This window comes from Herbaspirillum sp. BH-1 (assembly GCF_002870055.1).
Lineage (GTDB): Bacteria > Pseudomonadota > Gammaproteobacteria > Burkholderiales > Burkholderiaceae_D > Herbaspirillum > Herbaspirillum frisingense.
Map to the genome: position 1 here is coordinate 56734 of NZ_PKOI01000004.1, position 55749 is coordinate 112482.

At 63.8% G+C, this 55749-nt stretch carries 54 protein-coding genes (2 of these 54 cut by a window edge); 36 read left to right on the forward strand and 18 right to left on the reverse strand.

All coding sequences use genetic code 11. The features are described 5' to 3' along the window. A protein-coding gene (dxs, locus tag HBH1_RS07045; protein WP_102662147.1) for a 1-deoxy-D-xylulose-5-phosphate synthase crosses the window boundary here: on the forward strand, nt 1-362 show its 3' portion. The gene continues 1504 nt to the left of window position 1, outside the view; the window shows 362 of its 1866 coding nt (coding positions 1505-1866); its start codon lies beyond the left edge, outside the window; the stop codon is at nt 360-362. Nucleotides 363-457: 95 nt separating this feature from the next. On the opposite strand, the gene HBH1_RS07050 is transcribed toward dxs, so the two are convergent. Beyond that, complete coding sequence (locus HBH1_RS07050) at nt 458-1012, reverse strand: cob(I)yrinic acid a,c-diamide adenosyltransferase (protein ID WP_102662148.1); 555 nt, start codon at nt 1010-1012, stop codon at nt 458-460. A gap of 312 nt (nt 1013-1324) precedes the next feature. On the opposite strand from HBH1_RS07050, the gene HBH1_RS07055 reads away from it, so the two are divergent. The 6 genes from HBH1_RS07055 to HBH1_RS07080 all read left to right on the forward strand — a co-directional run bounded on the left by HBH1_RS07055 (nt 1325) and on the right by HBH1_RS07080 (nt 9647). Further along, the gene (locus HBH1_RS07055) at nt 1325-2740 is read left to right on the forward strand and encodes an FAD-binding oxidoreductase (protein ID WP_077234777.1); all 1416 of its coding nucleotides are present in this window, start codon (nt 1325-1327) and stop codon (nt 2738-2740) included. Nucleotides 2741-3011: 271 nt separating this feature from the next. Further along, entirely contained in the window at nt 3012-3902 is an 891-nt protein-coding gene (locus HBH1_RS07060) for a LysR substrate-binding domain-containing protein (RefSeq protein ID WP_006461989.1), read from the forward strand. Nucleotides 3903-4144: 242 nt separating this feature from the next. Continuing rightward, nucleotides 4145-5632, forward strand: coding sequence for an FAD-linked oxidase C-terminal domain-containing protein (locus HBH1_RS07065; protein WP_102662149.1), 1488 nt, complete (start codon nt 4145-4147; stop codon nt 5630-5632). A 2-nt stretch (nt 5633-5634) separates the two neighbouring features. Beyond that, nucleotides 5635-6714 carry a glycolate oxidase subunit GlcE gene (gene glcE, locus HBH1_RS07070; protein ID WP_102662150.1) on the forward strand — a complete coding sequence of 360 codons (1080 nt, stop codon included), beginning with the start codon at nt 5635-5637 and terminating at the stop codon, nt 6712-6714. Nucleotides 6715-6740: 26 nt separating this feature from the next. Continuing rightward, entirely contained in the window at nt 6741-7985 is a 1245-nt protein-coding gene (gene glcF / locus HBH1_RS07075) for a glycolate oxidase subunit GlcF (protein ID WP_102662151.1), read from the forward strand. 366 nt (nt 7986-8351) lie between these two features. Then, nucleotides 8352-9647, forward strand: a complete 1296-nt coding sequence (locus tag HBH1_RS07080) for a dicarboxylate/amino acid:cation symporter (protein WP_102662152.1) — start codon at nt 8352-8354, stop codon at nt 9645-9647. Nucleotides 9648-9708: 61 nt separating this feature from the next. Here HBH1_RS07080 and HBH1_RS07085 read toward each other — a convergent pair whose 3' ends face one another. The 5 genes from HBH1_RS07085 to HBH1_RS25070 all read right to left on the reverse strand — a co-directional run bounded on the left by HBH1_RS07085 (nt 9709) and on the right by HBH1_RS25070 (nt 14276). Next, nucleotides 9709-10170 carry a PPC domain-containing DNA-binding protein gene (locus HBH1_RS07085; RefSeq protein ID WP_233207550.1) on the reverse strand — a complete coding sequence of 154 codons (462 nt, stop codon included), beginning with the start codon at nt 10168-10170 and terminating at the stop codon, nt 9709-9711. 2 nt (nt 10171-10172) lie between these two features. After that, nucleotides 10173-10742 (reverse strand): PPC domain-containing DNA-binding protein, encoded by a 570-nt coding sequence (locus tag HBH1_RS07090; RefSeq protein ID WP_006461995.1) that lies wholly within the window; start codon nt 10740-10742, stop codon nt 10173-10175. Next, nucleotides 10739-12337: an acyl-CoA synthetase gene (locus HBH1_RS07095; protein ID WP_233207551.1), complete on the reverse strand. Its 1599-nt coding sequence runs from the start codon at nt 12335-12337 to the stop codon at nt 10739-10741. The genes HBH1_RS07090 and HBH1_RS07095 overlap by 4 nt, the downstream gene beginning before the upstream one ends. Before the next feature lie 147 nt (nt 12338-12484). Continuing rightward, nucleotides 12485-13666, reverse strand: a complete 1182-nt coding sequence (locus tag HBH1_RS07100; RefSeq protein WP_102662154.1) for an acetyl-CoA acetyltransferase — start codon at nt 13664-13666, stop codon at nt 12485-12487. 439 nt (nt 13667-14105) lie between these two features. Continuing rightward, a complete protein-coding gene (locus tag HBH1_RS25070) occupies nt 14106-14276 on the reverse strand; it encodes a hypothetical protein (RefSeq protein WP_158243281.1) in 171 nt (56 codons plus the stop codon). Between the two features lie 172 nt (nt 14277-14448). Between HBH1_RS25070 and HBH1_RS07105 the strand changes: the two genes are divergently transcribed. The 4 genes from HBH1_RS07105 to HBH1_RS07120 all read left to right on the forward strand — a co-directional run bounded on the left by HBH1_RS07105 (nt 14449) and on the right by HBH1_RS07120 (nt 19156). Further along, a complete protein-coding gene (locus HBH1_RS07105) occupies nt 14449-15483 on the forward strand; it encodes a TRAP transporter substrate-binding protein (protein WP_102662155.1) in 1035 nt (344 codons plus the stop codon). 84 nt (nt 15484-15567) lie between these two features. Then, entirely contained in the window at nt 15568-17451 is a 1884-nt protein-coding gene (locus HBH1_RS07110; protein ID WP_039874340.1) for a TRAP transporter large permease, read from the forward strand. Nucleotides 17452-17573: 122 nt separating this feature from the next. Then, complete coding sequence (locus tag HBH1_RS07115; protein ID WP_102662156.1) at nt 17574-18344, forward strand: SDR family NAD(P)-dependent oxidoreductase; 771 nt, start codon at nt 17574-17576, stop codon at nt 18342-18344. Nucleotides 18345-18355: 11 nt separating this feature from the next. Beyond that, nucleotides 18356-19156 carry an SDR family NAD(P)-dependent oxidoreductase gene (locus tag HBH1_RS07120; RefSeq protein WP_006462001.1) on the forward strand — a complete coding sequence of 267 codons (801 nt, stop codon included), beginning with the start codon at nt 18356-18358 and terminating at the stop codon, nt 19154-19156. A gap of 94 nt (nt 19157-19250) precedes the next feature. Here the strand turns inward: HBH1_RS07120 and HBH1_RS07125 are convergent, their stop codons facing one another. Next, the gene (locus HBH1_RS07125; protein WP_102662157.1) at nt 19251-20153 is read right to left on the reverse strand and encodes a LysR family transcriptional regulator; all 903 of its coding nucleotides are present in this window, start codon (nt 20151-20153) and stop codon (nt 19251-19253) included. A 190-nt stretch (nt 20154-20343) separates the two neighbouring features. Here HBH1_RS07125 and HBH1_RS07130 point away from each other — a divergent pair, with 190 nt between their 5' ends. From HBH1_RS07130 to HBH1_RS07145, 4 genes are all read left to right on the forward strand, one after another. Continuing rightward, nucleotides 20344-21498, forward strand: coding sequence for a sigma-54-dependent Fis family transcriptional regulator (locus tag HBH1_RS07130; RefSeq protein ID WP_102662158.1), 1155 nt, complete (start codon nt 20344-20346; stop codon nt 21496-21498). Nucleotides 21499-21568: 70 nt separating this feature from the next. Continuing rightward, nucleotides 21569-22585 (forward strand): ketol-acid reductoisomerase, encoded by a 1017-nt coding sequence (gene ilvC / locus HBH1_RS07135; protein ID WP_102662159.1) that lies wholly within the window; start codon nt 21569-21571, stop codon nt 22583-22585. 237 nt (nt 22586-22822) lie between these two features. Continuing rightward, entirely contained in the window at nt 22823-25108 is a 2286-nt protein-coding gene (locus tag HBH1_RS07140) for a bifunctional diguanylate cyclase/phosphodiesterase (RefSeq protein ID WP_102662337.1), read from the forward strand. Further along, nucleotides 25105-26025 (forward strand): phosphate/phosphite/phosphonate ABC transporter substrate-binding protein, encoded by a 921-nt coding sequence (locus tag HBH1_RS07145; RefSeq protein WP_233207552.1) that lies wholly within the window; start codon nt 25105-25107, stop codon nt 26023-26025. The genes HBH1_RS07140 and HBH1_RS07145 overlap by 4 nt, the downstream gene beginning before the upstream one ends. A 7-nt stretch (nt 26026-26032) precedes the next feature. Here HBH1_RS07145 and HBH1_RS07150 read toward each other — a convergent pair whose 3' ends face one another. Continuing rightward, nucleotides 26033-26518, reverse strand: coding sequence for a glutathione peroxidase (locus tag HBH1_RS07150; RefSeq protein ID WP_102662160.1), 486 nt, complete (start codon nt 26516-26518; stop codon nt 26033-26035). 72 nt (nt 26519-26590) lie between these two features. Then, nucleotides 26591-27613 carry a type IV pilus twitching motility protein PilT gene (locus HBH1_RS07155; RefSeq protein WP_102662161.1) on the reverse strand — a complete coding sequence of 341 codons (1023 nt, stop codon included), beginning with the start codon at nt 27611-27613 and terminating at the stop codon, nt 26591-26593. A gap of 73 nt (nt 27614-27686) precedes the next feature. On the opposite strand from HBH1_RS07155, the gene HBH1_RS07160 reads away from it, so the two are divergent. The 4 genes from HBH1_RS07160 (at nt 27687) to HBH1_RS07175 (ending at nt 30298) form a co-directional block, all read left to right on the forward strand. Further along, a complete protein-coding gene (locus HBH1_RS07160) occupies nt 27687-28388 on the forward strand; it encodes a YggS family pyridoxal phosphate-dependent enzyme (protein ID WP_102662162.1) in 702 nt (233 codons plus the stop codon). Between the two features lie 73 nt (nt 28389-28461). Continuing rightward, nucleotides 28462-29274 (forward strand): pyrroline-5-carboxylate reductase, encoded by an 813-nt coding sequence (proC, locus tag HBH1_RS07165; protein ID WP_006462011.1) that lies wholly within the window; start codon nt 28462-28464, stop codon nt 29272-29274. Then, nucleotides 29274-30017, forward strand: a complete 744-nt coding sequence (locus tag HBH1_RS07170; RefSeq protein WP_102662163.1) for a peptidoglycan DD-metalloendopeptidase family protein — start codon at nt 29274-29276, stop codon at nt 30015-30017. The genes proC and HBH1_RS07170 overlap by 1 nt, the downstream gene beginning before the upstream one ends. Before the next feature lie 53 nt (nt 30018-30070). Beyond that, nucleotides 30071-30298, forward strand: coding sequence for a hypothetical protein (locus tag HBH1_RS07175; RefSeq protein WP_006462013.1), 228 nt, complete (start codon nt 30071-30073; stop codon nt 30296-30298). 16 nt (nt 30299-30314) lie between these two features. Here the strand turns inward: HBH1_RS07175 and HBH1_RS07180 are convergent, their stop codons facing one another. Both HBH1_RS07180 and ubiA read right to left on the reverse strand, forming a co-directional pair. Continuing rightward, a complete protein-coding gene (locus HBH1_RS07180) occupies nt 30315-30974 on the reverse strand; it encodes a thiopurine S-methyltransferase (RefSeq protein ID WP_102662164.1) in 660 nt (219 codons plus the stop codon). 37 nt (nt 30975-31011) lie between these two features. Continuing rightward, nucleotides 31012-31866: a 4-hydroxybenzoate octaprenyltransferase gene (gene ubiA, locus HBH1_RS07185; protein ID WP_102662165.1), complete on the reverse strand. Its 855-nt coding sequence runs from the start codon at nt 31864-31866 to the stop codon at nt 31012-31014. Nucleotides 31867-32119: 253 nt separating this feature from the next. Between ubiA and ugpB the strand changes: the two genes are divergently transcribed. The 6 genes from ugpB to HBH1_RS07215 all read left to right on the forward strand — a co-directional run bounded on the left by ugpB (nt 32120) and on the right by HBH1_RS07215 (nt 37232). Next, on the forward strand, nt 32120-33433 hold the full coding sequence (gene ugpB / locus HBH1_RS07190) for a sn-glycerol-3-phosphate ABC transporter substrate-binding protein UgpB (RefSeq protein WP_102662166.1): 1314 nt from the start codon (nt 32120-32122) through the stop codon (nt 33431-33433). Nucleotides 33434-33575: 142 nt separating this feature from the next. Next, the gene (ugpA, locus tag HBH1_RS07195; protein WP_102662167.1) at nt 33576-34460 is read left to right on the forward strand and encodes a sn-glycerol-3-phosphate ABC transporter permease UgpA; all 885 of its coding nucleotides are present in this window, start codon (nt 33576-33578) and stop codon (nt 34458-34460) included. 52 nt (nt 34461-34512) lie between these two features. Next, nucleotides 34513-35364: a sn-glycerol-3-phosphate ABC transporter permease UgpE gene (ugpE, locus tag HBH1_RS07200; RefSeq protein ID WP_006462022.1), complete on the forward strand. Its 852-nt coding sequence runs from the start codon at nt 34513-34515 to the stop codon at nt 35362-35364. A 40-nt stretch (nt 35365-35404) separates the two neighbouring features. Next, nucleotides 35405-36499: a sn-glycerol-3-phosphate import ATP-binding protein UgpC gene (locus HBH1_RS07205; RefSeq protein ID WP_102662339.1), complete on the forward strand. Its 1095-nt coding sequence runs from the start codon at nt 35405-35407 to the stop codon at nt 36497-36499. Nucleotides 36500-36585: 86 nt separating this feature from the next. Next, nucleotides 36586-36876, forward strand: a complete 291-nt coding sequence (locus tag HBH1_RS07210; protein ID WP_102662168.1) for a nucleotidyltransferase family protein — start codon at nt 36586-36588, stop codon at nt 36874-36876. Next, on the forward strand, nt 36873-37232 hold the full coding sequence (locus HBH1_RS07215; protein WP_102662169.1) for a HepT-like ribonuclease domain-containing protein: 360 nt from the start codon (nt 36873-36875) through the stop codon (nt 37230-37232). Before HBH1_RS07210 ends, HBH1_RS07215 begins: the two co-directional genes overlap by 4 nt. Here the strand turns inward: HBH1_RS07215 and HBH1_RS07220 are convergent. Then, on the reverse strand, nt 37229-38173 hold the full coding sequence (locus HBH1_RS07220) for a LysR substrate-binding domain-containing protein (RefSeq protein WP_102662170.1): 945 nt from the start codon (nt 38171-38173) through the stop codon (nt 37229-37231). The two genes, HBH1_RS07215 and HBH1_RS07220, sit on opposite strands and share 4 nt — an antisense overlap. A 233-nt stretch (nt 38174-38406) precedes the next feature. Here HBH1_RS07220 and ppk2 point away from each other — a divergent pair, with 233 nt between their 5' ends. Further along, complete coding sequence (gene ppk2, locus HBH1_RS07225) at nt 38407-39318, forward strand: polyphosphate kinase 2 (RefSeq protein ID WP_102662171.1); 912 nt, start codon at nt 38407-38409, stop codon at nt 39316-39318. Nucleotides 39319-39417: 99 nt separating this feature from the next. Here the strand turns inward: ppk2 and HBH1_RS07230 are convergent, their stop codons facing one another. Beyond that, nucleotides 39418-39960: a hypothetical protein gene (locus tag HBH1_RS07230; RefSeq protein ID WP_102662172.1), complete on the reverse strand. Its 543-nt coding sequence runs from the start codon at nt 39958-39960 to the stop codon at nt 39418-39420. Between the two features lie 316 nt (nt 39961-40276). On the opposite strand from HBH1_RS07230, the gene HBH1_RS07235 reads away from it, so the two are divergent. Beyond that, nucleotides 40277-41440, forward strand: a complete 1164-nt coding sequence (locus HBH1_RS07235) for a metallophosphoesterase (protein ID WP_102662173.1) — start codon at nt 40277-40279, stop codon at nt 41438-41440. Here the strand turns inward: HBH1_RS07235 and HBH1_RS07240 are convergent. Then, on the reverse strand, nt 41412-42404 hold the full coding sequence (locus tag HBH1_RS07240) for a GlxA family transcriptional regulator (RefSeq protein WP_102662174.1): 993 nt from the start codon (nt 42402-42404) through the stop codon (nt 41412-41414). The genes HBH1_RS07235 and HBH1_RS07240 overlap by 29 nt on opposite strands. 101 nt (nt 42405-42505) lie before the next feature. On the opposite strand from HBH1_RS07240, the gene HBH1_RS07245 reads away from it, so the two are divergent. The 4 genes from HBH1_RS07245 (at nt 42506) to HBH1_RS07260 (ending at nt 46623) form a co-directional block, all read left to right on the forward strand. After that, on the forward strand, nt 42506-43768 hold the full coding sequence (locus tag HBH1_RS07245) for an MFS transporter (protein WP_102662175.1): 1263 nt from the start codon (nt 42506-42508) through the stop codon (nt 43766-43768). Between the two features lie 67 nt (nt 43769-43835). Further along, nucleotides 43836-44435, forward strand: coding sequence for a TetR/AcrR family transcriptional regulator (locus HBH1_RS07250; RefSeq protein WP_102662176.1), 600 nt, complete (start codon nt 43836-43838; stop codon nt 44433-44435). Nucleotides 44436-44492: 57 nt separating this feature from the next. Then, a complete protein-coding gene (locus HBH1_RS07255; RefSeq protein ID WP_102662177.1) occupies nt 44493-45521 on the forward strand; it encodes an NADP-dependent oxidoreductase in 1029 nt (342 codons plus the stop codon). Between the two features lie 91 nt (nt 45522-45612). Continuing rightward, entirely contained in the window at nt 45613-46623 is a 1011-nt protein-coding gene (locus HBH1_RS07260) for an LLM class flavin-dependent oxidoreductase (protein ID WP_077235440.1), read from the forward strand. 78 nt (nt 46624-46701) lie between these two features. On the opposite strand, the gene HBH1_RS07265 is transcribed toward HBH1_RS07260, so the two are convergent. The 4 genes from HBH1_RS07265 to HBH1_RS07280 are packed head-to-tail and all read right to left on the reverse strand — an operon-like array spanning nt 46702 to nt 50262. After that, nucleotides 46702-47532 carry a GntR family transcriptional regulator gene (locus HBH1_RS07265; protein WP_102662178.1) on the reverse strand — a complete coding sequence of 277 codons (831 nt, stop codon included), beginning with the start codon at nt 47530-47532 and terminating at the stop codon, nt 46702-46704. 32 nt (nt 47533-47564) lie between these two features. Next, nucleotides 47565-48824, reverse strand: coding sequence for an amidase (locus HBH1_RS07270; protein WP_102662179.1), 1260 nt, complete (start codon nt 48822-48824; stop codon nt 47565-47567). Between the two features lie 27 nt (nt 48825-48851). Further along, nucleotides 48852-49820 carry a polysaccharide deacetylase family protein gene (locus tag HBH1_RS07275; RefSeq protein ID WP_199181541.1) on the reverse strand — a complete coding sequence of 323 codons (969 nt, stop codon included), beginning with the start codon at nt 49818-49820 and terminating at the stop codon, nt 48852-48854. A 10-nt stretch (nt 49821-49830) separates the two neighbouring features. Next, a complete protein-coding gene (locus HBH1_RS07280; RefSeq protein WP_102662180.1) occupies nt 49831-50262 on the reverse strand; it encodes a hypothetical protein in 432 nt (143 codons plus the stop codon). A 211-nt stretch (nt 50263-50473) separates the two neighbouring features. On the opposite strand from HBH1_RS07280, the gene HBH1_RS07285 reads away from it, so the two are divergent. The 5 genes from HBH1_RS07285 to HBH1_RS07305 form a co-directional block, all read left to right on the forward strand. Continuing rightward, on the forward strand, nt 50474-51658 hold the full coding sequence (locus tag HBH1_RS07285) for an ABC transporter substrate-binding protein (protein ID WP_102662181.1): 1185 nt from the start codon (nt 50474-50476) through the stop codon (nt 51656-51658). Nucleotides 51659-51726: 68 nt separating this feature from the next. Beyond that, nucleotides 51727-52605, forward strand: a complete 879-nt coding sequence (locus HBH1_RS07290; protein WP_039874353.1) for a branched-chain amino acid ABC transporter permease — start codon at nt 51727-51729, stop codon at nt 52603-52605. Further along, nucleotides 52602-55217 (forward strand): branched-chain amino acid ABC transporter ATP-binding protein/permease, encoded by a 2616-nt coding sequence (locus tag HBH1_RS07295; RefSeq protein ID WP_102662182.1) that lies wholly within the window; start codon nt 52602-52604, stop codon nt 55215-55217. Before HBH1_RS07290 ends, HBH1_RS07295 begins: the two co-directional genes overlap by 4 nt. Nucleotides 55218-55235: 18 nt before the next feature. Further along, nucleotides 55236-55649: an oxalurate catabolism protein HpxZ gene (gene hpxZ / locus HBH1_RS07300; protein WP_102662183.1), complete on the forward strand. Its 414-nt coding sequence runs from the start codon at nt 55236-55238 to the stop codon at nt 55647-55649. Between the two features lie 71 nt (nt 55650-55720). Continuing rightward, nucleotides 55721-55749 carry the 5' portion of a gamma-glutamyltransferase family protein gene (locus HBH1_RS07305; RefSeq protein ID WP_102662184.1) on the forward strand. Its footprint extends 1555 nt past the window's final position, so 29 of the gene's 1584 nt are visible here — the first part of the coding sequence; the start codon lies at nt 55721-55723; the stop codon falls past the right edge of the window.

Below are 55749 nucleotides of genomic sequence, written 5' to 3' on the forward strand. Positions count from 1 at the left end.
GCAGCCTGCTGGCCCCGGCCCTCGGTGCCGGCGACAAGCTCAATGCCACGGTCGCCAACATGCGCTTCATCAAGCCGCTGGACGTGGAACTGGTCCGGCAACTGGCCGAGAGCCATGATGCTCTGGTCACCGTGGAAGAAGGCTGCATCATGGGTGGCGCCGGTGCCGCCGTCTCGGAAGCGCTGGCCGCAGCCGGCATCAGCAAGCCCATCCTGCACCTGGGCCTGCCGGACCGTTTCATCGACCACGGCGATGCGGCACAATTGCTGGCGCAATGCGGGCTGGATGCGGATGGCATCGTACAGTCCATCGTGCAACGTTTCGGCAAGGACCAGCCTAAGCTGGTGGTCAACAACGGCTGATTTCACCTTCCCGAAACCGGGGGGTGGCAGATAAAACGCCTCGCTGGAGTTCTCCAGCGAGGCGTTTCGTTTCCTGCTTCTGCTAGTGGGGCAAACTAGCGCTCCCGCTCCTTCTCCCACAACACATCCTGTCCGCCGGCCTCGCGGTTGAGCACCCGGGCCAGCACGAAACACAGGTCGGACAGCCGGTTCAGATATTGCCGGGCGGGCGCATTCACGCCCGACTCGGCCTTCTCCAGCAAGACCACGCTGCGCTCGGCGCGCCGGCATACCGTGCGGCAGACATGCGCCAGCGCGGCCGTACGCGAGCCACCCGGCAGGATGAATTCCTTCAGCGGCGGCAGCGTGGCGTTGTATTTCTCCAGCAGGGCATCCAGCCGCGCCAGGTGGGCCTCGGCCAGCACCGTGTAACCAGGGATGCAGAGTTCGCCGCCCAGGTCGAACAGGTCGTGCTGGATCGAGACCAGTTCTTCCCGCAAGGTGTCCGGCAGGGTCTCGCACAACAGCAGGCCCAGCTGCGAATTGAGTTCATCCACATCGCCCAACGCCTGGATGCGCAGGCTGTCCTTGCCCACGCGGCTGCCATCGCCCAGGCCGGTGCTGCCGTCATCTCCGGTGCGGGTGGCGATCTTGCTAAGTCGGTTGCCCATCGTTGCTCCTTGATAATGCGCGCCAGCTTAAGCGCAAGCCCGGTGCAAGGCAAGCGTCCCGCCGGATGCGAGAGCACGCGCCAGCGATGCAAGAATCACGTAAATAATTCACTTGATTTGCCCGCCTTGCCGCGACGGCATGGGAGATTTGCCCGATCTCCCGCCCGCAAGAGAGTAAAATTCATCGATTGGATCAGTGGTCAGTCCACTGCAGCGGCCGGGGTGGCTACTGCAACGGCCCTGCATCCTCCCCCAACAAGACCTAGAACAACGACCGAGACACAAGACTCCAGAGAGAAACCGAGAAATCGCATGAACCATCTAGTTGACGCCCGCAAACTGAAACGCCCCGTGCCGCAGGCCTTGCTCGACGAGCTCAAGACCCTCTTCGGTGAGCGTTGCTCCACCACCCTGGCCATGCGCGAGCACCACGGCCGTGACGAATCCTCCTACGACCCCATGCTGCCCGACGCCGTCGTGTTCGCCCACAGCACCGAGGAAGTCGCCGCCTTCGTCAAGCTCTGCAGCCAGTACGACACCCCCATCATCCCCTACGGCGCCGGTACCTCGCTGGAAGGCCACGTGCTGGCCCTGCAGGGCGGTGTGACGGTGGACCTGTCGCAGATGAACCGGGTGCTGGCAGTCAATGGCGAAGACCTGACCGCCACCGTCCAGGCCGGCGTCACCCGCAAGCAACTGAACCTGGAGATCAAGGACACGGGCCTGTTCTTCCCCATCGACCCGGGCGCCGACGCCTCGCTGGGCGGGATGGCCTCGACCCGCGCCTCCGGCACCAATGCCGTGCGCTACGGCACCATGAAGGAAAACACCCTGACCCTGACCGTGGTCACGGCCCAGGGTGAGATCATCAAGACCGGCACCCGCGCCAAGAAATCCTCGGCCGGCTACGACCTGACCCGCGTCTATGTCGGCAGCGAAGGCACGCTGGGCATCATCACCGAAGTCACCGTGCGCCTCTATCCGCAGCCCGAGGCCATTTCCGCTGCCATCTGCTCCTTCCCCAGCGTGGCCGATGCGGTCAATACGGTGATCCAGACCATCCAGATGGGCGTGCCGCTGGCGCGCGTGGAGTTGCTCGATGAAAACGGCGTGCGTGCCATCAATGCCCACGACAAGCTGACCCTGCCGGTCAACCCGCTGCTGCTGTTCGAATTCCACGGCAGCGAGAATGGCGTCAAGGAACAGGCCGAGCTGGTACAGGACCTCGCCAACGAAAATCACGCCCTGGGCTTCGAATGGGCCACCCGCCCCGAAGATCGCACCCGCCTGTGGACCGCCCGTCACAACGCCTATTTCGCGCTGCTGCAACTGCGCCCGGGTGCGCGCGCCATCTCCACCGACTGCTGCGTACCGATCTCGCGCCTGGCCGAATGCGTGCTGGCCACCAAGGCCGACTGCGAAGAGCAGGGGCTGATCCACGCCATCATCGGTCACGTCGGCGACGGCAATTTCCACGTGCAGATGATGGTGGACCCCAATGATCCGGCCGACATTGCCCGCGCCGAAGGCGTCAATGAACGCATGGTCGCGCGCGCCCTGTCCATGGACGGCACCTGCACCGGCGAGCATGGGGTGGGCCTGCACAAGATGGACTTCCTGATCCAGGAGCATGGTGACGGCGCCATCGCCGTCATGCGCGCCATCAAGCATGCGCTGGACCCGAAGAACATCATGAACCCGGGCAAGATTCTGCGCTGGGAACAGTAAACCTTGGATCAAGTATCTTGCTTGCCGTTGACTTCATCGGCCGGCCGTTCGGACTGAGTAGCGGCATTGCCGCGTATCGAAGGGGCGCCGTCAGTACGTCTTCGATACGGCCCAGAGGGCTTACTCAGTGCGAACGGTAGTTTTTTTGATGTTGACGACAGTAGCGCAGTTTTGTCAGCGCTGATTTGTTGGTTTTCAGCAGTTTTTTAGTTGAACAAAGAGCAGGGCGTTTTTGCATGCCCTTCGCTAAAGCAGCAGGAATCCATCACCCATGGCCACCCGCCTACCGCCCGTCCATGCCTTGTCCGCCTTCGAAGCGGCGGCCCGTCACAACTCCTTCGCCATCGCGGCCGAGGAGCTTTGCATCACGCCATCGGCACTGTCGCACCGCATCCGCCTGCTGGAAGAATTCGTCGGCGAGCGCCTGTTCTATCGCGATGGCCGCTCCATCGGGCTCTCCGAATTTGGTCGCCGCTATCTCGACGTGGTGCGCTCGGCACTGCGCACGCTGACCGATTTCCCCATGCCGCACCGCAATGCCGCCGTGCAACCCAAGATCAAGGTGATGCTGCCGCCGACCTTCGCGCGCCACCTGCTCATGCCGCGCATCGCCGATTTCACCCAGCGCCATCCCGAGATCGTGGTGGAGCTGTATCTCTCGGTGCCGCTGTACGACCTGTCGCTGTCGGAAAGCGATGTCGAGATCCGCTTCGGTGCCGGCAACTACCCCAACATCATCACCGAAAAGCTGTTCGAGGAACCGGCCTTCGCCGTCGCCAGCCCCGGCTACCTGAAGACCCTGCCGCCGATGAAGTCGCCCGCCGACCTGCAGCATGCGACCCTGCTGCGCTCGGCGCTGGAGCCCTGGCAACCGTGGTTCGAGGCCGCAGGTCTCAAGGACTGGGTGGAACCTTCCGCCGGCCTGCGCGTGGACGACCTTGGCCTGCTGCTCGAAGCGGTGCGCCATGGCTACGGCGTCGGCCTGACCCGCCAGCATTTCGCCGAAGAACTGCTGGCGCGGGGCGAGATCGTCGAATTGTTCGACGTGCGCCTGCGCACCCCGCCGCATGCCTACTACGTGGTCTATGAGCGCGCCGTGCGAGAACGGCCCGAAGTGGATACCTTCATCAGCTGGATGCAGAACGCCTTCCGCAACATCTGAGCCCACGCCAGCACTGTCACACCGGCCGCCCTGAAAATAATTCACGGCGGCCGGAAATTCTTTTCAGTGGGCCAGCGGGCAATATCGCCCCGTACGGCCGGGCAAAATTCGTTACACTTGTCGGACTGAAAAAGCCCGCCCCATGCGGGCTGACAACAAACGAGACAGCGTGAGCCGTGTCACCGGACGCAAAGAGGGACGTCCACACCCCACGCCTGCCTAGCCCAACGCCGAGGTCCAGCATGAATGCTCCCGTCCAACCGTCCTTCGCGCCGGCGCGCCAGCGCGAAGTCGTCGATGCCCTACGCCGGGTCCTGCCTGGCCACTGCGTGCTGTTCGACGAGGAAGACACCCGCCCCTACGAATGCGACGGCCTGGCCGCCTATCGCCAGTTGCCGATGGTGGTGGTGCTGCCCGAGACCGAGGCCCAGGTGGTGGCCATCATGCAGACCTGCCACGCGCTGCAGGTACAGATCGTCCCGCGAGGCGCCGGCACCGGCCTGTCGGGCGGGGCCATGCCGATTGCCGACGGGGTCGTGGTCTCCACCGCCAAGTTCAACAAGATCGTCAAGCTGGACAAGTATTCGCGCACCGCCGTGGTCCAACCGGGCGTGCGCAACCTGGCCATCTCGGAAGCGGCCGCGCCGCATGGCCTCTATTACGCGCCGGACCCGTCCTCGCAGATCGCCTGCACCATTGGCGGCAACGTGGCCGAGAATTCCGGCGGCGTGCACTGCCTCAAATATGGCCTCACGGTACACAACGTCCTGCGCGTGCGCATGGTCACCATCGAGGGCGACGTCGTGGAACTGGGCAGTGGCGCGCTGGACGCCCCGGGCCTGGACCTGCTGGCGGTGTTCATCGGTTCCGAAGGCATGCTGGGCGTGGTCACGGAAGTGACCGTCAAGCTCGTGCCCAAGCCACAGGCTGCACGGGTGATCATGGCGTCCTTCGATGACGTGGTGAAGGGCGGCAATGCAGTCGCCAACGTGATCGCCGCCGGCATCATCCCGGCCGGCCTGGAGATGATGGACAAGACCAGCTCGCGCATGGTCGAACCCTTCGTCAAGGCCGGTTACGACATCGACGCCGAAGCCATCCTCCTGTGCGAGTCCGATGGCACCGTGGAAGAAGTGGAAGAAGAGATCGGCCGCATGACCGCCGTGCTCAATGCCAGCGGTGCTACCGCCATCGCCTGCTCGGCCTCGGAAGCGGAACGCCTGCGCTTCTGGTCCGGTCGCAAGAACGCCTTCCCGGCCGCCGGCCGCATCTCGCCCGACTACTACTGCATGGATGGCACCATCCCGCGCAAGAAACTGGCGCAGGTGCTGCTGGGCATCGCCGAGATGGAAAAGAAGTACGGCCTGCGCTGTGCCAACGTGTTCCACGCGGGCGACGGCAACCTGCATCCGCTGATCCTGTTCGATGCCAACCTGGCCGATGAATTCGACCGCGCCGAACTGTTCGGCGCCGAGATCCTGGAGCTGTGCGTGGAAGTCGGTGGCACCATCACCGGCGAACACGGCGTGGGCATCGAGAAGATCAACTCCATGTGCGTGCAGTTCTCGCCCGCCGAGCGCGAGGCCTTCTTCAAGTTGAAGCGCGCCTTCGACACCGCCTTCCTGCTCAATCCGGACAAGGCCATTCCCACCCTGCATCGCTGTGCCGAGTACGGCAAGATGCATGTGCAGCGCGGCCAGCTGCGCTTCCCCGACCTGCCGAGATTCTGATCATGCAAGAGCACGCCCAACCCGACTTCGATGCCGTGCTGGCATCCTTCCGTGAACGCATCCTCTCCGGCCGCGCCTTGCAGATTCGCGGCGGCGGCACCAAGGACTGGTATGGGCAGGTGCCCAGTGGCGACCTGCTCGATACCCGTCCCTACAGCGGCATCATCGATTACGAACCGACCGAACTGGTCATCACCGCACGCTGCGGCACGCCGCTCTCCGAGATCGACGCCGCCCTGGCCGAGCACAACCAGATGCTGGCCTGGGAGCCACCGCGATTCGGCGGCGTGGCGACCGTCGGCGGCATGGTGGCCGCCGGACTTTCCGGTCCCTCGCGCGCAGCCGCTGGTGCCGTGCGCGATTTCGTGCTGGGTGCGGTATTGATGGACGCCCAGGGTGAGCAACTGCATTTCGGTGGCCAGGTCATGAAGAACGTCGCCGGCTATGACATCTCGCGCCTGCTGGCGGGCTCGCTGGGCACGCTGGGCCTGATACTGCAGGTCTCGCTGAAGGTCTTGCCGCGCCCCTTCGCCAGCAGCACCCGGGTGTTCGAGATCAACCAGGAAGGCGCGCTGCGCCTGTTGAACCAGAGCGCCGGCCAGCCGCTGCCGCTGGTGGCCAGCGCCTGGGTCGGCAATGTGCTGACATTGCGTCTGGCGGGTGCGCAGGCTGCGGTGGATTCAGCGATCAAGAAGCTGGGTGGCACCGAATTGAGCAATCCGGACGATTACTGGACCGACCTGCGCGAGCAGACCCATCCCTTCTTCGCCCAGCCCGAAGCGCCGCTGTGGCGCCTGTCGGTGCCATCGGTGGCACCGCCGATCGATCTGCCGGGTACCCAGCTGATCGAGTGGGGCGGGGCGCAGCGCTGGTTGCGCCCGCAAGGCAATGTGGATGCGGTCGCCATTCGCGCCGCCGCCCTGGCGGTGGGCGGGCATGCCAGCCTGCATCGCGGGGGTGACAAGGCCATCGGCGTATTCCATCCGCTGCAACCGGCAGTGGAAAAGATCCATCGCAGGCTCAAGCAGCAATTCGACCCGAGCGGCATCTTCAATCCCGGCCGCCTTTACGCCAGCCTGTAAGCGAACTACTTAGCCAGCGACCCTCCATGCAGACCAACTTAGCCGATTTCATCCGCAACACCCAGGCCGGCGAGGAAGCCGACAGCATCCTGCGTTCCTGCGTGCATTGCGGTTTCTGTACCGCCACCTGTCCCACCTACCAATTGCTGGGCGATGAACTGGACGGTCCGCGCGGCCGCATCTACCTCATCAAGCAGGTGCTGGAAGGCAAGCCCGCCACTGCCGCCACGCAGTCGCACCTGGACCGCTGCCTGACCTGCCGCAACTGCGAATCCACCTGTCCGTCCGGCGTGCAGTATGGTCGCCTGGTCGATATCGGTCGCAAGGTGGTGGAGCAGCAGGTGCCACGCCCCCTGTCACAGCGCGTGATGCGCACCGCCTTGAAGGAGCTGGTGCCGCGCAAGTGGATTTTCCGTCCCGCCATGAAAGCAGGCCAGCTGGTGCGCCCGCTGTTGCCCAAGCTGCTGCAGAACAAGGTGCCGCTGCCGCAGGATGCCGGCACCTGGCCCACGCGCACCCATGCGCGCCAGATGCTCTACCTGGAAGGTTGCGTGCAGCCCTCGATGTCGCCCAACATCAACAGCGCCACCGCCCGCGTGCTCGATGCCCTCGGCGTGCAGTTGTTCGCGCCCCCCAAGGCCGGCTGCTGCGGCGCCATCCGCTATCACATGAATGACCAGGACGGCGGGCTGGACGACATGCGTCGCAACATCGACGCCTGGTGGCCCTACATCGAAGGCCGGGATGGCATCCGGGCCGATACCATCGTCATGAATGCCTCCGGCTGCGGCGTCACCGTCAAGGAATACGGCCATCTGCTGCAGCACGATCCGGTCTATGCCGAAAAGGCGCGCCGCATCTCGCACATGACCCGCGACATCAGCGAAATCCTGCCCGAGTTCGAAGACCAGTTGACACACCGGCTCAAGGACTTCAACGGCAAGCGCGTGGCCTACCATCCGCCCTGCACCCTGCAGCATGGCCAGAAGATACGCGGCAAGGTCGAGGCCATCCTGCGCGCGGCCGGGGTGGATGTGCAGTTGTGCGCCGACAGTCATCTCTGCTGCGGGTCGGCCGGCACCTATTCGATCCTGCAACCGGAGCTCTCCTACCGCCTGCGCGATGACAAGATCGGCAAGCTCCAGGCCACCGATCCCGACATGATCGTCACCGGCAATATCGGCTGCGTCACCCATCTGCAATCCGGCACCGAGACTCCGGTACGGCACTGGATCGAATTGCTGGACGCCGCGCTGGTGGCGGTTTCCTGACGATTTCCTGACGGCTTGCTGAGGCATCGCCGGCCGCCCCCGGATGCCCTGCAAGTTGCTCTGGAAACAACCCAAGCCCCGCTCTGCGGGGCTTTTTTGTGGCCATTTTGATCATGACCCGGGCAATTTGACCCCATTTATCCAAACCGGCTTGACGGCAGGGGGCATAAGTCAATAAGCTTCGTCCTTTTTTCCGCACAGCGGGAAAAAACCGGTCCCCGTTTCTCATCGGAAACAGGTGATTTCCGACAATCCCGACGATCGGCGCAGCGTCCCGCCACGGCCCCGCGCCCAGACAATCAGCCCCCACCATCATCGTCCTCGCACCGGTGCCATGCCACTTGCGATCGAGGGGCAGGAGAACCCATGAAAAAACGCATTCCGCCGGCCATCTTCATCTTCATTGCGATGCTGCTGGGCATCTTGGTCGGCTACCTGATCTTCAGTCATCTGGACAAGGCCCAGGCCAAGGAACTGGCCGGCTACATCTCGATTGCTTCCGACCTGTTCCTGCGCCTGATCAAGATGGTCATCGCGCCCCTGGTGTTTTCCACCCTGGTGGTGGGCATCGCCCACATGGGGGACGCCAAGTCGGTCGGCCGCATCTTCGGCAAGTCGCTGGCCTGGTTCTTCATCGCCTCGCTGGTCTCGCTGGCACTGGGCATGATCATGGCCAACCTGCTGCAACCGGGCGCGGGCGTGGCACTGCCACCGCCTGACGCGGCTGGCGCCGGCCTGGCCACGGGCAAGTTCACGATCAAGGAATTCTTCAACCACCTGGTCCCCAAGTCCATCGTCGAGGCGATGGCCCAGAACGAAGTGCTGCAGGTGGTGGTGTTCTCGATGTTCTTCGGTATCGCCCTGGCGTCGCTGGGCGAGCGCGGCAAGCACCTGCTGGCGGTGATCGACGATCTGTCGCACACCATGCTCAAGATTACCGTCTACGTCATGAAGTTCGCCCCGGTGGCGGTGTTTGCGGCGATGGCGGCGACTGTGGCGGTCAATGGCCTGGAGATCCTGGTCAGCTTTGCCGTCTTCATGCGTGACTTCTATTTCTCGCTGGTGCTGCTGTGGGCCATCCTGATCGCGGTGGGTTTCGTGTTCCTGAAGAAGCGCATCTTCCGCCTGCTGGCGCTGATCAAGGAAGCCTTCCTGCTGGCCTTCGCCACGGCCAGCTCGGAAGCTGCCTATCCCAAGCTGCTCGATGCGCTGGACCGCTTCGGCGTCAAGCGCAAGATTTCCAGCTTCGTCATGCCGATGGGGTATTCCTTCAACCTCGATGGCTCGATGATCTACTGCACCTTCGCCACGCTCTTCATCGCCCAGGCCTACGGCATCCATCTGCCGATCTCGACCCAGATCACCATGATGCTGGTGCTCATGCTGACCTCCAAGGGCATCGCCGGCGTGCCGCGTGCCTCGCTGGTGGTGATCGCCGCGACCCTGCACCAGTTCAACATCCCCGAAGCGGGCCTGCTGGTGATCCTGGGTATCGATACCTTCCTCGATATGGGGCGCTCGGCCACCAACGCCGTGGGCAACTCGATTGCCTCGGCCGTGGTCGCCAAGTGGGAAGGTGGTCTGCTGAGCGAAGAAGAAGCGGCGCGCGCCGAAGCCGAGATCGAACAGGAAGCCGAAGCCACGCTGCACAACGAAGCCTGAACAGGCCCTGGTGATGTGAATGCAATGCCGTCCAGTCTGTCGCTGGACGGCATTGTTCGTTTCAGGCCGGCACGGCTTCCTGCTGCTTGACCGCGACCCACTCCTGCAGGGTGATCTCGATGGTGATGAAGGACAGGTTGGCACCGCGCACGAAGCGGCCGGCGAAGATCTTGCCGTCAGTGTCGGCCACCACGCCCTGCAGGGGATGGGGATTGCCCCGGCCATCGGAAAACCCGATCTCGCCGAAGACATTGAGGATTTCCACACCCGGTCCGTTGATCTCCATCTCGCGTGGGCCGTTCGGAGTGGCGTATTGCAGGTGGGCATCGATCAGGCTGCCGATGGCGCCGCGCACGATGGCGGTCTTCATGCCGTGCTGGCGGCACAGCGCTTCCACGCTTTCAGTCAGGTCCTGGTTGGGTTTGAGGCGGGCCATCACGAGCTTGCCGAGGCGGCCTTCTTCTACGTGGATAGGGGGGGTATGGTCGTCGCGTGTCGTAGTGTCGTTGGCGTGGAGAGTCATCATCATTCCATGGGTGTCGGATGCAATAGACTGAAGTGCGTCTCTTCATCGCTGTTGACGACGAAGGCGCCCCGGGAGAACAAGCAAAGGCGGATGATGAGCGGATCGTCGCCCACTTCCACCGTATCGAGCAGGAGATGGCCGCCGTGGAGGGCGCCGTCACCGTCGATGAATCCTGAATGGCAATGCAGTAAAACCTTTCCGTCCTGGTTCTGGCCCACCGTGATGGCGCCGGTGATGAAGGTGATCACCCCTTCGAGCACATGCGGCGGGCCGTAGTCATAGGGACGGCTGGCGTCCCCGGTATGTTCGATGCGGTGATAGTGCAGCCGCCGTGCCGTGCCACCGCACATGCGGCCCACGCCGCCGCGCTGGCCATAGCGTGCCAGCACGCTTCGCAGCGACTCGCCCACGGAGCTGCCCGGTTGCAGCGTGATGCGCAGTTCCTCGGCCGGGTCGGCCTCCAGGTCCAGCGTGCGCGGATAGCTTTGCTGGCCTGCGTGCAGGAACTTGCGTACCTCGACGAAACCGGTGCCGGCCGCGGCCTGGGCGGTCTTGTTCGTCAGCTTCATAGGCGGTATTCCCCCTGTTCTTCCAGCAGTGCCTTGATCTGTTTCTTGACGATCTTGCCGTAGCCGGACTTGGGCATGTTGTCCCAGTAGACGAAGCGGCGCGGCCACTTGTACTTGCCGATGCGCTCTTCCAGGTGCGCCAGCAAGGCGGCGCTATCGACCTGCTGGCCGGCCTTGCAGACGATCACCGCCAGCCCGCTCTCGCCCCACTTGGGGTCGGGCACGCCCAGCACGGCCACCTCCGACACGGACGCGTGCGTGAGCAGGGCCTCCTCGATCTCGCGCGGATAGACATTGGAGCCGCCCGAGATGTACATGTCCGAAGAACGCCCGGTGATGTAGAGGAAACCATCCTTGTCCACATGACCGAGGTCGCCGGTATGGAACCAGTCATGCTTGAAGGCCTTGGCATTGGCGTCCGGATTGTTGTGGTATCCCATGAAGACGGCTGGTCCGCGCACGCAGATTTCACCGGTCTCGAAGGGCGCCAGTTCCTGGCCGTCGTCGTTGAGGATGGCGATCTGCATGCCGGTACGCGGCATGCCGCAGGTGCCGACCCGCGCCTGCGGATGGGCGTCGTCGTCGAAGTGCAGGTAGGGCGGCAGGAAGGTGATGTTGCCGGTGACTTCGCCCAGGCCGTAATACTGCACCAGCACCTTGCCCAGTTTTTTCAGCGCATACACTTGGTCGGCACGGTACATGGGCGCGCCGGCGTAGATGACGTGCTTCAAGGACGAGTGGTCGTAGTGATCCACCGATTCGTCCTCGACCAGGATCTTGACGATGGTGGGGACCGTGAAGAGATTGTCCACCTTGTACTTTTCCACCAGCTGCCAGGCTTCCTCGACCACCAGCCGTTCGGACGACAACAGGATGCTGGCCGCGCCACGCGCGGTGTTGATGACGGCGTGGATGCCGGCACCGTGCGACAGCGGCGCCACCACCAGCGAACGCGATTGATGGTTCAGACCCGGCATCAGGTCGGCCAGGTGGTTGGTCACCACGAAGGCCATCTGGCCGTGCGAGAGCACGCCTGCCTTGGGATGACCGGTGGTGCCGGAGGTATAGAAGAACCACATCGGGTCTTCGTAATCGACTTCCACTTCGCGGAAGCTCTCATGGCCACCCTCGGCCACCAGTGCCTCGAAATCCAGCTCGCCCGGGCGCGCATCGGCCAGGGCGATGACGTGCTCCAGTGCCGGCGAGGCTGCCTTGACGGCATCCACGTAGTTGGAAAAACCACGGTCGTAGAGCATCACGCAAGCGCCGCTGGACTGGCCCAGGTAGGCCGCTTCAGGCGGTGTGATGCGGAAGTTGGTCGGGACCCAGACCATGCCCATCTTGAAGGCGGCCCAGGCGCTCTCGAAAATCTGCTGGTTGTTGCGCGAATGGACCAGCATCTTGTCGCCCTTCTTCACACCCCGGCGGGTGAGGGCGTGGGCCAGCGCATCGACGCGGTCGTTGATCTGCTTCCAGGAGATGAGCCTGTCGCTGCCATCGGTATTGCCCTGCGACAGGATCAGACCCGGCTCATCCGGAAAACGGCGCGCCACGTCCGACAGCAGGCGGCCCAGGTTCATCACTTTCGTTAACATCGTCTCACTCGTCCCGATTCGTTCTAATGGAAATTGGCGTGGCGCTTCGTTCTTGTTCTTCTTGATACTTCATGTTCCTGCGCGTCGTTCGCTGGTGCAGCGAACGACGCGGTGTTGCACCCTTCAAGCGGAAATTTGCAACTGCAATCAGTTCACGCGCTCCAGGATGCTCACATAGTTGGCCACGGCCGCGCCGCCCATGTTGAACACGCCCGCATAGCGCGCATTGGCGATCTGCATGTCGCCAGCATCATGGGCCGCCTGCATGGCCGCCATCACGTGCATCGAGACACCGGTGGCGCCCACCGGATGGCCCTTGGACTTCAGACCGCCGGACGGATTGACCGGCAGCTTGCCATCCTTGGCGGTGATGCCCTCGGCAATCACGCGCGCGCCCTGGCCATGCGGGGCCAGGCCCATGGCTTCGTATTCCAGCAGCTCGGCCACGGTGAAGCAGTCATGGGTTTCCACCAGCGACAGATCATTGAGCGACAGTCGGGCCTGACCCAGCGCATTCTTCCAGGCCAGTTCGGCGGCTTCGAAGCGGGTCGGGTCGCGGCGCGACAGCGGCAGGTAGTCATTCACATGCACCGCTGCGCGGAACTGCACGGCACGTGGCATGGACTTGGCCACGTCGGCGGCACTGATCACCAGGGCGGCGGCGCCGTCCGAGATCAGCGAGCAGTCGGTGCGCTTGAGCGGGCCGGCCACGAACGGGTTCTTCTCGGAAACGGTACGGCAGAAATCGAAGCCGAAGTCCTTGCGCATGTGGGCATAGGGATTGGACAGGCCGTTCTTGTGGTTCTTGGCGGCGATCATGGCCAGTGCGTCGGACTGGTCGCCAAAGCGGTCGAAGTAACTCTGCGCGATCTTGCCGAACACGCCTGCGAAACCACCGGGGATGCCCGCTTCTTCCTTGGCGTAGCAGGCCTTGAGCAAGACCTCGCCGACCTGTGGGGTCGCCAGTTCGGTCATCTTCTCGAAGCCGATCACCAGCACGTGTTTCGATTCACCCGCCTTGATCGATTGCAGGCCCGAATGGATTGCCGCCGAGCCGGTGGCGCAGGCATTCTCCAGGCGTGTGGCCGGCTTGAAACGCAACTGCGGCAGCGCATTCATGACCAGCGACGAGGGGAAGTCCTGATACAGGAAGCCGGCATTGAAGGTGCCGACGTGGATGGAATCGATGTCTACCGGTTGCAGACCGGCATGTTCGATGGCGGCCTTGGCGACCTGGCCGATCAACACTTCCGGATCGATGCCGTCGAGCTTGCCGAATTGGGAATGGTGCCAGCCGGTGATGCAGGGTGAGGATGCAGAAGCAGTCATGGTGTGTCCTTGTAAGACTTGGTCGGTGGAGCCTGGTCGCTCCGGTTCACACGGGGGCAATATGCAAATTCGGTGCCAATGTCTTCCACTGCAGTGCCAATGCAATTGCCACGTGCAGCAAGCTCGTCGCCGTCGCCATGCGATTGCCACAAGAGTGAGGTGCCATTGGTCGCCGACGGCCGCAGGCGGGGTGTGCCCCTGCCCGGGCCGGCCTCTTGCCCGTCTCCTGAAAGCTCGACGCAAAGGCGCGCCGGCTCTCGCTTTGTTGTTGATTCTGATGCGGTGTTGCGTCGTCAATAAGATCGACCACGGGGCGGCGCTGAATCCTGCTGAGCAGGAAACCGCTACGCCAGCGACCGACCGGATGAAGATAGCACGGACTTTACGTTAACGTAAATCATTGCGCCGCAACACAAAAAAATTGCCCGGCAGCAGCGCCTCAGATGTCGACACCTGCGACATCCCTGCGACAGGTTGGCGACAGCGCATGCGACAGGTGTCGCAGCAGGGCGGCATCAAATAAATTGTAGGCGGCGCTGCCCGCGCCCTTGTCCTGCGCAGCCTTTATCGCAGAGAATACAGGCGCAATGCAGATGACCATGAGGGACATCGCCATCGCGTCGGCCCGCTCCGACGGCTTGGCATCCTAATTGCTCTATCGATGCATGGGCAGTGTTGACAACCCGGATACAGGGGGCTGCACGCCAGGATTTCGCGGCAGCTGAGTGGCACCGGAATCAGCAGATTCATAAATACAAACAGACAAACAGGAGACAAGACAGATGGATCAATCCACTGGTAAATTCACGCGCCGTCATTTTCTGAAGACCGCCTCGGTGGCCTCGGCTGCTGCCGCCACCGGCATGGTGAGCACCTCCGCCCATGCGGCCGAGTTCACCTTCAAGTACGCCAACAACCTGCCGGTGACCCACCCGATGAATGCGCGCGCCAAGGAAATGGCCGCTGCCATCGCCGAGCAGTCCAAGGGCCGCATCGAGCTGCAGCTCTACCCCAACAACCAGCTGGGTACCGATACCGACATGCTCTCGCAGGTGCGTGCCGGCGCCATCGATTTCTTCACCCTCTCGCCGCTGATCCTGGGCACCCTGGTGCCTGCCGCGCAGATTTCCGGCATCGGCTTCGCCTTCAAGGATTACAGCCAGGTCTGGCCGGCCATGGATGGTGAACTCGGCGCCCATGTGCGCAAGCAGATCGAAGCCAAATCCACCCTGTTCGCCTTCGAGAAGATCTGGGACAACGGCTATCGCCAGATCACCAACAGCACCCGTCCCATCAAGACCTCCGACGACCTCAAGGGCATGAAGCTGCGCGTGCCGCCGAGCCCGCTGTGGACCTCGATGTTCAAGGCTTTCGATGCGGCGCCGACCTCGATCAACTTCGCCGAAGTGTATTCGGCCCTGCAGACCAAGATCGTCGAAGGCCAGGAAAACCCCATGGCCATCATCTCCACGGCCAAGCTGTACGAAGTGCAGAAGTACTGCTCCATCACCAACCACATGTGGGACGGTTTCTGGTTCCTGGGCAACAAGAAGTCCTTCGAACGGCTGCCCAAGGACCTGCAGGACATCGTCACCCGCGCCATCAACGAAGCCGGCATGAACCAGCGTGCCGACGTGCGCAAGCTCAACGACTCGCTGGTCGAGGAAATGAAGGGCAAGGGTCTGGCCTTCAACAATGCCGACGCCGATTCCTTCCGCGCCAAGCTGCGCAGCGCCGGCTTCTACGCCGAATGGAAGAAGAAGTTCGGCGACGAGCCCTGGGCGCTGCTGGAGAAGTACACCGGCAAGCTGGCCTGACGCCCCGTCCGGCCTGAACGGATGACGCCACCGCCCGCTGCGGGCCGTGGCGCCATCCGCCCCGACTTTTTTCGCTGGAGCTTGATGATGGAAGCTGCAATGACTTACCGCGCCCCGGTCAACATGAATCCGTTCGCGCGCGCACTGGTGGGCCTGAACCGCATGGTCATGCATGTGGTGGGCGCGCTGGCCGCCTGCCTGGTGCTGGCCGAGACGATCGTGCTGCTGACCGGCGTGATCTACCGATACGCACTGCATGACCCCCTGGTCTGGTCCGATGAACTGGCCTCGATCCTCTTCATCTGGCTGTCCATGCTGGGCGCCGTGCTGGCCCTGGACCGTGGCGAGCACATGCGGCTCACCGCCATCATCAACAAGTGTTCCGAGAAAGGCCGCATCTGGCTGGAAACGGTGGCGGCGCTGGTGGTCTGCATCTTCGTATTGATGGTGATCCACCCGGCACTGGACCATGCGGTCGAGCAGATGCCCATCACCACCCCGGCCCTGGAAATTCCCGACGGCCTGCGCGCTGCCGCCTTGCCGGTGGGCGCCATCCTGATGCTGCTGGCGGCCGTCTCGCGCATGGCCGCCCTGACCACCATGCGCCTGCTGCTCTCGGCGCTGGCGGTGGTGGCCGTGATCGCGGGTGCGCTGTGGCTGGCGCAGCCGGCCCTGATGGCCATGGGCAACTACAACCTGATTGTGTTCTTCGTGCTGCTGATTGGCGTGTGCGTGGCTGGTGGCATTCCCATCGCCTTCGCCTTCGGTACCGCCACCATGGCCTATCTCGCCCTGGCGACCAATGCGCCGCTGATGATCGTGGTCAGCCGCATGGACGAAGGCATGTCCAGCCTGATCCTGCTGTCGGTACCGCTGTTCGTGCTGCTGGGCTCGCTGCTGGAAATGTCGGGTCTGGCCAAGACCCTGATCGATTTCATGGCGGCCCTGCTGGGCCATGTGCGCGGCGGCCTGCAATACGTGCTGCTGGGCGCGATGTTCCTGGTCTCCGGCATCTCCGGTTCCAAGGCGGCCGACATGGCGGCCATCGCGCCGGCGCTGTTCCCCGAAATGAAGAAACGCGGCTCCAAGCCGGAAGAACTGGTGGCCCTGCTGTCATCCTCCGGCGCCATGACCGAGACCATCCCGCCCAGCCTGGTGCTGATCACCATCGGCGCGGTCTGCAGCGTCTCGATCACGGCGCTGTTCATCGGTGGCCTGATGCCGGCGGCCATCGCCACCATCGCCATCGCCGTGGTGTGCTGGATGCGCGCCCGCCGCGAGCCGATGCCGGACGTGCCGCGCGCACCCATGTCGCTGATCATGAAGACCCTGATTGCCGCCATTCCCGCCCTGGCGCTGCCCATGCTGATCCGCGTGGCCGTCATCGAGGGCGTGGCCACGGCCACCGAGGTCGCCACCATCGGCGTGGCCTACACGGTAGTGGTCGGCCTGATCATGCACCTGTTCATGAAGCACCTGAACTTCAAGCGCCTCTATCCGATGCTGATCGAAGCCGCTGCGCTGTCCGGCGCCATCCTGCTGATCATCGGTATGGCCACCGCGATGGCCTGGGCGCTGACGCAGTCGGGCTTCTCCTCCAAGCTGGTGGCGTTGATGCAGGGTGTGCCGGGTGGCGGCGCGGGTTTCCTGCTCATCACCATCGTCATCTTCATCGTGCTGGGCAGCCTGCTGGAAGGCATCCCCGCCATCGTGCTGTTCGGGCCGCTGCTGTTCCCGGTGGCGCGTTCGCTGGGCGTGCATGACGTGCACTATGCGATGGTGGTGATCCTGGCCATGGGCATCGGCCTGTTCGCACCGCCCTTCGGCGTCGGCTTCTATGCCGCCTGCGCCATCGGCAAGGTCTCGCCGGACGGCGTCTTCAACCGGGTCTGGGGCTATCTGGCCGCGCTCGTGGTGGCGCTGCTGGTGGTGGCCTTCGTGCCCTGGATTTCCATCGGCTTCCTCTGATCCACTCACCGGTCATGCGAGCGATCAGGGAATGTCCATGATTGATTTGCCAACGACGACTTAGAATACGGCGGCCCCTTACCCCATCCCTTCCCGGGGCCGCCAACATCCACGGAGACAATATGAATCGCAATGATAGCGGCGCCCGCGTGGCGCTCGTGACGGGCGGAGCCATGGGCATCGGCGCCAGCATCTGCCAGCAACTGGCGGCCAAGGGCCACACCGTGCTGGTGGCTGACATCAACCTGCAGGCGGCCCAGCAGACTGCCGACGCGCTGGTGGCCGCCGGTCACCGCGCAGCCGCCCTGCAGATGGATCTCGGCAATCCGGAGTCCATCGCGGCCGCCTTCGTCCACATCGAGAAGGACTATGGCCGTTGCGACGTGCTGGTCAACAATGCCGGCGTGGCGCGCACCTACTCCTTCCTCGATTACCCGCTCGACAACTGGCTGCAGACTATGAACGTCAATGTCACCGGCGTGCTGCTGGCGGGCCAGCATGCGGCGCGTCTGATGGTCAGGCAGCAATGGGGCCGCATCGTCAATATCTCGTCCATCTCGGGCATCCGCGCCGGGGCCGGCCGCACTGCCTACGGTACCTCCAAGGCCGCGGTCATCGGCCTGACGCGCCAGATGGCGATCGAACTGGCGCAATACGGCATCACCGTCAACAGCGTCGCCCCCGGTCCGGTCGATACCCCCATGACCCAGGCCATGCATTCCGAGCAGACCCGTGAGAGCTACTACCGCCTGGTGCCCATGCGGCGCTACGGCACCACCGACGAGATCGCCTCGGCCGTGAGTTACCTGGCCTCCGAAGAGTCGTCCTACATCACCGGTCACGTGGTACCGGTGGATGGCGGCTTCGTCGCCGGCGGCGTGCTTGAGATCTGAGGAGGGCCACCATGGACAAGCTGATGGAAGGCAAGGTCATCATCGTGACCGGCGCCGGTTCGGTGGGCGAAGGCTGGGGCAACGGCAAGGCCGCTGCCGCGCTGTATGCCCGTGAAGGCGGGCGGGTGCTGGCGGTGGATCGCAGCATCGAAGCCGCGTTGCAGACCCGCGAAATCATCCGCAGCGAGGGCGGGGTCTGTGAAGTGCTGGCGGCCGATGTCTCAAAAAGCGCCGACGTGAAGGCCATCGCCGATGCCGCGATGGATCACTTCGGCCGGGTGGATGTGCTGCACAACAATGTCGGCATTGCCGAAACCGGCGGACCGGTGGAGACCAGCGAAGAGAGCTGGAACCGCCTGGTGGCGGTCAACCAGACCAGCCTGTTCCTGACCCACAAGCATGTGCTGCCCATCATGGAAAAGCAGAAGAAGGGCGCCATCGTCAACATCTCCTCGCTGGCGGCACTGCGCTGGATCGGCTTTCCCTACCTCGGCTATACCGCGACCAAGGCCGCCATCCTGGCATTTACCAAGAACGTGGCAATGCAGTACGCGCCCATGGGCATCCGCGCCAACTGCGTGCTGCCGGGCATGATGGATACGCCCATGATCCGCGAGCCGCTCAAGGCCGCCTATGGGGGCGATATCGAAGAGATGCGCGCCAAGCGCAATGCGCAATGCCCGATGGGCTTCATGGGCGACGCCTGGGACGTGGCGCATGCCTCGCTGTTCCTGGCATCTGATAACGCGCGCTACATCACGGGACTGGACCTGATCGTGGATGGAGGGCTGTCGCTGCGCTGCGCCGGATGAGTTGAGCAGGTTTGTTTGTTGGCCGCAGGCGAGCGGGCGTGGAAGCCGACCTGCCGCGGTTTGAACCCGGGCGTCCAAGAGCGTCCGGGTTTTTTTATGGCGCCGTTGGCTGCATCTTCCGCCACACCTCCACCGCCGTATCGGCAAAGGTACGAATACAGGGATTGGTATTCTCCTTGTTCCAGATCACGGCGACTTCGACCAGTGGCGCGTCGATCAGGGGTTTGAAGACGGTAGTGTCCAGGTGCATGGCCTGCATCGAAGTCGGTACCAGGGCTACACCCAGGCCTTCGCCAACCAGGTTGACGATGGTCTGCTGCAGATTGGCTTCCAGCACGATGCGCGGGCGGAAACCCCGCGACTGGCAGTGGTTGATGATGAGGTCGAATACCACCGGCGCGATCGTACGGGGGATGCTGACGAAAGGGTCATCCGCCAGTTCTGCAGCGGAGATGGCCTCCTTGCCGGCCAGGCGATGCTCGCGGGGCAGCACCGCCAGCAGGGGCTCGGCATAGATGGTGTGGCTGTCCAGGCGGCTACAGTCCTCCGGGCGGTACATGATGCCCACATCCACCTTCTCATCCTCGATGTCGGTGGCCAGCAGGTTGGGGACGTATTCGGTCAGGCGCATGTCCACCTCGGGATAGGCGGCGGAATAGTGGCGCGTCACCGACGGCAGGATGTTGTAGGCCGAGGACATCATGAACCCCACCTTCAACGCACCGCTCTTGCCGGTGCTCGATGATGAGACATTGCGTTTGGCACGCTCCAGTGCCTTGAAAATTTCTGTGGTGTCGCGATAAAAATATTTGCCGGCCGAGGTCAGCTGGATGGCTCGTTTGCTGCGGTCGAACAATTGCGCGCCCAGTTCCCTTTCAAGGGCCGCAATCTGCCGTGTGAGCGGCGGTTGCGAGATATGCAGCAGCTCCGCCGCGCGTCCGAAATGCAGGGTTTCTGCTACGGTGCGGAAATAGGTGAGGTGTCTCAACTCGATCATTTGATACCTTCAAGGTATTGATTCTGTCTGTACATTGTATTGGAAGTCATGAGATTGTCTGGCTATTCTTTGCCGCAGACGTGCCATTGCGACACTTCTCCGGGCCGGCCACAAGCCAGACCCCGCGCATAAAGAGCCGCTCCGAGGGAAGACGGCTCGACAGAAAAGCAGTTCAAGACAGGAGACCATCATGCCGACACCCCCGGTAGAACAGCCCATGGCTGAGAGTGACGTCCAGACCGCCGATACTGCCCATACTGCCCGCAGCCACCGCTGCGCTGCTTCCCGCACCGCGCCGCGCTACCGTGACATCGACCAGTTGGCCGCGGGTGACGAGCTCATGCGCGATCTGGTGGAGCGCGGCAAGCGCCTGATCGATCGCGGCATTCCGGTGTTGATCCTGGGCGAGACCGGTACCGGCAAGGAATACCTGTCGCGCGCGCTGCATGACTACAGCGCGCGTCGCCAGGCGGCGTGGGTGGCGGTCAATTGCGCCTCCATCCCGGAAAGCCTGGCCGAGAGTGAACTGTTCGGTTATTGCAAGGGGGCCTTCTCGGGCGCACTGCCAGGCGGCATGAAGGGCAAGGTGCAGCAGGCCGATGGCGGCACGCTGTTCCTTGATGAAATCGGCGACATGCCCTTCGCCCTGCAAACGCGGCTGCTGCGGGTGCTGTCCGAGCGCGAGGTGATCCCGCTGGGGGCGATGCGACCGGTATCGGTCGATCTGCAACTGATCTGCGCGACCCACCAGGATTTGAAGACGCTGATCGGCGAGGGACGCTTCCGCGAAGACCTTTATTACCGTGTCGCGGGTGGCGTGCTGCGACTGCCAGCCCTGCGCGAACGTGCCGACCGTCGCCGGCTGGTGATGCAGATGATTGCCGACGAGCTGGGGGAGGCTGCCGACGAGAACGTCATCGCCCCGGCGGCCCTGCAGCGACTACTGGCCTATCCATGGCCGGGCAACCTGCGTCAGATGCATGCGGTGATCCGCTACAGCTGCGCGGTGATGAATGGAGGTCGCATCGAGCTGCGCGACCTGCCCGAAGAATTGATGCAATTCCAGGCGGTGCCGCTGGCCCAGGTCCATCCCATCGGCCGCACCGCCCAGATCCGCCCCTTCGCGTCACGAGCCGAAGGGGACGCCACGTCCGTTGTGCTTACCGGCGATCCGTACCGGGACGAGCGCTCGCGCGTTATCGCTGCCTTGAATGGCAGTCGCTGGAACATCTCCGCCGCTTCGCGGCAACTGGGAATGTGCCGTGCTTCGCTCTACCGCAAGCTGAGGCAACTGGATATCCCGCACGTACGTGACCAGGCCATGCCGGCTTATGCCGTGGCCTGAAACGATCTAAATCATATAAACGATAGGCGGACCGCCAGTGCGGTCCCTGTCCAACTTCTTTAGGAAATTCATGAAAGTCTTCTACGACAAGGACGCTGATCTCTCGCTGATCAAGAACAAGAACGTGACCATCATCGGTTACGGTTCGCAAGGTCACGCCCACGCGCTGAACCTGAAGGATTCGGGCGTGAAGGTCACCGTTGGCCTGCGCAAGGGTGGCGCTTCCTGGTCCAAGGCCGAGAAGGCCGGCCTGAAGGTCGCTGAAGTGAACGACGCCGTCAAGGACGCCGACGTCATCATGATCCTGCTGCCCGACGAAAACATCGGCCAGGTCTATGCCGAGAACGTCGCACCGTTCGCCAAGCAAGGCGCCACCGTCGCCTTCGCCCACGGCTTCAACATCCACTATGGCCAAGTCGTGCCGCGCGCTGACCTGGACATCATCATGATCGCCCCCAAGGCCCCTGGCCACACCGTGCGTTCGACCTACAGCCAGGGTGGCGGCGTGCCGCACCTGATCGCCGTGCACCAGGACAAGTCCGGCAGCGCCCGTGACCTGGCACTGTCGTACGCCACCGCCAACGGCGGCGGCCGTGCCGGCATCATCGAAACCAACTTCCGCGAAGAAACCGAAACCGACCTGTTCGGCGAACAGGCCGTGCTGTGCGGCGGTACCGTGGAACTGATCAAGGCCGGTTTCGAAACCCTGGTGGAAGCCGGCTACGCGCCCGAAATGGCCTACTTCGAGTGCCTGCACGAACTGAAGCTGATCGTCGACCTGATCTATGAAGGCGGCATCGCCAACATGAACTACTCGATCTCCAACAACGCCGAATACGGCGAGTACGTGACCGGCCCGCGCGTGATCAACGAGCAGAGCAAGGCTGCCATGAAGAAGGTGTTGGAAGACATCCAGACCGGCGAATACGCCAAGAGCTTCATCCTGGAAAACAAGGCCGGTGCACCGACCCTGCTGTCGCGTCGTCGTATCAACGCCGAGCACCAGATCGAAATCGTGGGCGACAAGCTGCGCGCCATGATGCCCTGGATCAAGGCCAACAAGCTGGTCGATCAAAGCAAGAACTGATCTGCCGTCTGCACCAGTAACGCCACGGTTTGCCGTGGCGTTTTGTTTCGTACCCCGGTCTTTCTTGTCATCAACTTGACATAAATCCCCATTACCCTCACCCAGTCAAAAAGGGTTTAGCCAAGCGCCGCCGGGTCGGCGCCATGTTCAAGTGGGTGGGGATTGCGTAAGCCGTTATCGTTCGAGCCGAAAGGGCTGCTGACCAGACTGCTCGCGGGCAGAGGCGTGTCGGCGGGGCTGGTGCTGCTTGCCGCCGGCGTGCTGTCGCTGGTGTGGTACTTCACCATCATCCGCATCGAGAACGAAAAACAGCTGGCCATCGCCGGCTCGATCGCAGACAGCCGCAACGTTGCCGCCATTGTCTCGGCCAACCTGGATGAGGTGCTGGGCAAGACCCTGCTGTACTCGCGCATCGGCCAATCGATGCTCAATGGCGAGCAATCTTCGTCGGCCTATTTCAATCCACTGTTCAACGGCGATTCAGCCTACCTGCGCGTGGCCATGTTCGATGCGCGTGGTCGGCTGGTCTATTCGTCGTCGCGCCAGAAGAGCGAGCCGGAACTGAGCCGGCTCATCAACGCCGGCTACATGAGTTCGCTCACGGCGTCGTCCGAGCAGAGCGCCATGATCATCAAGCCCCCCATGGACCGCGAGGGCTACAGTTGGCGCGTACCGCTATTGATTCCCTTGCAGGATGGCAAGGGCGCGCTGCAAGGCTTCTTCGCGGCCATCCTCGATCTGGGCTATTTCCTGAAGACCTACCAGGAAGTGAGCGTGGACGGCGCCAGCCGCATCGAGATCATCAACGCGGCTGGCCTGCAACTGGCGGAATTGTCCGGTGGCATCCTCTCCGGTGGATCCAATTATGCCGGCCAGGACTACGCCACCTTTCTGCTCACCGGCAAGGGGGATGGCCTGATCCACGCCTTGCGCCCGGGTGACCAGGTGCAGCATGTGGGCGTGCAGCGGCGCCTGGCGCACTATCCGCTGGCCGTGGTGGTGAGCCGCGATCCGCAGGTCTTGCTGGGCAAGCTGTGGCCGGCGCATCGCCAGTATTACCTGCAGGCGATCCTGATTTCGCTGCTGGTGGTGGCCTTGTCGGGTGGCTTGATCAGCATGGCGCACCGGCGCCGCTATCTCTACGACAAGCTGCTCTATTCGGAGCGGGAGAAGAGCGGGCTGATCCATCAGCTGGAACAGGAAAAGAGCCGCGCCTACCAGCTTGCCTCGCACGATTACCTGACCGGCATTCCTAACCGCATGCTGTTCTATGAACTGGCGGCGACCGAATTGTCGCGGGCCCGGCGCAGTCGCAACCTGTATGCGCTGTTCTTCCTCGATCTCGACAAATTCAAGCTGATCAACGATACCCTGGGCCACGCCGTGGGCGACGCGTTGCTGCAGGAGGTGGCACGGCGGCTGCGTGCGGCCGTACGCGAATACGATCTGGTGGCGCGTCTGGGGGGAGATGAATTCGTAGTGCTGGTCTCGGAAATCCGCAATGAGGAAATCGTGGCCGAGATCGCCGACAAGCTGGTCGACACCCTGCGTACACCCTACCTCGACCTGCTGGGCTGCGATGTCGAGACGGCACCCAGCATCGGCATCGCGCTCTATCCGCGCGATGGGCAGAGTATCGAGGCGCTGATGACCAACGCCGATTCGGCCATGTACACCGCCAAGAGCGCCGGTAGCGGCCTGTATCGTTTCTACGATGCCTCGCTCAATGCCATCGCCGTGCGCGGGCTGGAACTGCTGGGACGCTTCCGCCAGGCGCTTCGCGACAACGAGTTCTGCCTGCACTACCAGCCCAAGGTGGCGCTGCAGGATTATCGGGTGGTCGGCATGGAAGCCCTGATCCGCTGGCAACATCCGGAGCACGGCCTGATCTATCCTGGCGAATTCATCGGCCTGGCCGAGACCCACGATCTGGTGCTGCCGCTGGGCCACTGGATCATCGAGGCAGTGTGCCGGCAACTGGCGCAATGGCGCGCCGACGGTCTGCCGTTGATGCCGGTGGCGATCAATGTGTCGGCCAAGCAGTTGAATGACGAGCGCCTGATCGAAACCTTCCGCGATGCTTTGCGCCGCCATGGCCTGAGCGCCGAACTGCTGGAGATCGAGGTGACCGAGAGTTGCTTCATCACCGACCTGGAGCAGGCGCGCCAGACCCTGGAAAAGTTGCGCGACGAGGGCTTGAAGATCTACCTGGACGACTATGGCACCGGCTACTCCAGCCTCAGCCACATCAAGGCGCTGCCGGTGTATGCGCTGAAGATCGATCGCTCCTTCGTGCGCGACATCCGCAATGACAACAGCGACGGCATGATCGTAGCCTCCACCGTCACGCTGGCGCGTAACCTGGGGCTGAAGGTGGTAGCCGAAGGCGTGGAAACCAAGGAGCAGCTGATGCACCTGAAACTGATGGGTTGCGATGAGGTGCAGGGCTTCTACCTGCAACGTCCGGTGTCGGCGGCGCAACTGGTGCCGCTCTTGCAGAAAGGCAGGTTCGAGGTCACATGAAGACGCTCTTCTCCGGTCTGCCGACAGCGCGGGCGATGCGCATGTTGGGCGCCACACTGGCGCTATTGTCCACGCTCGCTGCGACGCCTGCGCTGGTCGTGGCCAAGGGTGCCTGCGAGCGGCCGCAGCGCTTGCGTTTTTCCTTCGTGCCGCAGGGGCGGGACAGCGAGCAGCAGACTGCGCTCAATCCCCTGATCGATGAACTGCGGGAGCGGTTGAAGATGCCGGTCGATGTGGTGATCCCGACTTCCTACGGTGGCGTGATCGAAGGCCTGATCGCCGGCGCAGTCGATGTGGCGCGGCTGGGGCCGGCCTCGTACGTGACCGCGCACAAGGGTGATCCACAGATCACGCCATTCGCGTCGATGGAACAGGTGGAACCCAATTTCGCCGTGCAGCGCGGCGTGTCATCGGTGTATTACTCGTTGCTGGTCACGCGCTCGCAGGGGCCGTATGACAGCGTGACCTCGTTGGCCGGGAAGGTGCTGGCGCTGGCCGATCCCGACAGCACCTCGGGCGCGCTGATTCCGCGTCACCTTTTTGCGCGCCAGTACAAGCTGCAGCTGGACAGGTATTTTTCCCGCGTCGGTTATGCAGGAAACCACGAGCAATCGGTGATGGCGGTACTGAACCATCATGCCGATGCGGCCTTCGTGGCCAGCACCAATCTTTCGCGGATGATCAGCGACGGCAGGCTCAGGAAGAGCGACCTGCGCGTGCTGTGGCGCTCGGCACCGATTCCTTTCGACCCATTCGTCTATCGCGGGCAGTTGTGTGCCGATATCCGCAACAAGATTCGCGCGGTATTCCTGGACAAGAACTCGCTACGAGTCAAGCTCACGCTGGACAGCTTGCGGGCTACCCACTTCGTGCCTGTGCACGACGCTGACTACCGCATCATCCGCGAACTGCCGTGAGGACGACTCACTCGGCCAGCAGCGTTTCGATATCGGAGACGATTTCCTCCGGACGCGTCTGCGGTGCATAGCGCTTGAAGACGCTGCCGTCGCGGCGCACCAGGAACTTGGTGAAATTCCACTTGATGGCCTTGCTGCCCAGGAGGCCGGGCGCTTCCTTCTTGAGATACCGGAACAGCGGATCGGCCTGCTCGCCATTGACATCGATCTTGGCGAACAACGGGAAGCTGACGCCGTAGTTCTTTTCGCAGAAGGCGCCGATTTCCTCGGCATTGCCCGGCTCCTGGGCGCCGAACTGGTTGCAAGGGAAGGCCATTACTTCCAGACCCCGCGCATGGAACTGGCGGTGGATTGCTTCCAGGCCGTTGTATTGCGGTGTGAAACCGCATTTGCTGGCGGTATTGACGATGAGCAGCACCTTGCCGCGCAGTTGCTCCAGCGGGAAGGTGGTCTGGTCTGCCAGCCGGGGCTGGAAATCGTAGAGAGTGGTCATGTGCTGGTCCTTTGCATTTCCCGTGATTTTGTCGCCGCCATTCTAAACCGCCGGGTCGCTGGCTGCATGGGCCTATGGCTTATGCTCCCGTGCCGTGCGCTCGCTGATACGGCCCTGCTGGACCAGCAGGGTCAGGCTGGCCTGCAGCGTCTGCATCCCGTGCGCCGCGCCGGACTGCATTGCCGAGAGCAGTTGCGCGCTGCGTCCCTCGCGGATCAGGTTGCGCACGGCCGGGGTCGCCACCAGCAGTTCGTGGGCCGCTACCCGGCCATTGCCGTCGGTGGTGGGGAGCAGGGTCTGCGCGATCACGCCCTGCAGCGATTCAGCCAGCATGCCGCGGACCGCTTCCTGTTCGACGGCGGGGAAGGCATCAATCATGCGATCCATGGTCCGCGCCGCCGAGGCGGTGTGCAGTGTCCCCAGCACCAGATGGCCGGTCTCGGCGGCGCACAGGGCCAGGCGGATGGTATCGGCATCACGCAGTTCGCCAACCAGCAGCACGTCCGGGTCTTCGCGCAGGGCGGCACGCAGTACCTGCGCGACATCGGCGGTATGGGTGCCGATTTCGCGCTGGCTGATCAGTGCGCGGCGTGGTTCATGCACGAATTCGATGGGGTCCTCGATGGTCAGGATGTGGACCGCGCGCTCTTCGTTGATGTGACGGAGCATGGCGGCCAGCGTCGTGCTCTTGCCGGCCCCGGTGGCGCCCGTCACCAGCACCAGGCCATGTGGACGCAGCGCCAGTTCGGCGCACAGCGGCGGCGCGGCCAGGGCAGACAGGGCAGGGGGCTCGCGCCCGAGATGGCGGATGGCAGCGGCCGGGCCGCGCTGCTGGTGGAAGGCGTGGACGCGGAAGCGTCCCAATGTCGGCAGGTCGAGGGCAAAGTCGCATTCGCCGCCTTCGGCATAGCGCTGCTGGCAGGGCGGCGGCATCCACTCCAGCAGCAATTGCCGCATCCGGGCAGTATCGATGGGCTGGAGATTGATGCGGCGGATGGCGCCGTGGACCCGCAGCGCTGGGGGCAGGCCTGCGCAAAGATGCAGGTCAGAGGCCTGATTTCTGACGGCAAATGCCAGTAGGGCGGCAATGTCCATTTATAATCCCGGCAAGGATCACACTATCAATCTGTTTATTTCCCCGCAGGCTCGCCCCTTCCGGCCCCGGATTATGTCGTCAATCGCTCAACACTTGCAACAGGTGCAACAACAGATCGCCCGCGCCGCCGAAAAAGCCGGACGTGACCCGGCATCGGTACGATTGCTGGCCGTCTCCAAGACCTTCGGTCCGGAGGCCGTGCTGGAAGCGGTGCAGGCCGGGCAGCGGGCCTTCGGCGAAAACTATTTGCAGGAAGCGCTGGACAAGATGGCCGCCATGCCGGCCCTGGCACCGGGCGGGGCGCTGGAGTGGCATTTCATCGGCCCCATCCAGAGCAACAAGACGCGGCCCATCGCCGAGCACTTCGACTGGGTGCATTCGGTGGACCGCCTGAAGATCGCCCAGCGCCTGTCCGAACAGCGGCCTGAGGAACTGCCGCCGCTGGACATCTGTCTGCAGGTCAATATCAGCGGTGAAGAAAGCAAGAGCGGCCTGACGCCGCAGGCATTGCCCGCGGTCGCAGTGGAGGTGGCGCGCCTGCCCAGGTTGCGCCTGCGCGGCCTGATGGCGATCCCGGCACCCAGCGAAGACCAGGCCGCGCAGCGGTCCGCCTTCGCCGCCGTGCGTCGGCTGTTCGAGCAGTTGCGCGCCGACGGTCTGGCGCTGGACACGCTGTCCATGGGCATGTCGGCCGATCTCGATGCTGCCATTGCCGAAGGGGCCAGCATCGTGCGCATCGGCAGCGCCATTTTCGGGGCCCGGCATTACGCATGAGCGGGCCGGAGCAGGACAATATCCAGCCCGGCGATACACCGGATACACCATCTACGAAACACAAGGAGCGGAAGTGAAGATAGCGTTTATCGGCGGCGGCAATATGGCAGCGGCCTTGATCGGCGGACTGGTCGGCAAGGTCGCAGCGGCAGAAGACATCCACGTGGTCGATCTCAATGCCGATGCGCTCAAGTCGCTGGCCGACAAGTTCGGCGTCTCCACCGCGCAGGCCATCGATGGCGCCATCACCGGTGTGGACGTCGTGGTGCTGGCAGTCAAGCCGCAGCAGATGCGCGAGGTGGTCGCCACGCTCAAGCCCTTCATCGGCGCGCAACTGATCGTGTCCATTGCTGCTGGCATCCGCATTGTCGACATGGAGCGCTGGCTGGATGGTCATCAGGCCATCGTACGCGCCATGCCCAATACCCCGGCGCTGATCGGTCAGGGCATCTCTGGCGTGGTGCCGCATGCGCAGGTTTCCACGCTGCAGCGCGCGCAGGCCGATTCTATCCTCAAGGCAGTGGGTGAGACCCTGTGGCTGGGCAGTGAAGAGCAGCTCGATGCCGTCACTGCGGTATCGGGCAGCGGCCCCGCCTATGTGTTCTACTTCCTTGAAGCGATGGAGCAGGCTGCAGCCCAGCTGGGTCTGTCCCGTGAAGACGGTCTGCAACTGGCCAAGGCGACTTTTGCCGGTGCCACCGAACTGGCGCGTCGTTCCGATGAATCGGTGGCGACTCTGCGCGAGCGCGTCACTTCCAAGGGCGGCACCACCTATGCGGCACTGACCAGCCTGGAGCAATCCGGCGTGAAGGGCGCCATCGTCCAGGCCCTGCAGGCAGCGGCCACGCGCAGCAAGGAGCTGGGCGACGAGTTCGGAAAGGCCTGATGAGACGGGCGGTTTCTTCCGGAGCGCTGCCGGCCCTGCTGGCGGGAGTCTTGCTGCTGGGCGGTTGCGCATCCACGGCCGACAGCGATGGCTATTACACCGTCAAGCGCGGCGATACCCTCTACAGCATCGGCCGCGACTTCGACCAGAACCCGGGCAACCTGCGCGCCTGGAACAAATTGCGTAATCCGGATGACCTCGAGGTCGGGCAGCGCATCCTGGTGCGCCCACCGGCCGGCGTGGTGGCTCGCACCGGCGCCGGTCAGAGCAGCCGTCCGGCGGCATCCTCCACCGCGACCCGCAAGCCGGCCGCCCGAGCGGCTGCCAAGCCCGCTCCCAAGGACCAGGACGATGACGATGCCCCGGCCCCGGCCGACGCCAAGCTGGACTGGATGTGGCCCACGCAGGGCAAATCCGCCCCCAGCGCGGACAGCTACAAGAAGGGCATCGACATCGCCGGCAGCGATGGACAATCGGTGGTGGCTGCAGCTGCCGGCAAGGTCACCTATGCCGGTCATGGCATCCGTGGCTACGGCAACATGGTGATCATCAAGCACACGCCGCAACTGCTGTCGGTGTATGCCCACAACAAGAGCATCACCGTCAAGGAAGGCCAGATGGTCACGCGCGGCCAGCAGATCGCCACCATGGGCAACAGCGACACCAACAAGGTGAAGCTGTATTTCGAAATCCGCCGCAACGGCAAGCCGGTCAACGTGATGGCCTTGCTGCCGGCGCGCTGACTGGCACGCTGCACCTCACTAAAGATCAGATTCAGGAAAAATCAGGAACCCCCATGGCCAAGCTCGAAGACATCGTCAGAAAACAGAAGACCGGTGCGACCTTCGTCATCAGCGCCCAGATGCTGCACATGAGTCCGAGCGAGTTCGATGCCATCGCCCAGGCCTGGGACGATGACGGTGGCCCTGGCTTCAACGTGACCGGCGTGCCGTTTCGTGTGGTGGTGGACGGGGAATTCCTCATCAGCCGGGTGACGGTGGTGCGCACGACTGCTGAGGTGTAGACAGGTCCGCTCGGCGTCAGCCCTCGCGCTGCAAGCGATAGACCACCGTATCCAGCGCCGTCAATCCGCGCTCCAGGAACTTGGGTTCCTTCTCCAGGATATCCCGACGGTCGATTGCCACGGCTTCGCTGTGCGGCGCGTAGAGCCGTTGTACTTCTTCTTCCGCCACCGAGAAGGGCGGGCCATCCATCTTCTGCTGGTCGTATTCCAGCGTGATCAACAGGCTGCGGGCCTGGGCCGGCAGGCGGCCATAGATCTCGGCGACGTAACGCGCCCGCATCTGTGGCGGCAGCGCGATCAGGGCGGCACGGTCGTAGGCGCCGGCACAGGCCGCCAGGGTGGCGTCTTCCAGCAGGAAGATATCGCCGCACACCAGCTCGATGTTGCCGGCCACGTAGTGCCGGCCCTGAGCGCTTTCATGGATCGCCGGCGTAAGCTGGTTCTCGCTGAAGAACTGGGTGATGGCCAGTTCCGACAGTTCCACGCCCAGCACCCGGTGCCCCTGCTGGGCCAGCCACAGCATGTCCAGCGACTTGCCGCACAGTGGCACCAGCACCGTACTCCCGGCTGGCAAGGCCAGTTGCGGCCAGTATTTCTGTAGCAGGGGCGTCACGCGCTCCTGATGAAAATGCGTGCGGCCTTCGCGCCAGCGTTCCAGCCAGAATTGCGCTTCCATGTCGTCTCCTGTTTTCGTATCGGCGCCCGATGCCGCTTCAGCGCATCAGGTAATCCAGCGCGACACCGGCGAAGATCGCCGCGCCCAGCCAGTTGTTGTTGTTGAAGGCCGCGAAGCAGCGCATGCGGTCACGTTCGCGGATCAGGGTGTAGTGATACAGCGCGAAGCCGCAGGCCACCAGCATGCCGGCCGAGAACCACAGGCCCAATCCGTATTGCAGGCCGACTACCCATACCAGCGCCAGCGCCACGGCGTAGCACAGCATCACGGCCAGCACGTCGTGGCGGCCGAAGGTGATGGCCGAGGTCTTGATGCCGATCTTCAGGTCGTCGTCGCGGTCCACCATCGCATATTCGGTGTCATAGGCCACGGCCCAGAAGATGTTGGCCACCAGCAGCACCCAGGCTGCCAGCGGTACCGTGCCGGTGACCGTGGCGAACCCCATCGGGATGCCGAAGCCGAAGGCAATGCCCAGGTAGGCCTGGGGAATGGCGAAGAAACGCTTGAAGTAGGGATAGGTGGCCGCAATGATCACCGCTGCCACCGACAGTTGCAGGGTCAGCGCGTTCAGCGGCAGGATCAGCAGGAACGACACCAGCGCCAGCACACCTGCCACCATCAGGGCTTCCCAGGACTTGATCTTGCCGGACGTCAACGGCCGCTGCTCGGTGCGCTTGACGTGGCGGTCGAAGTCGCGGTCGGCGTAGTCATTGATGGCGCAGCCGGCCGAACGCATCAGCGCGGTGCCCAGTACGTAGATCAGCAGGATGCGCCAGTCCGGCGGGCCGCCTGCCGCCAGCCACAGGGCGATCAGCGTGGGCCACAGCAAGAGCAGGATGCCGATGGGTTTGTGGGCGCGTACCAGCAGCGCGTATAGCCTTAACCTGTCCATTCGATGTCCGCAAAAACGAAAGTCCGCATTATAATTCGCCTCGCTGTTTGAGCACTGTCGTGCTTTTTTGGTGGTGAGCTGCATCAAACATAAATTTTATAAAAACAGCCTATCCGTTTTGAGACATTTCCAGGTTTTGTGCTGCATAGCCGCAGATTTTTCCTTTGCAGTGGCCGGCAAGGGCCGCTAATGTAACGCCGCTGTCATGGAGCGTTGTTAGCATCAAAACCCCTTTTTTGAGAGGTCCCCTCTGATGAACATGATGAAAACACTGATCGCGACCGGTGTCCTGGCGACGATCACTTCCTCCGCCTTCGCTGCCACCGAGATCAGCTGGTGGCATTCCATGACCGGCGCCCTGGGCGAGCGTGTCAATGCCCTGGCCGACGACTTCAACAAGAGCCAGAGCGACTACAAGGTCGTGCCCGTCTACAAGGGGACCTACGACGAATCGATGTCGGCTGCGATCGCCGCCTACCGTGCAGGCAATGCACCGGACATCCTGCAGGTGTTCGAAGTGGGCACCGCCACCATGATCTACGCCAAGGGTGCGGTCAAGCCGGTGTACGAGGTGATGCACCAGGCCGGCGAGAAGTTCGACCAGAACGACTACGTGCCGGCCGTGGCGGGTTACTACTCGACCCCCAAGGGCATGATGTCCTTCCCCTTCAACAGCTCCACCACCATCATGTTCTACAACAAGGACATGTTCGCCAAGGCTGGCCTGGATCCCGAAAAGCCGCCCGTGACCTGGCAGGAATTCGTTGGCATGGCCGCCAAGATCAAGGCCAGCGGCGCCTCCTGTGCCTACACCACGACCTGGCAATCCTGGGTGCATTTGGAATCGTTTTCAACCTGGCATAACGTCGAGCTGGCGTCCAAGAACAACGGCTTCGGCGGCCTGGATGCACGCCTGAAGATGAATAGCCCGCTGCACGTGCGCCATATCGAGAACCTGTCGAACTGGGCCAAGCAGGGTTACTTCACCTACGCCGGCCGCAAGGACGAGGCCAATGCCAAGTTCAACGCGGGCGAATGCGCCATCATCACCGGCTCCTCCTCGGCCTACGCCGATATCCGCAAGAACGCCAAGTTCAAGTTCGGCGTGGCCACCCTGCCGTACTACAACGATGTGCAGGGCGCACCCCAGAACACCGTCATCGGTGGTGCTTCGCTGTGGGTGATGAATGGCAAGAAGGGCGACGAGTACAAGGGCGTGGCCAAGTTCTTCAGCTATCTGTCCAAGCCGGAAGTGGCCGCCAAGTGGCACCAGGATACCGGCTACCTGCCGGTGACCAAGGCTGCCTACGAGCTGACCAAGAAGTCCGGCTTCTATGAGCGCAATCCGGGTACCGACGTGGCCGCCAAGCAGATGATCGTCAAGACCACCGACAAGTCGCGCGGTCTGCGCCTGGGCAACTACGCCCAGGTCCGTACCGTGTTCGATGAGGAACTGGAAAACGTCTGGACCGGCAAGAAGAGCCCCAAGGAAGCCCTGGATTCGGCCGTCAAGCGTGGCGACGAACTGTTGGTCCGCTTCGAAAAGGCCAACAAGGGTAACCAGTAATTCCGTCAGTCCCGCCCCTGCATGCCTACCGGCATGAAGGGGCCGGAAGCGGCGATGGCGCTCCGGCAACGGGGCCCATCGCCGGTTTCCATTTCCAGTCATTCAAACTTCTTTGACGCCGGGGAACCCGGCAGGAACGATCGTGGAAAAACGCGCGCGATTCACCTCTAAGTGGTTGCCCTATCTGCTGGTGGCGCCGCAGATCGTGATCACATTGCTGTTCTTTTTCTGGCCCGCCGCGCAGGCGCTGTACCAGTCCATGCTGTTGCAGGATGCCTTCGGCGGCTATTCCGAATTCGTCTGGCTCGACAACTTCAAGACCCTCTTCGGCGATCCGACCTACCTCGAATCGTTCCGGACCACGGCGGTCTTCTCGGCGCTGGTGGCTTTCTTCGGCCTGGCGGTGTCGCTGCTGCTGGCAGTCTTCGCCGACCGTGTGCGGCGCGGCACCTCGATCTACAAGACCTTCCTGATCTGGCCCTATGCGGTCTCACCGGTGGTGGTGGGCGTGCTGTGGATGTTCCTGCTCAGTCCCTCGCTGGGCATCCTCTCGCACGTACTGAGCTGGCTGGGCCTGCCCTGGGACTACATGATCAACGGCACGCACGCGATGATCCTGATCGTGATCGCCGCCATCTGGAAGCAGATCAGCTACAACTTCCTGTTCTTCCTGGCTGGCCTGCAGTCGATTCCGAAGTCGCTCATCGAAGCGGCCGCCATCGATGGCGCCGGGCCGGTCAAGCGCTTCTTCACCATCGTCTTCCCGCTGATCTCGCCGACCACCTTCTTCCTGTTCGTGGTCAACGTGGTCTATGCCTTCTTCGATACCTTCGTCATCGTCGATGCCACCACCCACGGCGGTCCCGGCAAGGACACCGAGATCCTGGTCTACAAGGTGTTTTCCGATGGCTTCAAGGGCGGCGACCTGGGCAGTTCTGCGGCACAGTCGGTGGTGCTGATGGCGCTGGTGATCCTGCTGACGGTGGTGCAGTTCAAGTACGTCGAGAAGAAGGTCCAATACGCATGAACACCGTCACCACCATGAACACCATGAAGATTGTCCGCCAGGAGGTGGCAGCATGATCGAACGTCGCCCCATCCTCGATTTCCTCAGCCATGTGGTACTGGTGCTGGGGGTGCTGATCGTGTTCTTTCCGCTCTACGTGGCCTTCGTGGCCAGTACCCAGACCGCCGAGCAATCGGCCCTGTCGCCGCTGTCGCTGGTGCCGGGCGGGGAGCTGGTCAACAACTACAGCGCCGTGCTGTTCAAGGGCGCGTCCGGGCAGGTCACGGCGCCGCCGGTCCTGCACATGCTGTGGGTGAGCCTGGCCACTGCGCTCATCATCGCCATCGGCAAGATTTCCATTTCCATGCTGTCGGCCTTTGCCATCGTGTACTTCCGCTTCCCCGGTCGAGGCCTGTTCTTCTGGATGATCTTCGTCACCCTGATGTTGCCGGTAGAGGTGCGCATCACGCCGACCTACCAGGTGGTGTCCGACCTGGGCATGCTCAACAGCTATGCCGGCCTGAGCGTACCGCTCATTGCGTCGGCCACGGCGACCTTCCTGTTCCGCCAGTTCTTCCTGACGGTGCCGGACGAACTGGCCGAGGCGGCGCGCATTGATGGCGCCGGCCCCTTGCGTTTCCTCAAGGACGTGCTGTGGCCCCTGTCGCGCACCAACGTGATCGCGCTCTTCGTGATCATGTTCATCTATGGCTGGAACCAGTACCTGTGGCCGTTGATCATCGCCACCGATCCCGGCATGTATCCGATCGGCATCGGCATCAAGACCCTGATTTCCGGCGGCGATTCGGCCGTGGAATGGAACCTCGTGATGGCCACCATGATCCTGGCCATGCTGCCGCCCGGCCTGGTGGTGGTGGTGATGCAGAAATGGTTCGTCAAGGGCCTGGTTGATTCCGAGAAATAATTTATATCATTTACGACGCCCATTGACGGCGCTTACCATCATGGCAGCAATCCACCTCAAGCAAGTCCGCAAGACCTACGGCAATGGCCCCAAGGCGGTCGACGTGATCCATGGCATCGATGCCGAGATCGCCGACGGCGAATTCATCGTCATGGTCGGGCCATCCGGCTGCGGCAAGTCGACGCTGCTGCGCATGGTCGCGGGCCTGGAAGACATCAGCAGCGGCCAGATCGTCATCGGCGAGCGCGTGGTCAATGACCTGGAACCCAAGGAGCGCGACATCGCCATGGTGTTCCAGAACTATGCACTCTATCCGCACATGACGGTGTATCAGAACATGGCTTACGGCCTGAAGATCCAGGGCCTGTCCAAGAGCGAGATCGACGAGCGCGTGCAGCGTGCTGCCGCCATCCTGGAACTGGGCGCGTTGCTGGAGCGCACTCCGCGCCAGCTCTCCGGCGGCCAGCGCCAGCGCGTGGCCATGGGCCGTGCCATCGTGAGGAAACCTGCAGTGTTCCTCTTCGACGAGCCTCTCTCCAACCTGGATGCCAAGCTGCGCGTGCAGATGCGCCTGGAAATCCAGAAGCTGCACGCCAGCCTGCGCACCACCAGCCTGTATGTCACCCACGACCAGGTCGAGGCGATGACCCTGGGCCAGCGCATGATCGTCATGAACCGTGGCGTGGCCGAGCAGATCGGCACGCCGGCCGAGGTGTATGCGCGCCCGGCCACCACTTTCGTGGCCAGCTTCATCGGTTCACCGCCGATGAACCTGCTGCAGGGCAGGGTCAGTACGGATGGCACCGGCTTCGAGGTCAGCAAGGGGGATGAGGCCGATACCATCCGCCTGCCGCAGCCGGCAAGCGCTGCCGCGGGCCAGGAACGCATCCTCGGCGTACGTCCGGAACACCTGCTGCCCATCCTCGACGGCTCGGCCGCACAGCTTTCGCTGGAAGTGGAACTGGTGGAAGCGCTGGGTGCCGAGCTGCTGGTGCATGCGCGCTGCGGCGGCCAGGCGCTGGTGCTGCGCTGTCCTGCCAATGTGCCGGTCAGTACCGGTCAGCATATCGGTGCGTCATTCGGCGCGACGGACGTGCATTGGTTTGATGTGCAGAGTACGCGTCGCATCGGCTGACTTGCCCATGCTGGCCCAGGTGCGTTATTGCCTGATGGGCAGGCTTGCCCTATCATGACCCGGACCTGATTCCGGGAAAGCCTGATATGAAGCCTTCTGAAGCCCTGGCCAGCCACCGTGCCGCGATTCGCCATGTTGTCGAGTCCCATCGCGCCCTCAATGCCAGGGTATTCGGCTCCGTTGCGCACGGCCAGGATACCGAGGGCAGCGATCTCGACATCCTGATCGATCCCACGCCAGAAACTTCGCTCATGGACGTGGCTGCCATTCAGGTGGAATTGCAGCATCTGCTGGGGGTGTCAGTGGATGTGCTGACCCCCAGGGCCTTGCCCGAGGAAATGCGCAGGCAGATACTTTCCGAGGCAATTCCGGTATGAACAAGGCCGGGCGGGTGGCGAGCTATCTCGGCCATATCCTGCATGCCATCGAGCGGATCGACCGCTACACGGCAGAAATGGATGAACTGGTGTTCCTCGCCAACGAACTGGTGCAGGACGCCGTCATCCGCAATATCGAAATCATCGGCGAGGCTGCCAACAACATTCTGCGGGCTGATCCCGAATTCGCCGCACGACATGACCACATCCCCTGGCTGGTCATGTACACGATGCGAAATCGTGTCTCGCACGGCTACGACAAGGTGGACATGGAAGTCGTCTGGAACACGGTGCAACGTGATCTGCCATTGCTCCACGCGCAGATTGCCCCGCTGGTCGCAGACGTTGGCCCTTAGCCGACCGTCGTTTCTTCCGTCAGCATCTGCACCCCATTGAGATTGCACGCCAGCACCGCCTGATGCACGGCATCGATGGCGGCCTGCCGGGTGAAGCTCTTGCGCCAGGCGATCACCACGCGGCGCGAGGGAGCCGGCGCCACGAAGGGGACGTAGCGCACCATGCCGTCGCGGGTGTTGGCATCGGGGATGGAGGCGCGCGGCAATACGGTCACGCCGATGCCGGACGACACCATGTGGCGGATCGTCTCCAGCGACGAGCCCTCGAAGGTGCGGGCGATGCCGTCGCCATTGGTGGAAAAGCGCGACATCTCGGGACAGACTTCCAGCACCTGGTCGCGGAAGCAGTGGCCATTGCCCAGCAGCAGCATGGTTTCTGTCTTGAGTTCGCGGGCGTCGATTTCCTTGCGTTCGGCCCACTTGTGCTGACGCGGCAGGGCGACCATGAATTCCTCGTCGTACAGCGGCAGCACGTTCAGACCGTGCTCGGGGAAGGGCAGGGCCATGATGGCCGCATCGAGCTCGCCCTGGCGCAGCAGTTCGATCAGGCGGGTGGTGAAATTCTCCTGCAGGATCAGCGGCATCTGCGGCACGCGCTCGATCATGGTCTTGACCAGCGAGGGCAGCAGGTAGGGGCCGATGGTATAGATGATGCCCAGGCGCAGCGGGCCCGATAGCGGGTCCTTGTTCTGGTTGGCGATCTCCTTGATGGCCGCCGTCTGCTCCAGCACGCGTTCGGCCTGCGCCACGATCTGCGCGCCCAGCGGCGTGACCGAGACCTCGGTACCGCCGCGCTCGAAGATCACGACCCCAAGTTCGTCTTCCAGCTTCTTGATGGCCACCGACAGCGTGGGCTGGGCGACGAAACAAGCTTCTGCTGCATGGCCGAAATGCTTTTCGCGCGCGACGGCCACGATGTATTTGAGTTCTGTAAGTGTCATGCTGTTATGCCGAATCGTTTTGGGGACTATAGCGTATTTTCGCATGGGCCACCTGCGCCGGCGCAAGGCGGGCCGTCCTCCATTGGCGCAGGATGGGAGCGGCATTGGCGAGGCTGGGTGCCGGTGTTATCGTCCTGTCACGGCTTGGTCACAATGGACAGGTATGTTGTCACGCACTTTTCCGGCGAAGGGGAGTGCCGCGTTCGCCGCTTTATCTTGCACACGAGGAAACAATGGATAAGGAAGAACTGGTCAAGCGCGTCCACCGCGAACTGGCCGACAGCTACGACGAAGAAATGGAACTGGAACTGGAAGACCGTACCGTGGACCCGGTCACCGGCGAGTTCTCCAGCGCCCATGGCGAAGAGGAAAAGGAATACCGCCGCCTGTATTTCCGCGAACTGTTCCGCCTGCAGGGCGAGCTGGTCAAGCTGCAGGACTGGGTGGTGCAGACCGGCCACAAGGTGGTGATCGTATTCGAAGGCCGTGACGCGGCCGGCAAGGGCGGCGTGATCAAACGCATCACCCAGCGCCTGAACCCCCGCGTGGCACGCGTGGCCGCGCTGCCGGCTCCCAACGACCGCGAACGCACGCAGTGGTATTTCCAGCGCTATGTCTCGCACCTGCCGGCCGCCGGCGAGATCGTGCTGTTCGACCGCAGCTGGTACAACCGTGCCGGCGTGGAACGGGTGATGGGCTTCTGCAGCGACGAGCAGTACGAGGAATTCTTCCGCTCGGTGCCGGAGTTCGAACGCATGCTCACCCGTGCCGGCATCCAGGTCATCAAGTACTGGTTCTCCATCACCGATGAAGAGCAGCACCTGCGCTTCCTCTCGCGCATCCATGATCCGCTCAAGCAGTGGAAGCTCAGCCCCATGGACCTCGAATCGCGCCGCCGCTGGGAGGAATACACCAAGGCCAAGGAAGTGATGCTGGAGCGTACCCACATTCCGGAAGCACCGTGGTGGGTGGTGCAGGCGGTGGACAAGAAGAAGGCTCGCCTGAACTGCATCCAGCACCTGCTGCAGCAGATGCCCTATGCCGAAGTGCCGCATGCGCCGATCCAGCTGCCCGAGCGCGAGCGCCACGAGGACTACGAGCGCCACCCCGTGCCGGATTCGATGATCGTGCCGGAATACTATTGATCCCTGCCCGGGACCCCGCATGAAAAATGGCCGGAGACGAAGTCTCCGGCCATTGTCATTGGTGCTGCCGGCGTGTGGCCAGAGCGGGGCTTGCCCGGTTTAGTCGAAGTACTTGGAAATGACTTCGCCAAACGCCTGTTCAGCCGACATGCCATTGAGCATCAGCTTGCTGATCTCATCGGAATGCTGGTTGATTTCGTCAGGCAGCATGTGGCGGTTGGCCTTGAAGTAGGCGTACTTTTCGCCATCCACCGCTTCCCGGGCGCGGGCCGCGGCGGTGGTCGGACGAGCACTGCCGGCCGCACTGCGGGCCGACGCCGCACGGGCTGCGCGCGGAGTGCTGCGGGTACCGCTGCCGCCGGTGGCGACGATGCGCTTGATATGGTCCAGCGTGAAGATGGGCGTGACGTTGCCGGGACCGAATTCGGTTTCCTCGGCGCGGTGCAGGTGGTGATTGCCATCGAAGGCCATCTTCTTGTCGAAGCTGTTGATCACTTCGTAGTGGGGCTTTTGCACCGAACCGAACATGCTGAAATGGACACGGTCGCCGTAGGAGGTCATCTGGGTGATCACGCCGTTGAGGAATTCGGCCTTGATCGCCTCGACGTTGCCATGCCAGCGTTTGGTTTTGCTTGAACTCAAAATAACTCTTCCAATGATGCAGGCGCGGCCTCCGGTCGATGTCGTGTGTCTGGCATCGATGTGGCCGAAGCCATCAAGGTCGCGCGAATTAAAAACGGGGGGATGAAAGCAATATTATCCTCCTCCACACGTCTTCTTGCATGACCGAAGCTGACTTTTTCTTCAGTCGAATGCCAGGGCAACTGGATTTTGGGTAGTTTTCCAAAGAATTTATGCAGCTTTTCGCAGAAATTGCTTGAAAAGCATGTCTCCCACCGCCATCTATTTTCTTTCTGGCAAGAAATGCCGCCCCTGCTTTCTCTCCCAAAGGCCCCTCATGCGCCGTAGCATCAGCTCCGTCTTCATCATCCTCGGCCTGCTGGCCGCCCTGCATGCCTGGATAGGCTGGCAATTGCTGCCCGCCCTGAGCATCCACCCCGGCTGGATAGCACTGGGCGCGGCGGTGCTGACACTGTCCTTCCTGCTCATGCCAGTGGCCCTGGCGGCACCCTACCTGAAGCGGCGCGGGCTTTCCGAGGCCTGGTCCGACCGTCTGGCCTGGGCCGGGATGCTGGCCATGGGCGCGTTTTCCTCGGCCCTGCTGCTGACCTTGCTGCGCGCCATCGCGCTGGCGCTGCTGCCCTGGCTGGCGGCCTCGCTGTCGCCCATCCAGCGGCAGGAGATGGTGGAGCTGACCGCCTGGCTGGTGCTGGCCCTGACCGCCGCGGCCACGGTCATCGGCTATCTCAATGCGCGCCGCACCGCAGCCGTGGTCGAGGTCGATGTGCCCATCGCCAACCTGCCGCCTGCGCTGGAGGGTTTCACCATCGTCCAGATCAGCGACATCCATGTCGGTCCCACCATCAAGGCGCCTTACCTGCAGGCCATCGTGGACAAGGTCAATGCCTTGCAGCCGGACGTGGTGGCCATCACCGGTGATCTGGTCGATGGCAGCGTGCGCCAGCTGGCACCGCACACCGCGCCGCTGGCGCAATTGCGTGCCCGTCACGGCGCCTACTTCGTCACCGGCAATCACGAGTACTACTCCAATGCCCATGAATGGATAGACGAGGTGCGTCGCCTGGGCGTGACCGTGCTGATGAACGAACACGTGGTACTGCGCCACGAGGATGCCGGGCTGGTCCTGGCCGGGGTCACCGACTACACCGCCCATCACTTCGATCCGACCCATCGCAGCGATCCGCAGGCGGCCATCGCCGATGCGCCCGCCCATCATCCGCGCATCCTGCTGGCGCACCAGCCGCGCAGCGCCACGGCAGCCGCCGCAGCGGGCTACGACCTGCAGCTGTCGGGCCACACCCATGGCGGCCAGTTCTTCCCCTGGAATTTCTTCGTCCCGCTGCAACAGCCCTACGTGGCCGGCCTCAAGCGCCTGCAGGGCCTGTGGATCTACGTCAGCCGGGGTACCGGCTATTGGGGCCCGCCCAAGCGCCTGCTGGCGCCTTCCGAAATCACCCGGGTACGCCTGACGGCGCGCTGAGCTCCGACCCGGCGTCTTCCTGCCGTGCCAGCCGCCGCATGGCCTGCGGTGGCTGACCGAACAGGCGCAGGCAGACCCGGCGCATGCGGTCTGCGTCGCCGAACCCGGTAGCGCGGGCGATGCTCTCCAGGGTGTCCTGCGATTGTTCGATACGCAGCCGCGCCGCCTCGGCCCGCATCTGCTCGATGGCGCGCGCCGGCGTCTGACCGGTCTCGGCCGCGAAGCTGCGGTCGAACTGGCGGCGGCTCAGGCAAGCCACCTCGGCCAGCACATCCACCGTCAATTCGTGCTGCAGATGTTCGCGGGCATAGGCCAGGGCGCGCCGGATGCGCTCTGAACCGCCATCGATTTCCTGCAGCGCCGAGAACTGCGACTGCCCGCCCGGCCGGCGGTAATACACCACCAGCTCGCGTGCCACCGAACGCGCCAGTTCGGCGCCGTGATCGTCCTCGATGAGCGCCAGTGCCAGGTCGATCCCGGCGGAAATGCCGGCCGAGGTCCACACACTGCCATCGCGCGAATAGATGCGGTCGCTGTCCACTATCACCTGCGGATGCATCTGCTGCAGCTTGGCCGCCATGCGCCAGTGCGTGGTGGCCCGCTTGCCATCCAGCACGCCCGCCGCCGCCAGCACGAAGGCTCCGGTGCAGACGCCGGCGATGCGCCGCGAACGTGCTGCCGCCCGCACGATGTAGCGCCGCAGTTCGGCCGACACCAGGCCTTCGCGAGGGGCACCACCGCCGGCCACCACCAGCGTATCGAAGCTGGTGCGGCCGATGCGTTCGGTCTGGATCATGGCTCCGGCCGAACTGCGGATCAGTCCGCCCGCTTCGGAATGGAGCGTGAGCCGATACAGCGAGCGGCCCGCCACCCGGTTGGCTGCATCGAAGGCCGACAGGGGGCCGGTGAAGTCGAGCATGCTGCAATCGGCGAAGATCAGGAAGGCGGTATCACGCGGGGACATGGTGCAAAAAACCTCAAATGGCCTGAAGTGCCGGAATTATGACATTCAAGCCATGGCCGTGCACGGCACACTGCAGCGCATCTCCACCCGTGCCAGCCATCATGAACACCCTTCCTGCCGTTCCATCTCCGTCCCCGGTCACCGCGCTCCAGGTAGCCTCCCCGCATCGCTGGAAGGTATTGGCCGCAGGAGTGGCGGCCAATGCCAGCTTCGCCGCCGTGTTTTCCGGCATTCCCGTGACCTCGCTGGTGCTGCGCAGCGACTACCAGCTCAGCAATGCCCAACTGGGCTGGGTGCTGGGCCTGTTGAGCCTGGGCGTGGCGCTGGGCGAATTGCCCTGGGGTCTGCTGACCGACCGTCTGGGCGACCGCAAGGTGCTGCTGGCGGGCCTGCTGGGCTGCAGTGTCGCGCTCGGCCTGTTGATCCTAAATGCCTTGCCCGGTCACGGCACGGCGGCCTATGGCTGGCTGTGCGGCGGCCTGATGCTGGCCGGCCTGCTGGGCGGCAGTGTCAATGGTGCCAGCGGCCGCGCCATCATGGGCTGGTTTGCTGACGGTGAGCGCGGTCTGGCCATGAGCATCCGCCAGACGGCCGTGCCACTGGGTGGCGGCGCAGGTGCACTGGTGCTGCCGACGCTGGCGGCCCATACCGGCTTTGGCGCGGTCTATGGCGTATTGATGGCGGCTTGCCTGGGCAGTGTCGCCCTGGTCCTGCTGTGGCTGCGCGAGCCGCCGGTCATGCCGCATGTGATCGCATCGGCCGCATCGGCCGCACCAGCCGCGCCCGCCCTGCGTCGTCTGCTGGTATGGCGGCTGGCCCTGGGCATCGGCCTGCTGTGCGCGCCGCAGGTGGCGCTGATCAGCTTTGGTGGAATCTTCCTGCACGAGGTCGGTCAGGCCGGCCTGCTGGCGATCAGCGTGCTGCTGACCCTGGTGCAGGTGGGGGCGGCGGTGGCCCGCATTGCCAGTGGCCGCTGGACCGATCGCCGTGGCCGCCGGCGCGCCTACCTGCGGACCTGTGCGCTGGCCAGCGCCGCGCTGTTCGCCCTGCTGGGCGGACTCGCTTCCCATGCCATGTCGACGTCCTTGTTCTGGCTCGCGCTGGTGCTGGTGGTGGCAGGCGTGGTGGTATCGGCCTGGCACGGCGTGGCCTATACCGAACTGGCCGTGGTGGCCGGTCCGGCTCAGGTCGGCACCGCCCTGGGGCTGGGCAACAGTTGCGTGTTCCTGGTCTTCTTCCTCTGCGCCCAGGCCGTGCCGCTGCTGCTGCAGTGGCAGGGCTGGCAGGCAGTGTGGCTGGGTACGGCAGGGGTGGCGCTGCTGGTGTGGTTCCTGTTTCCGCCGCCACCTTCGTCGCCCGCGTGAGCCGCCTGAATCAGCGAAAAGGACCGGTCTTAGACGACCGGTCTAATTTTTCGTTAGAATGGACGTCATGCGAGAAAACTATGGCGAAAACAAACGCAACATCCTCCTGGCCGGCCGCGCAATCATTGCGCAAAAAGGCTTCTCCGGCGTCGGCCTGTCGGAAATCCTGGCCGCTGCCGACATCCCCAAGGGTTCCTTCTATCACTACTTCGGTTCCAAGGAACAATACGGCCGCGAACTGATCGAGCACTATGTGGCCGGTTACCTGGACCGGCTGGAACAGGTCCTCGGTCAATCCAGCCATGACAGCAGCGCCCGCGAGCGTCTGCTGACCTACTGGGGCTACTGGCTGGAAAGCCAGTGCTGCCAGGAAGTGGAGCAACGCTGCCTGGTGGTCAAGCTCTCGGCCGAGGTGGCCGATCTTTCCGAAGACATGCGTCAGGTCCTGCACGCCGGCACGCAGCGCTTCATTGAACGCATTGCCACCTGCATCGAAGAGGGTATCGCCGAAGGGTCCTTGCACACCGTGCTCGAACCGCTGGCCACGGCCACCATGCTCTACCAGCAATGGCTGGGTGCCAGCCTGCTGACCAAGCTCAGCCGCGACCGCACGCCGATGGAAGCCGCCATGCTGGTGACCCGGCGGGTACTGGTGCCGCCGCAATAGCGCAACAGGAACGTCGTGCTCTCACCCTGATTGAACAGAACACCGAAAGGAATACCCATGACCCAGACTGCCAAGACCAACCGCCGCATCGTCCTCGCCTCGCGTCCGACCGGCACCCCCGGCCCCGACAACTTCCGCCTGGAAGAAGTCGCCATCCCCGAACTGCAGGAAGGGCAGATCCTGTTGCGCGGCGAATGGCTGTCGCTGGACCCCTACATGCGTGGCCGCATGAGCGATGCCCCTTCCTACGCACCACCAGTGGAAATCGACGGCGTCATGACCGGCGGCGTCGTGTCCAGCGTGGTGGCCTCGCGTCACGCCGATTTCAAGGAAGGCGAGCGCGTGATGGCCTATACCGGCTGGCAGGAGTACGCCATCTCCGACGGCAGCGGCGTCAACAAGCTGCCGGCCGACTTCGCCCATCCCTCGCATGCGCTGGGTGTGCTGGGCATGCCGGGTTACACGGCCTATGCCGGCCTGATCGATATCGGCCAGCCGCGTGCAGGTGAAACCGTCGTGGTCGCGGCCGCCACCGGTGCCGTCGGCTCGCTGGTGGGGCAGATCGCCAAGCAGCGCGGTTGTCACGTGGTCGGTATCGCCGGCGGTGCGCAGAAATGTGAATCGGCGGTCAAGGAACTGGGCTTTGACGCCTGCATCGACCACCGCGCCGCCGACTTCGCGCAGCAGCTGCAGGCCGCCTGCCCGCGTGGCATCGACGTGTATTTCGAAAACGTCGGCGGCGCCGTGCTGGACGCCGTCTTCCCGCTGCTCAACATCCACGCCCGCGTGCCGGTGTGCGGCCTGATCGCCCACTACAACGGCGCTACCCTGGCCACCGAGAGCGCCGCCTTCCTGCGTCGCGTGCTGACCCAGCGCATCCGCGTGCAGGGTTTCATCATCTTCGACTACTACGTCAACCGGCCCGACCTGTATGCCGCCTTCCAGAAGGAAGTCGGCACCTGGCTCAAGGAAGGCAAGCTGCACTACCGCGAAGACGTGGTGCAAGGCCTGGAAAACGCGCCGGAGGCCTTCATGGGCCTGCTGCAGGGCAAGAACTTCGGCAAGCTGGTGGTCAAGCTGGACTGAGGCGCCGTTCCCTGGCGCATCTGCTCATCCCGGGGCCACGCCCCGGCAACCGGTGCGGCGGCGATCCCGCTGCCCCCACAAGGATCCATTCATGATTCCGTTTTCCGTTCTTGATCTATCCCCGATCAACCAGGGCAGCAACGCCGCCCAGGCCTTCAACAACAGCAAGGAACTGGCGCAGCGCGCCGAAGCGCTGGGCTACAAGCGCTACTGGCTGGCCGAACACCACAACATGCCCGGCATCGCCAGCGCCGCCACCGCGCTGGTGATCTCGCATGTCGCCGCCCATACCCGCAGCATCCGCGTCGGTTCCGGCGGCATCATGCTGCCCAACCACTCGCCGCTGGTCATCGCCGAACAGTTCGGCACCCTGGAATCACTCTATCCCGGTCGCATCGACCTGGGCCTGGGTCGCGCTCCCGGTTCCGACCAGCGCACCGCGCGCGCCCTGCGCCGCCACATGGGCGGGGATACCGCCGACAACTTCCCGCAGGACGTGCAGGAACTGCAGGAATATTTTGACGACCCGTCCGACTACCAGTCCCTGCGCGCCGTCCCCGGTGCCGGTCTCAAGGTACCGATCTGGCTGCTCGGTTCCAGCATGTTCAGCGCCCAGCTGGCGGCCGAACTGGGTTTGCCGTTTGCCTTCGCCTCGCACTTCGCCCCCGGCTTCATGAAGTCGGCGATCCAGATCTATCGCGAGCGCTTCAAGCCCTCAGCCACGCTCAAGAAACCCTATGTGATGCTGGCCCTGAACGTCTTCGCCGCCGATACCCAGCGCGAAGCCGAGCGCCTCTTCACCTCGCTGCAGCAGCAATTCCTGAACCTGATCCGTGGCACGCCTGGCCAGTTGCGACCGCCGGTGGATGACATCGACGCGCTCTGGCAGCCGGGCGAGCAAGCGCACGTCGAGCGTTCGCTGGCCTGTGCCGTGGTGGGTGACCGCGACACCGTGCAGGAAGGCCTGCAGGCCTTCATCGACGAACATGCGCCCGATGAGCTGATCATTACCGCGCAGATATTCGATCACGCGGCGCGCCTGCATTCCTTCGAGATTGCTGCCGAGGCCCGTGCGGCCCTGCAGGAAAATGTGACGATCTAGTCCAGCGCTAACGCCACAGACAAAAAGGCGGCAGGGACGTGGTCCCTGCCGCCTTTTTTCTCGTCTTCAATCGAAGGCTTATTCCATCCCCAGCATCCGCGCCAGGCTATTGCCGCTCTTCTCGCTGACCAGGTGGATATGTTCTTCCAGCGACAGCAGATGGGCTTCCATGGCCGCCACCGCGCCCTCGGCATCGCCCCGTTCGATCAGGTCCACGATATGGGTATGCTCGTCATGCTCGCAGGCGGCATAGCCGGCCGGCTCATGCAGGGCCACGATCAGCGAGCAGCGTGACACCAGCTCGCTCAGGTAGCGTTGCAACGTGGCATTGCGCGACAGTTCGGCCACCCGCATGTGGAAGGACGACGCCAGCCGCGCCCAGTGCGTCTGCGCATAGCTGTGCATGACCTCGTGTTCTTCCTTCAGTTGGCGGCGCAGCTTGGCCAGGTCGGCGCGGGTGGCGTTCTGCACCGCCAGGCGCATGATGGCACCTTCCAGTGCGCGTCGTGCCTGGAAGATTTCGCGTGTCTCTTCCGGTGTCGGCATGGCCACCACCGCCCCGCGATTGGGCCGCAACTCCACGATGTGTTCATGCGCCAGTTTCTGCAAGGCCTTCTGCACCACCGTGCGTCCCACGCCGAACAGTTCGCACAGGGCCGCCTCCGGCAGCTTGGTCCCCGGCGTCAGGCGCTGGCTCATCACACTGTCGAAAACGGTCTGGTAGATGCGGGCGATGATGTCCTCGCCCACTTCGCCGTCCGGTACCAGTGCGGGGGCATCGGTGAGCGCGTCGTGCCGCACGCGGGGGCGGCCGGCGCGGCTCTGTCGGGCCGGTGCCGGGCTCACCTCCGGAGGCTTGCGGGTACGGGAAGAGGGCTTGGCAGTCTTGCGGGGAGAGGTGTCGCTCATCGTCTTGTCGAGTGGTGGTTCGCGCCCGGAACTCAGCCGGCGCCGCCTTGCAGCGTGCGCCAGATGCGGGTCGCCAGCCCGATCAGGGCCAGGTCGCTGCCCGCCGGGCCCAGCAATGATACGCCGATCGGCAGCCCGGCGGGGCTGGTAAAGGGCAGGCTTACCTGCGGCAGACCCGCCAGTCCGGCCACACAGGTCAGGCGGAAGGTGCGTGCGCGTACCTGATCGATCTCGGCCGCGCTGGCATCGCGCAGCGGCGCCACGCTGGATGCGGAGGGAATCACCGCCACCCCGTCGGCCCCCAGCAAGGTGCGCACCCGATGGCGTACCAGGTCCTGTTTCTCCCGTGCGGCGCGGGCGGTCTCGGCGCTGGTGTCGCGCGCCATGTCCCAGCGTGCCTGCACGGCCGGGCCGAACGCCGGCCGGGTTTGGCTGATCCAGTCACCATGGCATTGCCAGGCGTCGTAGGCCGAGGCACTGACGTAGGCCTGGCGCCATCTTTCCAGCTCTCCCTCCGCGCCCGACAGGCGCATGTGCTCGCCCGGCATGGTCTTGCGCAGGCCCTCATAGACCCGGTGCAGGACCGGGTGGAATTCAGGATCGGCCAGTTCCAGCATGTCGAACGGCAGCAAGACCTTGCGCAGCGGCGTATCGGCGGTTCCCGGCAGCAGCGCCCGGCCGACGCGCTCGAAGACCTCGGGGTCGTGCGCCAGCCAGGTGGCAGTGTCGAAGCGGGGGCACAGCGGCGCCATGCTGGCCGTGGACAGCAGGCCGAAGCTGGTGCGCAAGCCCCACACGCCGCAATAGCTGGCCGGCACCCGGGTCGAGCCGCCGGTATCGGTGCCCAGTGCGAAGTCGCACAAGCGTGCCGCCACGGCCGCCGCCGAACCGCTGGAAGAGCCGCCCGGCACCCGCTCCGGCGCGGCACTGTTGATCGGCGTGCCGTAGTGGTAGTTGTCACCGTGGATGCTGTAGGCCAGCTCATCGGTCAGTGTCTTGCCGACCAGCGTCGCACCGGCCTGCAGCAATTGATCGACCAGTGCATTGCTACGCCGGGGGATAGCGTGGGTGCGCAGCCAGTCGGGATTGCCGGCACCGGTGGGCTGGCCGGCCACGTCGAACAGGTCCTTGGCCGCGAAGCGCAGCCCGGCCAGCGGACCGCTGGCGGCGCCGGCCAGGGTGAAACGTCCATGCGCAACGAAGGCGCCGACGTGGTCATCGATGTCGAAGGCGGTAGCGGCGCTGGCGTTGGTGTTGGTGATGGCAGGGGTAATGCCTGAAGCAGTATTCAACTCATTCTCCAGAAACGGATGCCGGCCTCAGAAAGGCTGGCGCAATTGTTCCAGCGATGCGACGTGGTCGCAGATGGCACCGGGGGTGGTGAACCAGATCTCGCCCCGGTCGCGGGCAGCCGCCAGGTGTTGCAGGGCGCTGCGCAGATGGCGCAGACGATAGGGCTGGCCCACCAGATAGGGGTGCAGGGCGATCCCCATCACCAGCGGTTGCTGCACCGACTGCTCCAGCATCTCGTCGAAGTTGTCCACGATCATGCGGGCGAAATCGCGCCCGTCCATCTGGCGTGCCACGATCATGGGAATGTCGTTCAACTCCTGCGGATAGGGAATTGACCACAACGTTTCTCCACTGCGCGTGAGCATGTGTACCGGCTGGTCGTCATGCGCCCAGTTGAGGGTGTAGCGATATCCCGTTTCCTGCAGCAGGTCCGGCGTGACCAGGCTCTCCGAAATCCAGGGCGAAAGCCAGCCGGTGGGGGCCACCCCGCTCTCGGCACCGATGCGCTCGCGGCAGTGACGCAGCAGCGCCGCTTCTGCCGCTTCGTCCAGCCTGCCTTGCTGATGGGCGTTGGTGTGGCCGTGACCGATCAACTCATCCCCTCGCGCCACAAAGGCCGCCACCAGCTCGGGGCAGTGATCGTAAAGCGCGGTATTGATCAACACCCCGGCCGACAAGCCCAGTTGCTCGAACAGTTCGAGACAACGCCAGGCGCCGACCCGGTTGCCATATTCCCGCCAGGCGTAGTTGAGCACATCCGGTTCGGGGCACACCGGCCCCAGCTTGGCCCCCAGCCCCTCGCCGAAGGCAAAGTGCTCGATGTTGAAGCCCAGGTAGACCGCCAGTCGGGCGCCATTGGGCCAGCGATAGTGCGGCCGGCGATGGATGGCCGAATAGCCGAAGCGGCCATGCGAGGGCAGGGCGCCATAGGTATCGCCGCCGGCGTCTTGTCCCAGCGCAGCGTCGGCGCCTGGTGGCAGGATCGTGGTCTGCATGTGTCCTCCCTCAGAGTTCGGCCAGACCGGCGCGCACCAGCATGCGTTCGGCGCTGTCGTTCCACACGTCCATATGCACGATCAGCCCGTGGCGCACCACGTAGCGGTCGACGTACCGGTTGCCTTCGAAGGCCTCGCCATCGGGCCAGACACCGTACAGCGTGCCGCGGTTATAGACGATGGCCTGTTCCAGCGTGGCACCGGTCACCACTTCGGTCGCTTCGAAACGCTTCTTGACCCAGCCGTAGCGGCCGGCATTGAAGGCCGCGCATTGTGCAGGATCGATCATCTCGCGCCCGCCGGTAAAGCGGATTTTCAGCTCCGGCGAAACGAAACGGCGCGCCGCCACCGGATCGGGAATCATCAGCACACGCAGGTATTCATCGACCAGCGCGGCAGGATCGTAGGTCAGGGGGCTGCTTGATGATGGTGCGGCGTGCATCATTTTCTCCAGGGTCTGCACAATATCTGTGCGTTATTGAATGCAATTCAAATAGGTTATCAGCGGCAATAAGTACTAATAAATGCTGCAACTATTAGATAAATATTGTCGGCAAAAATTAGGCGTCGTGGTGCTGCTTGGCATAGCCCTTGCATAAGTCATGCCGGGCAGAGCACTCACTCAATGACTGGAACCTACTGGAGGGATTCACATGATCCGTTTCACGCGCCGTACCCTGATCGCCGCCGCAGCAGCCACCGTCGCCACCGCACTGGCGCCGCTGGCACTGGCCGCCGACACCATCAAGATCGGTCTGGTCACCGCCCTGTCGGGCCAGTCCGCACAGGCCGGCGAAGCCTTGACCCGCGGCATGAGCATTGCCATCGACGAGATCAATGCCAAGGGCGGCCTGCTCGGTGGCCGCAAGCTGGAACTGGTGCGCCGCGATGATGAAGGCAACCCCGCCAAGGGCGTGGTGGCGGCGCGCGAACTGATCTTCAAGGAAAAGGTGGCGGTACTCTTCGGCGGCCTCGATACGCCGGTGTCGATGGCCATCGTTCCCATCATCAACCAGGAAAAAGTCCCCTTCGTCGGTCCCTGGGCGGCCGGCACCGGTGTGACCAGGAATGGCGCCAATCCCAACTACGCCTTCCGCGTCTCGGCTGTGGATGAACTGGTGGACAAGGCCATGCTCAACTATGCGCAAAAGACCTTCAAGAGCAGCAAGGCCGGCCTGATCCTGGTCAACAATCCCTGGGGCGAGTCCAACGAGAAGGGCATCGTCGCCGCACTGGCCGAGAAGGGCATGAAGCCCGCCGGCATCGAGAAGTTCGAAGCCAGCGACGTCGACGTGGTGCCGCAACTGAGCCGCCTCAAGGCCGCCGGTGCCGATACCCTGTACCTGGTGGGCAACGTCGGTCCTTCGGCGCAGGTGGTCAAGTCGCTTGATCGCATGGGCTGGAAGGTGCCGGTGGTGTCGCACTGGGGACCGGCCGGCGGCCGCTTCACCGAACTGGCCGGACCGAACGCCAGGAACGTCCACTTCATCCAGACCTTCAGCTTCTTCGGCAAGCTCTCCCCGGTGGGCGAGAAGGTGGTTACCGAGCTCAAGGCCAAGTATCCCGCCATCAAGGGGCCGGACGACATCACCCCCGCCGTCGGCGTGGCCAATGCCTATGACGGCATGCAACTGGCCGCGCTGGCCATCGCCAAGGCAGGTTCCACCAACGGCGATGCAGTGCGCGAGGGCTTCTACAAGATCGATCGCTACGAAGGCCTGATCAAGACCTACGTCAAGCCATTCAGCCCCGGTGTGCATGACGCCCTGCAGGCCGACGACTATGTCTGGGCGCAGTTCATCGACAACCGCATCCTGCCGGTCGGCCTGAGCCAGTAACGCAAACTTGGAAAGAAACGCGCCACCTTTCGTCCGTGCAGGGCCACGGGTGGCGCCAGGAGAACACGATGTTGCTGTTGTCGGCACTGATCAGCGGATTCGGACTGGGGAGCATGTACGGTCTGATGGCGCTCGGCTTCTACATGACGTATGCCGTTTCCGGCACCGTCAATTTTGCACAGGGCAGCTCCATGATGCTGGGCGCCGTGCTGTGCTTCACCTTCGCCCAGACCCTGGGCTGGCCGATGTGGCTGGCCATCCTGCTGGCCCTGGCAGCCTGTGCGCTGTACGGATTGCTGGTGGAGATACTGGCGGTGCGCCCCTTCGCGCGCCAGGGCTCCAATGCCTGGCTGATGTCCACCGTGGCGCTGGGCATCGTGCTCGATAACCTGGTCATGCATACCTTCGGCAAGGAACCGCGCAGCCTGCCTTCGCCGCTGGCGCTGTCGTCCATCGAACTGGGCGGCGTGGGCCTGGGCGTGTACCCGCTGCACCTGCTGATCCCGGCCATCGGCCTGGCGCTGGCCGCCTTGCTGCATACCGTCTCGCGTCGCACCCGCTGGGGGACGGCCCTGCTGGCGGTGGTGCAGAACCGCGATGCGGCGCGCCTGATGGGCATTCCCATCACCCGCGCCATCGCGGTGGCCTTCGCGCTTTCGACCCTGCTGGCCGGCGTGGCCGGGGTGCTGATCGCGCCGCTGTTCAACGTCAATGCCGACATGGGTACGCTGTTCGGCCTGAAGGCCTTCGCGGTGGCCATCCTCGGTGGCATCACCAGCGCCTGGGGCGTGATGATCGCCGGCCTGCTGTTCGGCATGGCCGAGGCACTCATCACGGCCACCCTCGGTTCCGGTTATACCCAGATCATCACCTTCGCTTTGGTGATCGTGGTGCTGGCCATTCGTCCCAACGGCCTGTTCGGCCGCGCACAGGTGAAAAAGGTATGAATCGTCTGCCCCCTTCCATTGCCCGCGGTCCGCAGGCTACGGGCTCCACGTCGGCAGCATCGGCAGCATCGGCAGCATCGGCCGAGACTTCTTCCTCATCCAACATCAAGCTCGGATTGGGTACGCCCGCCGCACTGATGTTTTCTGCGCTGGGCCTGATCGCCGCCATCACGCTGGCGCTCTCGATCAACAGCTACTACGTCTTCGTGCTGGCCGGCATTGCGCTGGTGGCCATCGTCGGCATCGGTCTGAACGTGCTGATCGGTCTGACCGGACAGGTCTCCTTCGGCCATGTCGGCTTCTATGCGGTGGGCGCCTATACGGTCGCCATCCTCACCACCAAGGCCGGGCTGTCGTTCTGGCTGGCCTGGCCACTGGCAGCGGTGGTTGCGGGTGCGCTGGGCATGCTGTTGGCGCTACCGGCACTGCGCGTGAAGGGGCCTTACCTGGCGATGATCACGATTGCCTTCAGCTTCATCATCCAGCACGCCATCATCGAACTGCGCGACCTCACCGGTGGCCAGAACGGCATCATGGGTCTGGCCGCACCGTCCTTCATGGGTTTGCAGGCCGAGCGCGCGATTGCCGTGCTGGGTCTGGTGACGGCGGCGGTGGTACTGGCCGCCTACTGCTGGCTCTCGCGCGGCAGCTGGGGCGCAGCCATGCGCGCCGTGCGCGACAGCGAGACGGCGGCCGAATCCATCGGTCTCAATCCGCTGGTGATCAAGACCGTCGCTTTTGCGGTGTCGGCTGCACTGGCCGGCCTGGCGGGTGGGCTCTTCGCGCCGCTGTCCACCTTCGTCACGCCGGACACCTTCAGCTTCATGCAGTCCATCCTCTTCGTACTGGTGGTGGTGCTGGGTGGCTCCGGTTCCATCCTTGGCCCGGTGATCGGTGCCGTGATCGTGGGTGCGCTGCCGGAACTGCTGTCCAGCCTGGAAGACTATCGTCTCCTGTTCTTCGGTGCCTTGCTGCTGCTGGTACTGTGGGTCGCCCCGGATGGCGTGACGGGACTTCTGGGCAAGCTCGCTGCGCGCCTGCGCAAACCGGCCGTCTTCTCACCTTCCGTCATCGCTCCGCCGGACGATGACATGGCCCAGCCGGCGCTGCCGTCAAGGACGCGCCGCACCTTGTCCGCGGACGGACTCACCATGGTCTTCGGCGGCGTGCGTGCCGTCAGCGATCTCGGCATCGAGGTGCCCGGTGCCGCCGTCACCAGCCTGATCGGCCCCAACGGCGCCGGCAAGACCACGGCGCTGAACATGCTCTCCGGCTTCTATCGCCCCAGCGCCGGTCGCTTCGTGCTGGGCGATACCGAACTGGCCGGCCTGCCGGCCTTCCGCATCGCCCGTCATGGCGTGGCCCGTACCTACCAGACTTCGCAACTGTTCGGCAGCCTGTCGGTGGCCGACAACGTGGCGCTGGCCTGTGGTCGCGGTCGCCTGGGCGGCCTGCTGTCCTCGCGTGGCTTCCTGGCCGGCACGGTGCGCGAACGCAGCCGCCACCTGCTGGACTTCTGCGGCTATCGCGGTGCACTCGACATTCCCAGCGCTGATCTGGCCCACGTGGACCGTCGACTGGTGGAAATCGCCCGGGCGCTGGCCGCCGATCCCGACGTGCTGTTACTCGATGAACCGGCTGCCGGCCTGTCGCGCGAAGACAAGACCCTGCTGGCGCAACTGCTGACCCGCATCGCCGAGGCCGGCATCAGCGTGGTGGTGGTCGAGCACGATATGGATCTGGTGATGCAGATTTCGCGCCGCATCGTGGTCCTGGATGCCGGGCAGCGCCTGGCCATCGGCAGCCCGCAGGAAGTACAGAACGACCCCGCCGTGCGCAAGGCCTACCTGGGCGAGGGCGGCCAACAGCCGGTGACGGCGGCACGCGCTGCAGTGGCCGGTGCCAGCGAATTGCTGGGCGTGGGCGAGATGGTCACAGGCTATGGCGCCGAACCGGTCCTGCATGGCATCAACCTGCAGGTCAGGCAGGGCGAGATGATTGCGCTGCTGGGCGCCAATGGTGCCGGCAAGTCCACCCTGATGCGCGCACTGGCCGGTTTGCATCGTCCGGTAGAGGGCGGCATCCACGCCGGTGGCGTGAACCTGATGCACCTGCGCGCCGAGCAGATCGTGCGCCATGGCGTGGTACTGGTGCCGGAGGGCCGGCAGGTGTTCCCTGAACTCTCGGTGCTGGACAATATCCGCCTCGGTGCCTTCCTCTATCCGCAGGATGTGGACGCGCGGGTAGAGGAGATGTTGGGGCGCTTCCCGCGCCTGCGTGAACGCCTGCATCAGCGCGCCGGCCTGCTCTCCGGCGGCGAGCAGCAGATGCTGGCCATCGCCCGTGGCCTGATGTCGCGCCCGCGCGTGCTGCTGCTGGATGAACCATCGCTGGGACTGGCGCCGAAGGTGATCGCCGAACTGTTCGCGGCACTGGACCAGTTGCGCCGCGAAAACATGACCATCGTGCTGGTGGACCAGATGGCGGCCCTGGCGCTGTCGCTGGCCGACCGCGCCTATGTGATCGAAGGCGGGCGCGTGGTGGCACAGGGCACGGCCGCCGAGATCGCCGCCAATGATGCCCTGGCCAAGGCCTATCTGGGCGCCCACTGAGGACACAGAGGAATCAGCATGGAATCGACACAACCGTTCGAGATCAACCTGCCGGAGGTGGTGGCTGAAGTACGCCAGGCCTTCCAGCGTTACGAAGTTGCGCTGACCACCAATCAGGTCGAGGTGCTGGATGAACTCTTCCTCGACGGGCCGCATACCGTACGCTACGGCGCCACCGAGAACCTGGTCGGGACCGAGGCCATCCGCGCCTTTCGCCAGGGGCGCTCGCCGAAGAACCTGATGCGCACCCTGCGCCAGACCGTCATCACCACCTACGGTCAGGACTATGCCGTCGCCAATACCGAGTTCAGCCGCGAAGGGGAAACGCGCATCGGCCGCCAGAGCCATACCTGGCTGCGCCTGCCGCAGGGCTGGCGCATCGTCGCCGCGCATGTTTCCTGGATGGATGCACCGAAAACGATGCCGGCCTGAACGCCGCGCCGTCCCCGGTTATCATCGTCGCATTGCCTTCCCATCCAATATAAAAACCTCAGGAGTCAGCCATGTTGTATAGCAAGACCTGTCTGGGCGG

Excerpts from the sequence above, each read along its gene's own strand:
- ppk2 (WP_102662171.1), top strand. The coding sequence starts at position 38,407 with ATGGATAAGGAAGAACTGGTCAAGCGCGTCCACCGCGAACTGGCCGAC.
- HBH1_RS07285 (WP_102662181.1), top strand. The coding sequence starts at position 50,474 with ATGATCCGTTTCACGCGCCGTACCCTGATCGCCGCCGCAGCAGCCACC.
- HBH1_RS07205 (WP_102662339.1), top strand. The coding sequence starts at position 35,405 with ATGGCAGCAATCCACCTCAAGCAAGTCCGCAAGACCTACGGCAATGGC.
- HBH1_RS07145 (WP_233207552.1), top strand. The coding sequence starts at position 25,105 with ATGAAGACGCTCTTCTCCGGTCTGCCGACAGCGCGGGCGATGCGCATG.
- HBH1_RS07055 (WP_077234777.1), top strand. The coding sequence starts at position 1,325 with ATGAACCATCTAGTTGACGCCCGCAAACTGAAACGCCCCGTGCCGCAG.
- HBH1_RS07245 (WP_102662175.1), top strand. The coding sequence starts at position 42,506 with ATGAACACCCTTCCTGCCGTTCCATCTCCGTCCCCGGTCACCGCGCTC.
- HBH1_RS07105 (WP_102662155.1), top strand. The coding sequence starts at position 14,449 with ATGGATCAATCCACTGGTAAATTCACGCGCCGTCATTTTCTGAAGACC.
- HBH1_RS07290 (WP_039874353.1), top strand. The coding sequence starts at position 51,727 with ATGTTGCTGTTGTCGGCACTGATCAGCGGATTCGGACTGGGGAGCATG.
- HBH1_RS07180 (WP_102662164.1), bottom strand. The coding sequence starts at position 30,974 with ATGGAAGCGCAATTCTGGCTGGAACGCTGGCGCGAAGGCCGCACGCAT.
- HBH1_RS07065 (WP_102662149.1), top strand. The coding sequence starts at position 4,145 with ATGAATGCTCCCGTCCAACCGTCCTTCGCGCCGGCGCGCCAGCGCGAA.
- HBH1_RS07155 (WP_102662161.1), bottom strand. The coding sequence starts at position 27,613 with ATGGACATTGCCGCCCTACTGGCATTTGCCGTCAGAAATCAGGCCTCT.
- ilvC (WP_102662159.1), top strand. The coding sequence starts at position 21,569 with ATGAAAGTCTTCTACGACAAGGACGCTGATCTCTCGCTGATCAAGAAC.
- HBH1_RS07100 (WP_102662154.1), bottom strand. The coding sequence starts at position 13,666 with ATGACTGCTTCTGCATCCTCACCCTGCATCACCGGCTGGCACCATTCC.
- ugpB (WP_102662166.1), top strand. The coding sequence starts at position 32,120 with ATGAACATGATGAAAACACTGATCGCGACCGGTGTCCTGGCGACGATC.
- HBH1_RS07115 (WP_102662156.1), top strand. The coding sequence starts at position 17,574 with ATGAATCGCAATGATAGCGGCGCCCGCGTGGCGCTCGTGACGGGCGGA.
- HBH1_RS07255 (WP_102662177.1), top strand. The coding sequence starts at position 44,493 with ATGACCCAGACTGCCAAGACCAACCGCCGCATCGTCCTCGCCTCGCGT.
- HBH1_RS07215 (WP_102662169.1), top strand. The coding sequence starts at position 36,873 with ATGAACAAGGCCGGGCGGGTGGCGAGCTATCTCGGCCATATCCTGCAT.
- HBH1_RS07250 (WP_102662176.1), top strand. The coding sequence starts at position 43,836 with ATGCGAGAAAACTATGGCGAAAACAAACGCAACATCCTCCTGGCCGGC.
- HBH1_RS07080 (WP_102662152.1), top strand. The coding sequence starts at position 8,352 with ATGAAAAAACGCATTCCGCCGGCCATCTTCATCTTCATTGCGATGCTG.
- HBH1_RS07240 (WP_102662174.1), bottom strand. The coding sequence starts at position 42,404 with ATGTCCCCGCGTGATACCGCCTTCCTGATCTTCGCCGATTGCAGCATG.
- HBH1_RS07170 (WP_102662163.1), top strand. The coding sequence starts at position 29,274 with ATGAGACGGGCGGTTTCTTCCGGAGCGCTGCCGGCCCTGCTGGCGGGA.
- HBH1_RS07085 (WP_233207550.1), bottom strand. The coding sequence starts at position 10,170 with ATGACTCTCCACGCCAACGACACTACGACACGCGACGACCATACCCCC.
- HBH1_RS07060 (WP_006461989.1), top strand. The coding sequence starts at position 3,012 with ATGGCCACCCGCCTACCGCCCGTCCATGCCTTGTCCGCCTTCGAAGCG.
- glcE (WP_102662150.1), top strand. The coding sequence starts at position 5,635 with ATGCAAGAGCACGCCCAACCCGACTTCGATGCCGTGCTGGCATCCTTC.
- HBH1_RS07150 (WP_102662160.1), bottom strand. The coding sequence starts at position 26,518 with ATGACCACTCTCTACGATTTCCAGCCCCGGCTGGCAGACCAGACCACC.
- HBH1_RS07275 (WP_199181541.1), bottom strand. The coding sequence starts at position 49,820 with ATGCAGACCACGATCCTGCCACCAGGCGCCGACGCTGCGCTGGGACAA.
- HBH1_RS07235 (WP_102662173.1), top strand. The coding sequence starts at position 40,277 with ATGCGCCGTAGCATCAGCTCCGTCTTCATCATCCTCGGCCTGCTGGCC.
- HBH1_RS07095 (WP_233207551.1), bottom strand. The coding sequence starts at position 12,337 with ATGTTAACGAAAGTGATGAACCTGGGCCGCCTGCTGTCGGACGTGGCG.
- HBH1_RS07210 (WP_102662168.1), top strand. The coding sequence starts at position 36,586 with ATGAAGCCTTCTGAAGCCCTGGCCAGCCACCGTGCCGCGATTCGCCAT.
- HBH1_RS07130 (WP_102662158.1), top strand. The coding sequence starts at position 20,344 with ATGCCGACACCCCCGGTAGAACAGCCCATGGCTGAGAGTGACGTCCAG.
- ubiA (WP_102662165.1), bottom strand. The coding sequence starts at position 31,866 with ATGGACAGGTTAAGGCTATACGCGCTGCTGGTACGCGCCCACAAACCC.
- HBH1_RS07050 (WP_102662148.1), bottom strand. The coding sequence starts at position 1,012 with ATGGGCAACCGACTTAGCAAGATCGCCACCCGCACCGGAGATGACGGC.
- HBH1_RS07090 (WP_006461995.1), bottom strand. The coding sequence starts at position 10,742 with ATGAAGCTGACGAACAAGACCGCCCAGGCCGCGGCCGGCACCGGTTTC.
- HBH1_RS07280 (WP_102662180.1), bottom strand. The coding sequence starts at position 50,262 with ATGCACGCCGCACCATCATCAAGCAGCCCCCTGACCTACGATCCTGCC.
- HBH1_RS07295 (WP_102662182.1), top strand. The coding sequence starts at position 52,602 with ATGAATCGTCTGCCCCCTTCCATTGCCCGCGGTCCGCAGGCTACGGGC.
- HBH1_RS07175 (WP_006462013.1), top strand. The coding sequence starts at position 30,071 with ATGGCCAAGCTCGAAGACATCGTCAGAAAACAGAAGACCGGTGCGACC.
- HBH1_RS07120 (WP_006462001.1), top strand. The coding sequence starts at position 18,356 with ATGGACAAGCTGATGGAAGGCAAGGTCATCATCGTGACCGGCGCCGGT.
- HBH1_RS25070 (WP_158243281.1), bottom strand. The coding sequence starts at position 14,276 with ATGTCCCTCATGGTCATCTGCATTGCGCCTGTATTCTCTGCGATAAAG.
- HBH1_RS07220 (WP_102662170.1), bottom strand. The coding sequence starts at position 38,173 with ATGACACTTACAGAACTCAAATACATCGTGGCCGTCGCGCGCGAAAAG.
- hpxZ (WP_102662183.1), top strand. The coding sequence starts at position 55,236 with ATGGAATCGACACAACCGTTCGAGATCAACCTGCCGGAGGTGGTGGCT.
- HBH1_RS07160 (WP_102662162.1), top strand. The coding sequence starts at position 27,687 with ATGTCGTCAATCGCTCAACACTTGCAACAGGTGCAACAACAGATCGCC.
- HBH1_RS07110 (WP_039874340.1), top strand. The coding sequence starts at position 15,568 with ATGATGGAAGCTGCAATGACTTACCGCGCCCCGGTCAACATGAATCCG.
- HBH1_RS07260 (WP_077235440.1), top strand. The coding sequence starts at position 45,613 with ATGATTCCGTTTTCCGTTCTTGATCTATCCCCGATCAACCAGGGCAGC.
- HBH1_RS07125 (WP_102662157.1), bottom strand. The coding sequence starts at position 20,153 with ATGATCGAGTTGAGACACCTCACCTATTTCCGCACCGTAGCAGAAACC.
- HBH1_RS07265 (WP_102662178.1), bottom strand. The coding sequence starts at position 47,532 with ATGAGCGACACCTCTCCCCGCAAGACTGCCAAGCCCTCTTCCCGTACC.
- glcF (WP_102662151.1), top strand. The coding sequence starts at position 6,741 with ATGCAGACCAACTTAGCCGATTTCATCCGCAACACCCAGGCCGGCGAG.
- ugpE (WP_006462022.1), top strand. The coding sequence starts at position 34,513 with ATGATCGAACGTCGCCCCATCCTCGATTTCCTCAGCCATGTGGTACTG.